At 32.2% G+C, this 57,671-nt stretch carries 45 protein-coding genes and 1 riboswitch (2 of these 46 running past the window's edge); of the genes, 38 read left to right on the forward strand and 7 right to left on the reverse strand.

Annotation, left to right across the window (positions count from 1 at the left end):
- The 3 genes in view from IAI10_RS12235 to modA are tightly spaced (at most 37 nt apart) and all read right to left on the reverse strand, a layout consistent with a single transcriptional unit that may run on beyond the window.
- Positions 1-134, reverse strand: the 5' portion of a protein-coding gene (locus IAI10_RS12235; protein WP_315673555.1) for a sulfate/molybdate ABC transporter ATP-binding protein. The gene continues 943 nt to the left of window position 1, outside the view; 134 of the gene's 1,077 nt are visible here — the first part of the coding sequence; the start codon lies at positions 132-134; its stop codon lies off the left edge, out of view.
- Positions 134-820 carry a molybdate ABC transporter permease subunit gene (gene modB / locus IAI10_RS12240; protein WP_315673556.1) on the reverse strand — a complete coding sequence of 229 codons (687 nt, stop codon included), beginning with the start codon at positions 818-820 and terminating at the stop codon, positions 134-136. The genes IAI10_RS12235 and modB overlap by 1 nt, the downstream gene beginning before the upstream one ends.
- Positions 821-857: 37 nt before the next feature.
- Positions 858-1,679 (reverse strand): molybdate ABC transporter substrate-binding protein, encoded by an 822-nt coding sequence (modA, locus tag IAI10_RS12245; RefSeq protein WP_315673557.1) that lies wholly within the window; start codon positions 1,677-1,679, stop codon positions 858-860.
- Between the two features lie 521 nt (positions 1,680-2,200).
- Between modA and nifH the strand changes: the two genes are divergently transcribed.
- The 14 genes from nifH (at position 2,201) to IAI10_RS12315 (ending at position 18,836) form a co-directional block, all read left to right on the forward strand.
- The gene (gene nifH / locus IAI10_RS12250; protein WP_315673558.1) at positions 2,201-3,022 is read left to right on the forward strand and encodes a nitrogenase iron protein; all 822 of its coding nucleotides are present in this window, start codon (positions 2,201-2,203) and stop codon (positions 3,020-3,022) included.
- 32 nt (positions 3,023-3,054) lie between these two features.
- Positions 3,055-3,381, forward strand: a complete 327-nt coding sequence (locus tag IAI10_RS12255; protein WP_315673559.1) for a P-II family nitrogen regulator — start codon at positions 3,055-3,057, stop codon at positions 3,379-3,381.
- A 13-nt stretch (positions 3,382-3,394) separates the two neighbouring features.
- A complete protein-coding gene (locus tag IAI10_RS12260) occupies positions 3,395-3,778 on the forward strand; it encodes a P-II family nitrogen regulator (protein WP_315673560.1) in 384 nt (127 codons plus the stop codon).
- A gap of 22 nt (positions 3,779-3,800) precedes the next feature.
- Positions 3,801-5,408: a nitrogenase molybdenum-iron protein alpha chain gene (gene nifD / locus IAI10_RS12265; RefSeq protein ID WP_315673561.1), complete on the forward strand. Its 1,608-nt coding sequence runs from the start codon at positions 3,801-3,803 to the stop codon at positions 5,406-5,408.
- Positions 5,402-6,766, forward strand: a complete 1,365-nt coding sequence (nifK, locus tag IAI10_RS12270) for a nitrogenase molybdenum-iron protein subunit beta (RefSeq protein WP_315673562.1) — start codon at positions 5,402-5,404, stop codon at positions 6,764-6,766. The genes nifD and nifK overlap by 7 nt, the downstream gene beginning before the upstream one ends.
- 67 nt (positions 6,767-6,833) lie before the next feature.
- Positions 6,834-8,219 carry a nitrogenase iron-molybdenum cofactor biosynthesis protein NifE gene (gene nifE / locus IAI10_RS12275; RefSeq protein ID WP_315673563.1) on the forward strand — a complete coding sequence of 462 codons (1,386 nt, stop codon included), beginning with the start codon at positions 6,834-6,836 and terminating at the stop codon, positions 8,217-8,219.
- Positions 8,212-10,884 (forward strand): nitrogenase cofactor biosynthesis protein NifB, encoded by a 2,673-nt coding sequence (nifB, locus tag IAI10_RS12280; protein WP_315673564.1) that lies wholly within the window; start codon positions 8,212-8,214, stop codon positions 10,882-10,884. Before nifE ends, nifB begins: the two co-directional genes overlap by 8 nt.
- A 6-nt stretch (positions 10,885-10,890) precedes the next feature.
- A complete protein-coding gene (locus IAI10_RS12285) occupies positions 10,891-11,802 on the forward strand; it encodes a hypothetical protein (protein ID WP_315673565.1) in 912 nt (303 codons plus the stop codon).
- A 20-nt stretch (positions 11,803-11,822) separates the two neighbouring features.
- Positions 11,823-12,548 (forward strand): homocitrate synthase, encoded by a 726-nt coding sequence (locus IAI10_RS12290; protein WP_315673566.1) that lies wholly within the window; start codon positions 11,823-11,825, stop codon positions 12,546-12,548.
- A gap of 102 nt (positions 12,549-12,650) precedes the next feature.
- Complete coding sequence (locus IAI10_RS12295) at positions 12,651-14,186, forward strand: hypothetical protein (protein ID WP_396334375.1); 1,536 nt, start codon at positions 12,651-12,653, stop codon at positions 14,184-14,186.
- Between the two features lie 20 nt (positions 14,187-14,206).
- A complete protein-coding gene (gene anfO, locus IAI10_RS12300; protein WP_315673568.1) occupies positions 14,207-14,821 on the forward strand; it encodes a Fe-only nitrogenase accessory protein AnfO in 615 nt (204 codons plus the stop codon).
- A gap of 274 nt (positions 14,822-15,095) precedes the next feature.
- Positions 15,096-15,920, forward strand: a complete 825-nt coding sequence (locus IAI10_RS12305; protein ID WP_315673569.1) for an NlpC/P60 family protein — start codon at positions 15,096-15,098, stop codon at positions 15,918-15,920.
- Between the two features lie 50 nt (positions 15,921-15,970).
- Complete coding sequence (eutH, locus tag IAI10_RS12310) at positions 15,971-17,044, forward strand: ethanolamine utilization protein EutH (protein WP_315673570.1); 1,074 nt, start codon at positions 15,971-15,973, stop codon at positions 17,042-17,044.
- Between the two features lie 13 nt (positions 17,045-17,057).
- Positions 17,058-18,836: an aminopeptidase P family protein gene (locus IAI10_RS12315; protein WP_315673571.1), complete on the forward strand. Its 1,779-nt coding sequence runs from the start codon at positions 17,058-17,060 to the stop codon at positions 18,834-18,836.
- A gap of 59 nt (positions 18,837-18,895) precedes the next feature.
- On the opposite strand, the gene fba is transcribed toward IAI10_RS12315, so the two are convergent.
- Positions 18,896-19,759, reverse strand: a complete 864-nt coding sequence (gene fba, locus IAI10_RS12320; protein WP_315673572.1) for a class II fructose-1,6-bisphosphate aldolase — start codon at positions 19,757-19,759, stop codon at positions 18,896-18,898.
- 433 nt (positions 19,760-20,192) lie between these two features.
- Between fba and IAI10_RS12325 the strand changes: the two genes are divergently transcribed.
- The 9 genes from IAI10_RS12325 to IAI10_RS12365 all read left to right on the forward strand — a co-directional run bounded on the left by IAI10_RS12325 (position 20,193) and on the right by IAI10_RS12365 (position 34,707).
- Positions 20,193-22,355 (forward strand): YhgE/Pip domain-containing protein, encoded by a 2,163-nt coding sequence (locus IAI10_RS12325; protein WP_315673573.1) that lies wholly within the window; start codon positions 20,193-20,195, stop codon positions 22,353-22,355.
- 35 nt (positions 22,356-22,390) lie between these two features.
- Positions 22,391-24,550 (forward strand): YhgE/Pip domain-containing protein, encoded by a 2,160-nt coding sequence (locus IAI10_RS12330; RefSeq protein WP_315673574.1) that lies wholly within the window; start codon positions 22,391-22,393, stop codon positions 24,548-24,550.
- A 1-nt stretch (position 24,551) separates the two neighbouring features.
- Positions 24,552-25,352, forward strand: coding sequence for a pyruvate, water dikinase regulatory protein (locus IAI10_RS12335; protein ID WP_315673575.1), 801 nt, complete (start codon positions 24,552-24,554; stop codon positions 25,350-25,352).
- Positions 25,353-25,615: 263 nt separating this feature from the next.
- On the forward strand, positions 25,616-27,517 hold the full coding sequence (locus IAI10_RS12340; RefSeq protein ID WP_315673576.1) for an efflux RND transporter periplasmic adaptor subunit: 1,902 nt from the start codon (positions 25,616-25,618) through the stop codon (positions 27,515-27,517).
- Positions 27,518-27,797: 280 nt separating this feature from the next.
- Positions 27,798-29,525, forward strand: coding sequence for a ferredoxin hydrogenase (locus tag IAI10_RS12345; RefSeq protein ID WP_315673577.1), 1,728 nt, complete (start codon positions 27,798-27,800; stop codon positions 29,523-29,525).
- A 181-nt stretch (positions 29,526-29,706) separates the two neighbouring features.
- Positions 29,707-29,808: riboswitch (purine riboswitch) on the forward strand.
- A 98-nt stretch (positions 29,809-29,906) separates the two neighbouring features.
- Positions 29,907-31,196, forward strand: coding sequence for an NCS2 family permease (locus IAI10_RS12350; protein WP_315673578.1), 1,290 nt, complete (start codon positions 29,907-29,909; stop codon positions 31,194-31,196).
- Between the two features lie 211 nt (positions 31,197-31,407).
- Positions 31,408-32,358 (forward strand): MoxR family ATPase, encoded by a 951-nt coding sequence (locus IAI10_RS12355; protein WP_315673579.1) that lies wholly within the window; start codon positions 31,408-31,410, stop codon positions 32,356-32,358.
- A gap of 11 nt (positions 32,359-32,369) precedes the next feature.
- On the forward strand, positions 32,370-33,497 hold the full coding sequence (locus IAI10_RS12360) for a DUF58 domain-containing protein (RefSeq protein WP_315673580.1): 1,128 nt from the start codon (positions 32,370-32,372) through the stop codon (positions 33,495-33,497).
- Positions 33,487-34,707 (forward strand): hypothetical protein, encoded by a 1,221-nt coding sequence (locus tag IAI10_RS12365; protein WP_315673581.1) that lies wholly within the window; start codon positions 33,487-33,489, stop codon positions 34,705-34,707. Before IAI10_RS12360 ends, IAI10_RS12365 begins: the two co-directional genes overlap by 11 nt.
- Positions 34,708-34,737: 30 nt before the next feature.
- Here IAI10_RS12365 and IAI10_RS12370 read toward each other — a convergent pair whose 3' ends face one another.
- Positions 34,738-40,278, reverse strand: a complete 5,541-nt coding sequence (locus IAI10_RS12370; RefSeq protein ID WP_315673582.1) for a S8 family serine peptidase — start codon at positions 40,276-40,278, stop codon at positions 34,738-34,740.
- Between the two features lie 335 nt (positions 40,279-40,613).
- Here IAI10_RS12370 and IAI10_RS12375 point away from each other — a divergent pair, with 335 nt between their 5' ends.
- The 9 genes from IAI10_RS12375 (at position 40,614) to IAI10_RS12415 (ending at position 48,335) form a co-directional block, all read left to right on the forward strand.
- Positions 40,614-40,778 carry a hypothetical protein gene (locus IAI10_RS12375; RefSeq protein ID WP_315673583.1) on the forward strand — a complete coding sequence of 55 codons (165 nt, stop codon included), beginning with the start codon at positions 40,614-40,616 and terminating at the stop codon, positions 40,776-40,778.
- Between the two features lie 156 nt (positions 40,779-40,934).
- On the forward strand, positions 40,935-41,261 hold the full coding sequence (locus IAI10_RS12380) for a hypothetical protein (protein ID WP_315673584.1): 327 nt from the start codon (positions 40,935-40,937) through the stop codon (positions 41,259-41,261).
- 238 nt (positions 41,262-41,499) lie between these two features.
- A complete protein-coding gene (locus IAI10_RS12385; protein WP_315673585.1) occupies positions 41,500-42,792 on the forward strand; it encodes an efflux RND transporter periplasmic adaptor subunit in 1,293 nt (430 codons plus the stop codon).
- 25 nt (positions 42,793-42,817) lie between these two features.
- Positions 42,818-43,543 (forward strand): ABC transporter ATP-binding protein, encoded by a 726-nt coding sequence (locus IAI10_RS12390; RefSeq protein ID WP_315673614.1) that lies wholly within the window; start codon positions 42,818-42,820, stop codon positions 43,541-43,543.
- Positions 43,540-44,745 (forward strand): ABC transporter permease, encoded by a 1,206-nt coding sequence (locus IAI10_RS12395; RefSeq protein WP_315673586.1) that lies wholly within the window; start codon positions 43,540-43,542, stop codon positions 44,743-44,745. Before IAI10_RS12390 ends, IAI10_RS12395 begins: the two co-directional genes overlap by 4 nt.
- A gap of 268 nt (positions 44,746-45,013) precedes the next feature.
- Positions 45,014-45,700 (forward strand): response regulator transcription factor, encoded by a 687-nt coding sequence (locus tag IAI10_RS12400; protein WP_315673587.1) that lies wholly within the window; start codon positions 45,014-45,016, stop codon positions 45,698-45,700.
- Positions 45,690-47,186, forward strand: a complete 1,497-nt coding sequence (locus tag IAI10_RS12405) for a HAMP domain-containing sensor histidine kinase (RefSeq protein ID WP_315673588.1) — start codon at positions 45,690-45,692, stop codon at positions 47,184-47,186. Before IAI10_RS12400 ends, IAI10_RS12405 begins: the two co-directional genes overlap by 11 nt.
- Before the next feature lie 118 nt (positions 47,187-47,304).
- Positions 47,305-47,655 (forward strand): CidA/LrgA family protein, encoded by a 351-nt coding sequence (locus IAI10_RS12410; protein WP_315673589.1) that lies wholly within the window; start codon positions 47,305-47,307, stop codon positions 47,653-47,655.
- Positions 47,652-48,335, forward strand: coding sequence for an LrgB family protein (locus IAI10_RS12415; protein ID WP_315673590.1), 684 nt, complete (start codon positions 47,652-47,654; stop codon positions 48,333-48,335). The genes IAI10_RS12410 and IAI10_RS12415 overlap by 4 nt, the downstream gene beginning before the upstream one ends.
- A gap of 107 nt (positions 48,336-48,442) precedes the next feature.
- Here the strand turns inward: IAI10_RS12415 and IAI10_RS12420 are convergent, their stop codons facing one another.
- Positions 48,443-50,662, reverse strand: a complete 2,220-nt coding sequence (locus tag IAI10_RS12420) for a PBP1A family penicillin-binding protein (RefSeq protein WP_315673591.1) — start codon at positions 50,660-50,662, stop codon at positions 48,443-48,445.
- Between the two features lie 212 nt (positions 50,663-50,874).
- Here IAI10_RS12420 and yunB point away from each other — a divergent pair, with 212 nt between their 5' ends.
- Entirely contained in the window at positions 50,875-51,534 is a 660-nt protein-coding gene (yunB, locus tag IAI10_RS12425; RefSeq protein ID WP_315673592.1) for a sporulation protein YunB, read from the forward strand.
- A gap of 86 nt (positions 51,535-51,620) precedes the next feature.
- Here the strand turns inward: yunB and hpt are convergent, their stop codons facing one another.
- On the reverse strand, positions 51,621-52,142 hold the full coding sequence (gene hpt / locus IAI10_RS12430) for a hypoxanthine phosphoribosyltransferase (protein ID WP_315673593.1): 522 nt from the start codon (positions 52,140-52,142) through the stop codon (positions 51,621-51,623).
- Positions 52,143-52,379: 237 nt separating this feature from the next.
- On the opposite strand from hpt, the gene hflX reads away from it, so the two are divergent.
- The 5 genes from hflX to IAI10_RS12455 form a co-directional block, all read left to right on the forward strand.
- Positions 52,380-54,179 carry a GTPase HflX gene (hflX, locus tag IAI10_RS12435; RefSeq protein WP_315673594.1) on the forward strand — a complete coding sequence of 600 codons (1,800 nt, stop codon included), beginning with the start codon at positions 52,380-52,382 and terminating at the stop codon, positions 54,177-54,179.
- A gap of 82 nt (positions 54,180-54,261) precedes the next feature.
- Positions 54,262-55,158 (forward strand): nucleotidyltransferase domain-containing protein, encoded by an 897-nt coding sequence (locus tag IAI10_RS12440; RefSeq protein WP_315673595.1) that lies wholly within the window; start codon positions 54,262-54,264, stop codon positions 55,156-55,158.
- Between the two features lie 5 nt (positions 55,159-55,163).
- Complete coding sequence (locus IAI10_RS12445) at positions 55,164-56,579, forward strand: PLP-dependent aminotransferase family protein (RefSeq protein ID WP_315673596.1); 1,416 nt, start codon at positions 55,164-55,166, stop codon at positions 56,577-56,579.
- Positions 56,580-56,587: 8 nt separating this feature from the next.
- Positions 56,588-57,232 (forward strand): YigZ family protein, encoded by a 645-nt coding sequence (locus tag IAI10_RS12450; protein WP_315673597.1) that lies wholly within the window; start codon positions 56,588-56,590, stop codon positions 57,230-57,232.
- A gap of 175 nt (positions 57,233-57,407) precedes the next feature.
- Positions 57,408-57,671, forward strand: partial view of a YebC/PmpR family DNA-binding transcriptional regulator gene (locus IAI10_RS12455; RefSeq protein ID WP_315673598.1) — the 5' end (the start) only. The gene runs 477 nt beyond the window's last position; the window shows 264 of its 741 coding nt (coding positions 1-264); the start codon lies at positions 57,408-57,410; its stop codon lies off the right edge, out of view.

Below are 57,671 nucleotides of genomic sequence, written 5' to 3' on the forward strand. Positions count from 1 at the left end.
GCTATACAGCGAAGAGTCATGCTTTTTCCAGAACCGGATGCGCCGAGGATACCCAACGTTTTGCAGGATGAATTGAATTTAACATTCAGTTCAAATCCTGGCAAAGATTTTTTTATATCTATAAGTAATTTCATTAAATTTTTCCTCCAAAAGTTGTGAATTTTCTTTCATGATTTGACCAGTAATTGGATGAAATAATCACTATTAAAGATATAACCAACAGGATAGCTACCCAATAGATTGCTGTTTTTATATCTCCACCTTCTACAGCAAAATAAATAGCTATGGGTATAGTACTTGTCTTTCCAGGAATGCTTCCTGCTAACATTAGAGTCGCTCCAAATTCGCCAAGAGCCCGTGCAAAAGACAGAATGGTACCAGCTAATATACCTGGTAAGGTTAAAGGCATAATTATAGTCCTAAATATTCGAGCTTCGGTAACCCCAAGAGTTCGGGCTACATTTATAACATTGCTATCAATCTGTTCAAAGGCTGCCTTAGCTGTTTTATACATTATAGGAAATGACACTACAACAGCTGCAATTACTGTAGCTGACCATGAAAATACAACTTGAATGCCTAATGAAAAGAGTATCTTGCCTAAAGGTCCGTTTTTACCAAAGATGATTAATAATATAAAGCCTGCAACTGTAGGGGGAAGTACCATAGGAATTGTGAATAAAGCATCCAAAATGGAAGCGAATTTATTAAATTTATTTGATAAAAATTTTGCAGCTAGTATTCCGATAATAAAGGTTATTATTGTAGCACATACAGAGGTCTTAATGGATATCCATAATGGCGAGTAATCAAAATTCAAGATATTACCCCCTTAGTATAATATGTCTTAATATAAATTAATTTGAGCTCATTTTAAAGCCTGCATTTTCGAATATAGTTTTAGAATCTGAAGAAGATAAGTATTTTAAAAATTCTTTGGCTGCATCAGCTTTTTTACTGGCTTTTATTACAGCCACAGGGTAGACTACTGCTTTGTGGCTATCTGAAGGAGCTGTTGCGGCTATCTTTACTTTTGATGAGGAAAGAGCATCGGTTTTATAAACTATACCGGCGTCAGCATTTCCAGTCTCAACCCAATTTAGCACTGTGGTAACATCCTTTGCGTATACGGCTTTTGCTTTAACTTTATCTAATATTCCAAGCTTGGTAAGGACTTCCTCACCATATTGTCCTGCTGGAACACTTGAAGGTTCGCCAATAGCCACCTTTTTGATTGAATTATCAGTAAGAGATTTAAAATCAGAAATTGAATTAGAACTATCTTTAGGAATGACAAGAACAACATCATTTTCTAATAAATTGGACTTGGTATCCTCAAGCAATAAATTTTTGCTAGATAAAGCATCCATCTGCTTCGTGGCTGCGGACATAAAAATGTCTACATCTGCTCCTTGCTCAATTTGTTGCTGTAGAGTACCAGAAGCTCCATAGTTAAAGACTAAGGTAACATTGGATTTTACATTTTTATAAGACTCTTTGATTTTGTCTAATGAAACTTTTAAGCTTGCTGCAGCAGAGATGTTAAGTGTGACTGGAGCTTCTTGCTTTTTTTCATCAGCCTTCAGCTGCTTATCAGTACTAGAAGATGAACAAGCGGCTACTGATAAAGATACACCAACTGCTAATAACGCGGATATGATTTTTTTTGACAAGTTCATAATGATCCCCCTTTTAAAATTTAATTAATATAGAAGATATATAAGTAAAAATTATTATGTACATGGAAATAAACAATTTAATAATATGTTGTTTAGTATAAGAGAATTGACCTTATGTATGAAAATTTTAATATTAAAATTTTCAAAATTTTCAAAATTGCAAAAAATATAATGAAATATTATTAAAAAAACTTCAGAAAACGATTTTATAAAAGTTCATATTTAATAACATGAAAAGAATATAAAAATATTTGCTAAAAAATTGACACTTTGCTAATCTACAGCATCAATAAATATTAAATAATTAACTTATGAATGAAAATTATTAAAAAAGTGCATTAAAAAGTGAATAAAATTAACAAAATATTAATTTGGAATCGATAACAGAAAAGCGATAAATAAGATAAAAGTAAATTAAAATGAAAATTGCAAAAATTCAATAAAATAAATAATAATTAGTATAACCTTGAAATTCTAATTATAAGTCAAGGCACAAATAAACATAAAAGGAGGATTTGTAAATGAGACAAGTAGCTATTTATGGAAAGGGTGGTATAGGTAAATCTACTACTACCCAAAACTTGACAGCAGGATTGTCAACTATGGGTAAGAAAATAATGGTGGTAGGTTGTGATCCTAAAGCGGATTCTACTAGATTATTGTTAGGAGGGCTTGCTCAAAAAACTGTTTTGGATACTTTGAGAGAAGAAGGAGAAGACGTTGAGCTTGATGCTATCCTGAAGACGGGCTTTGGTGGTATTAAGTGCGTTGAATCTGGTGGACCTGAACCAGGAGTTGGTTGTGCTGGAAGAGGAATAATAACGTCTATAAATATGCTTGAAAATTTGGGAGCATATGAAAATGATTTGGATTATGTTTTTTACGATGTATTAGGCGACGTTGTTTGCGGTGGATTTGCAATGCCAATAAGAGAAGGAAAAGCCCAGGAGATATATATAGTAGCTAGCGGAGAGATGATGGCTATGTATGCAGCTAACAATATATCAAAGGGTATATTAAAATTTGCTAATTCCGGCGGCGTTAGACTTGGAGGAATAATTTGCAACAGCAGAAAAGTTGACCGTGAATATGATCTTTTGCAAGCTTTTGCTAAAGAACTAGGAAGTCAGCTTATTCATTTTGTCCCTCGTGATAATATGGTTCAAAGAGCTGAAATACACAAACAGACAGTTATTGAATTCGATGAAACCGCAGCTCAGGCAGATGAATATAGAACTTTAGCTAAAGCTATAGATGATAATGATATGTTTGTTATTCCTAAACCGATGTCTCAGGACAGGCTTGAGGCCATACTAATGGAATATGGATTAATGGATGCTTAAAAATTTAATTAATATTTTGGGAGGGCGAATTTATGTTAATGATCAGAGCTATAGTTAGACCTGAAAAAACTGCTCAAATATTATTGGAATTGTCTGATGGAGGATTCCCAGCTGTAACTAAAATAGAGGTTGTTGGACGAGGCAAGCAAAGAGGAGTTAAAGTTGGAAATATATTTTATGATGAAATTCCTAAGGATATGCTGATGCTAGTTGTTAATGATTCAAATAAAGATGATGTTATAAATATCATAATGAAAAATGCTAAAACAGGTGAAAATGGAGCATTTGGAGATGGAAAGATATTTATATCAGAAGTAGAAGAAGCTTACACCATAAGTTCAAACACTAAAGGATTATAGGAGGATTTTTATCATGAAAGAAATAATTGCCATAATCCGAATTAACATGATAAATAAAACTAAAGAAGCTCTTTTAAACCAAGGCATTTATGCTCTGCATTGCAGCAAAGTAGTTGGAAGAGGAAAAAAGAAGGTAGATTTATCTTTCATAGAGGACATTAAGAATTTAGAAGAAATCAATTACGGAAAGTTTGCTGGTGAAATCATTGAAAATTATCGATTGTCGCCTAGAAGAATGATAACAGTTATAGTAAATGATGCTGAGAAAGATAAAGCTATTAAAACTATAATTGACACTAATATAACAGGAAATCCTGGAGATGGAAAAATATTTGTGTGCAATATTCCTGAGGCTGTGAGGATAAGGACTGGTGAAAAGAACGAAGAAGCTCTATAAAAATTTGAAAGAGGTGAGATGATTGAAAAGTGTGGTTGATAAGGTATTAGAAAAATATCCAGCGAAGACCTTTAAAGCAAGAAAAAAGCACATAGTTATTAAAGATTCTGATGATATGATACCAGAAATAGAAGCAAACGTAAGAACTATTCCTGGAATTATAACAAACAGAGGATGCTGCTATGCTGGGTGCAAAGGCGTTGTTGTGGGACCTATAAAAGATATGGTTCATATAGTTCATGGACCAATAGGTTGTTCATATTATACATGGAATGTGAGAAGAAATAAGGCGAAATCAGAAGAAGGCGGAGATAATTTTATTAACTATGTTTTTTCAACTGATATGCAAGAAAAAGATATAGTGTTTGGTGGATTAGCGAGACTAAGAGAAGCAATAAAAGAAGCAGTAGAAATATTTCATCCTAAGGCAATATCAATAAGTGCTACTTGCCCAGTTGGACTTATAGGAGACGATATAAATGCTATTGCTGCAGAATCAGAAAAGCTTTATGGAATACAAGTACTAGCTTTTAACTGCGAAGGTTATAAAGGGGTAAGTCAATCTGCAGGCCACCATATTGCTAACAATAATTTTATTAAGAATGTTATAGGTAAAGGAACAGGGGATTATAGTGATAAAAAATGGAATATAAACATACTTGGAGAGTACAACATAGGTGGAGATGCATGGGAAGTTGAACGAGTATTAAACAAAATTGGATACAACGTAATAGCAACTCTAACAGGTGATGGTTCCCTAGATCACATAAAAAATGCTCATAAGGCAGATTTAAATTTGGTACAATGCCACAGATCCATAAATTATATTGCAGAAATGCTTGAAACCAAGTATGGAACTCCTTGGCTTAAGGTTAATTTTATTGGGATAGATGCTATGATTGAAACCTTAAGAAACATGGCTAAGTTTTTTGGAGACGAGGAACTTATAGCTAAAACGGAAAAAGTTATAGCTGAAGAAGTATCAGCTATGGAAGGCGAACTTCAATATTATTATGAAAAACTAAAAGGAAGAACCGCTTTCTTATTTGTAGGTGGGTCAAGATCTCATCATTATCAGAACCTTCTTAGAAGCTTCGGAGTTGAAACTGTGCTCTCAGGATATGAATTCGGACATAGAGATGATTACGAAGGAAGAGAGATCATACCAACTATAAGGCCTGATGCAGACAGCAAAAATATAGAGGAATTAAAGGTAGAGAAAGATGAAAAAAATTATAGAATAATACTTTCCCCTGAAAAATATGAGAAATTGAAGAAGGAAATTCCTCTAGGTTACTATGCTGGAATGATAAAGGAATCAAAGAAAAATGCAGTTATTATTGACGATTTAAATCATTATGAAACTGAAACTTTTCTAAAAATATTAAAACCAGATATGTTCTTTTCAGGAGTAAAAGACAAATATGTGGTGCAAAAGATGGGCGTTATGGCAAAGCAGCTTCATTCTTATGATTATTCAGGACCTTATGCAGGATTTAAAGGAGCTTTAAATTTCGCAAGAGATGTAGAGGCAGGAGTATTTACGCCAGCTTGGAAATATGTAACTCCTCCCTGGAAGAAAATGGCCTTAGTTGAAGGAACAGTAGAAGAGGAGGCGGTACAATGTTAGATATGACACCAAAAGAACACTATGAAAGAAAAGCTCTGGTTATAAATCCAGCAAAAACTTGTCAGCCTATAGGTGCTATGTATGCAGCTTTAGGAATACACGGTTGTCTTCCTCATAGCCATGGCTCACAAGGCTGCTGCTCTTTTCATAGAATGCAGCTTACAAGACATTTTAAAGAACCTATAATGGCATCTACAAGTTCATTTACTGAAGGTGCTTCTGTATTTGGAGGAGGATCAAATTTAAAAACTGCGGTTAAAAATATATTTACTATATATGATCCTGAAATAATAGCGGTTCACACCACCTGCCTTTCTGAAACTATAGGAGATGATCTTCCAACATATATTTCTCAATGCGAAATACCTGAAGGAAAGTATGTGATTCATGCAAATACTCCTAGTTATGTAGGATCTCATATTACAGGTTTTTCTAACATGGTGAAAGGAATGGTAAACTATCTTTCTAAAAATACTGGCACTGCAAATGGAAAATTAAATGTTATACCAGGTTTCGTAAGCCCTGGAGATATGCGAGAAATAAAAAAGTTAATGAATTTAATGAATATACCTTTTATTATGCTACCAGATACTAGCGGAGTAGTGGATACACCTATGACCGGAAGTCATGATATGTATCCAGCTGGAGGAACTAAAGTAGAGGATATTAAGGATACAGGAAATTCTAAGTGCACTTTAGCTCTAGGCAGCTTTTCATCAGAGGCAGCTGCAATACAGCTTGAGAAAAAGTGCAAAGTTCCATATGAGGGACTGAATATTCCTATAGGAATAGAAGCCACTGATAGATTTATGAACAAGCTGGTAGAAATAACCGGGAAAGAAGTTCCCTACGAAATTGAAGAAGAAAGAGGACAATTAGTTGATTTAATGTTGGACTGCCATCAATATCTGTATGGTACTACTGTGGCAATCGCTGGTGACCCGGATACTGTTATAAGCTTAGTAGAATTTACTCTAAGTCTTGGAATGCATCCTAAGTATGTAATAACAGGAACTCCTGGAGAGGCATTTACAACTACTATAAAAGATATGCTTATAAAAGCTGATATTAAAGATTGCATTGTTAAAAATCCAACCGATACCTTTGAGCTTCATCAATGGTTAAAAAATGAAAAGGTTGATTTATTAGTAGGCAATTCTCATCTAAAGCATATTGCTAAAGCCGAGGATATTCCTCTAATAAGATTTGGATTTCCTATAATGGACAGGTACGCTCATCAGTATTTCCCTTTTACAGGCTATAAAGGCGGTATAAGGATAGTTGAGATGTTTATTAATGCAATATTGGAAAGAAAAGAAAGAGACACTCCAGATGAAGATTTTGAATTAGTATATTAAAAATTATTAAGGGATTTCACTTTTTAGTGAATCCCTTAAGTATTAAATTGTGATGGGAGTGAAGAGTATGGCAATTAGTGATATAGATGTTTTGATTGAAGAGAGGGAAAAGTCTATATTTTGTAATCATAAAAATAAAAAAGATAATTTTGAATGTGATAAGGAAAGTGTGTCTGGTACTGTAAGTCAAAGAGCATGTGTATACTGTGGAGCTAGAGTCGTGCTAAATCCCATAACTGATGCCTATCATATAGTTCACGGTCCCATAGGTTGTGCCAGCTACACTTGGGATATAAGAGGAAGTCTTAGCTCAGGAGAAGAGATATATAGAAATAGTTTTTCTACGGATTTAAGAGAAACGGATGTAATCTTCGGAGGAGAAAAGAAGTTAACCAAAGCTATAGCTGAAATTGCAGAAAAATTTAAACCACCAATTATATTTATTTACTGCACCTGCATAGTAGGAGTAATAGGTGATGATGTAGATGAAGTTTGTAGACAGGCTGAAAAAAAATTTGGAATCAGAGTTATACCAGTAAAATCTCCTGGGTTTGCAGGACATAAGTCAATGGGATATAAAGCAGCGTGTAATGCACTTATTAATTTGATGGGAGATAAAAAGGAAAATTTGGAGGTTTCTAATCAAAGCAAGGGGATTACAGTGAATTATTTAGGTGATTTTAATTTATCAGGAGAGGTATGGATAATAAAAAATTATTTAAAAGCTATTGGTGTAGATGTTACTGCAACCATAACTGGTGATGCAAAATATGAAGATTTAATAAAGGCTCCGGAAGCTTCTTTGAATATAGTTCAATGTGCAGGATCTATGACTTATCTAGCTAAGAAGATGGAAGCAAATTATAACATACCTTTTTTAAAAACAAGCTTTTTTGGTTTGGAGGATACCAGAGAATCACTTTTTGCCATAGCTAATTTTTTTCAGGATGAAGAAATAATGAAGAAAGCTAAAGAATTAGTTAAAAAAAATGAGGAAGTTATCAATGAGGAATTAAACTATTACAGAAAAAGACTTAAAGGAAAAAAAGCTGCAATATACGTAGGAGGAGGCTTTAAGGCTATATCCCTAATAAAACAGTTCAGAGATTTAGGAATGGAAACAGTGCTGGTAGGAACTCAAACTGGCAAAAAAGAAGATTATGATGTAATAAGAAACATAACTGTGGAAGGAACTATAATTTTAGATGATACCAACCCTTATGAACTTGAAAAGTTTATGAAGAAAACTAAGGCAGATATACTAGTGGGAGGAGTAAAAGAGAGACCTCTTGCTTATAAATTGGCAGTAGCATTTTGTGATCATAATCATGAAAGAAAACATCCGCTTTGCGGCTTTATTGGAGCTATTAATTTTGCTAAAGAAGTAGATTTAAGTGTCAATAGCAATGTTTGGAATATTATTAAGAAGGAGAGAGGTGAATTATATGAGTAGAAGTTACGTTAATCTTAATGTGAATCCATGCAAAATGTGTATGCCTTTAGGAGGTGTATTGGCATTTAAAGGAATTGAGAGTTCCATGGTTATACTTCACGGTTCCCAAGGGTGCAGCACTTATATTAGAAGACATATGGCTGCTCATTATAATGAACCTGTGGATATCGCATCCTCATCTCTAAATGAACAGGGAACGGTTTATGGCGGCGCAGATAATCTTAAAAAGGGAATTATGAATATGGCCAAACTATATTCTCCAAAGGTTATAGGCGTTTTAACTACATGCTTAGCAGAAACTATAGGGGAAGATACAAAACGAATAATAGAAGAGCTTAAGAAAGAGGAGCCTTGGATTAATAATATTGAAATTGTGGCATCTCCCACTCCAGGATATGGCGGAACACAATATGAAGGATATTTCACTGCCTTAAGAGCTATAGTAGCAAAAGTTACTACAGATTCTAATAAAAATGTATCAAGTTTAAACAATAAAATAAATGTTATATTACCTCCTTTAAGTCCTGGAGATGTAAGAAATATAAAAGAGATTATAGAGGCTTTTACAAATGACTATATTCTTATACCGGATATATCAGAAACCTTGGACGGTCCCTTTGTAAAAGAGTATTCCCGCATACCTGAGGGGGGAACAAAACTTGACCTTATTGCAGAAATGAAAAATTCAAAAGCAACTATAGAAATTTCAAATCCTCTCTCGGATAATATATCACCTGGTGTATTTTTAAAAGAAAAGTATGAAATTCCTCTCTATCAGATAAGTATTCCTACAGGCATAAAAAATTGTGATAAATTTCTAGAGATACTTTCTATGCTGACAGAAATTAAAATTCCAGAAAAGTATTTAAAGGAAAGAGGACGCTTACTAGATGCCATGGTAGATGCACATAAGTATAATGCTGAAGTAAGGGCTATTATATACGGTGAACCTCATTATTGCAGTGCGCTAACAGATGTGGCTTTAGAGAATGGAATGAAGCCATTGGTTGTAGCCAGCGGACAGATTATTGAAATAAAAAAAGAAGACAAATTTTTTACTATAAAAGATGATCCCATAAATAATATGGAGCTTATAAAAAATCAGGATAAACCTCTGCTTATTGATGATACAGATTTTGATACCATTGAAAAGTTAGCAGTAAGCCTTAAGGCAAACATGCTTATAGGTAATTCAGATGGAAGAAGAATAGAAGAAAAACAGGGCGTTTTTTTAGTCAGAGAAGGCTTTCCTATTCATGATAGGTTAGGTGGGCAAAGAAAGAGAATAACGGGATATAATGGCACTATTGAGTTCATTGATGAAACTTCCAATGGTGTATTAGCATATACGGAAAGAACTTATAGAGAAGAAATGTACAATAAATATTATGTGCAGGAGGAAAAGCATATGGAAGAAAATAGTTTTTTTGATAATGAAACCATAAAGAAAAAAACTTTAGAGCATCCCTGTTATAATGGCTGTGCTTCTAACATGGCAAGAATGCATTTGCCAGTAGCCCCCAAATGTAATGTAAGCTGTAATTATTGCAATAGAAAATATGATTGTCCAAATGAGAGCAGACCAGGTGTAACCAGCGAAATATTATCTCCAGAAGAAGCTCTTGAGAAATTTAAAATTGTTAAAGAGAAAGTTCCTAATTTGAAGGTAGTAGGCATAGCCGGACCTGGAGATGCCTTAGCAAATTTTGAAGCAACCAGTAAAACTTTGAAGCTTATAAGACAAGCCGATCCTGATATTACTTTTTGTTTATCAACTAACGGATTGATGCTTCCTTTTTATGCTAATGAAATTATTAAATTAGGTGTAACACATGTAACTGTAACAATAAATTCCTTAGAGCCAGAGATAGTAGGAAAAGTATATAGAGAAATTAATTATCTAGGACAAAGGTACACAGGAAGAGAAGGTGCTGAAATACTAATAAATAATCAGCTTTCAGGTCTTAAATACTTAACTTCTCACGGAATAATATGTAAGGTTAATACGGTGATGGTTAAAGGTATAAATGATGAAAAGATACCAGAGCTGGTAAAGGAACTAAAAAAATATGGTATATATATTAACAATATAATGCAAATGATACCTGCTTCAGGAAGCGTATTTGAAAATATGCCTTTAGTTACGCAAAAAGAACTTAATGATATGAGAAAGAGCTGTGAAGTGGATGTAAAGCAGATGTATCACTGCAGGCAGTGCAGAGCAGATGCTATAGGAACTCTTTCAGAAGACAGATCTATAGAGTTTAGAATTAAATGCGATAAAAGTGAAGGAATTGCAATAGACAACAAGAAAAATATTGAAGAAGATTTGGTGAAAATTGCAATAGTATCTAAAAGTGGTCTTAATATAGATCAACATTTTGGACATGCTGAGGAAGTATATATTTATGTAAGCGGCAGAGAAGGAATAAAATTCCTTGAAAAACGCAGCGTAGAAAAATATTGTACTGGAAAAGAAGAATGTGATGATAAAGAAAAGGTTATGGAAAAAGTTATAGAAATGTTAGGAGACTGTACAGCCTTAATAGCTATGAGAATAGGGGATGCACCTAGAAAAAAATTAGAGGATAAAGGAATAAAAGTTTATCAGATGTATGATACCATTAGCTCTGCAGTTCAAAAGGTTATGTCCTATAAGGCTTAAGGAGGTATGAATAAAGTGCATAATACGGCTATTATAGATAGAACTTTATTGGAACTTTCTAATGCTGATTTAAATATTCCTAATGATGAATTTCTATGGATGGCTGAATGTTTGATAGATATGGGAGCAGATTTTATAGCTGTAAATGCTAAAATTAAAGATAAAATTTGCATGTCATGGAAAAAGTTCAGCACTATAGATTTAACAGAGGAATTTATAACAATTTATAGTGATGAGATAAATAATGAATCTTTAGAGAAAGTAAGAAAATTTGAAAAAACAGAAAAAGTAAATATAGCAGGATTATCTAGCTGTGCTCCTTGGCAATGGGAAAAATACGTAGGCTTACTTAAAAAGTATATTTCTGTTCCAGTTTGTATATGTCCGAGCAATAGAAGTGGAATGGCCTCCTCCACAGCTGTAGAAGCTGCTGCAGCTGGGATAGAATATGTCATCACTTCCTTTGCTGGATATGGTGATAATGGAGGGGGAGCAGCCCTGGAGGAAGTTGTAATGGCATTAAATTTACTATATGGAATTAATAAAAAATTTAACATGGTGAATATTCCTAAATTTATAGAAGTATTTGAATGGGTGACGGGAAGGGAAGTCCCTTCTCAAAAGCCTATTTTAGGAAGAGATATATTTAAATGCGAATCGGGAATACATGGTGATGGCATATTGAAAAAGTCTAGTACCTATGAACCTTATCCTCCAGAACTGGTAGGGCAGAAGCGAGAGTTTGTAATAGGTAAACATTCAGGGAAATCCATGCTGAAGGAAAAGTTAAGAAATCTTCATATAGAATGTAATGATTATGAAATAGCATCATTAATGGATAAAATTAAGGAAAAAAGTATGAATGGTATGCGTATAGATGACAATATGCTAATTAAATTAGTATTATCAAATGTATAAGCATGAAGGGCGGTGTGAAAATGTCATACAAAATAGTAGATACTACCTTGAGGGACGGAGAGCAAAGACCCGGCCTTTCTTTTAATATGAATCAGAAGCTAAATTTAGCTAAATATATTGATAGCTTAGGAGTATATCAAATAGAAGCTGGAGTTCCTGCTATGAAAGGAGAAGAGAAAGAAAGTGTATGGCAGATTTGTCAGCTTGGATTAAACTGTAAAGTGTCTGCATGGAATAGATTAAGTGTAGGAGACATAAAAGAATCTATGGAGTGTGGAGTAGATATAATTCATATTTCGGCACCAGCCTCAAGGATACAAATAAGTAAGAAGCTTAAAAGAGATGAAAATTGGGTATTGGATAAGTTAAAAGAGTGCATATTTTATTGTCTTGAAAGAAACTTTCAGGTTTCTATAGGACTTGAAGATGCCTCTAGGGCTGAAGAAAACTTTTTAATCAGCCTATGTGATCTTGCGAATTCTATGAAAGTAAGACAAATAAGATATGCAGATACCGTAGGGATATTGACTCCTAAAAAAACCTATGAAATCATAAAAGGATTAACAGAAGGTACAAATATAGATCTAGAATTTCATGGACATAATGATTTTGGAATGGCTGAGGCTAATACTTTGGCTTCAATAGCTGCGGGAGCAAAATATGTAGATTGTACTTTAAACGGAATAGGAGAAAGGTCTGGAAATTGCGATTACAACAAATTGATATTAAATATGGATTTGGTATAGCACTTATTATATAATTTATACAATCCTTTATAAACAATATGGTTGTATAAACAAAGGATAAAATCTTTATGTTAGATTAGAGGGTGCTTTTGATTGGAAAATATGAATATAGATACTTTCTCTAAGTTAATATCTGAGAAATATAATATAAGTGGAGAAACTTTAAGAGACTATATATTTGCTAATCTCAGTGTTGGTATATCTAGAAACAAGAGTTTGATTAATGAAATAGAAAAAATATATAAGGCGGATAAAGCAAGATATTATAATGCCATAATAAATTCCAGCAGCTCAAACCATATTATAATGAAGCAAGGGACGCTTTCTCAAGAAATACAAGGAAGAAAAGTGTTAGGCTTGTTTATTGAGGCGGAAAGAGACGGCGATTTAAGAAGCAAGCTCATTAAAATTCTTAGAAGAAATTATAATATAGTATATAATGCGGTAAAGAAAAAAAATAACAAAGAGTTAAAAGACAGATATATAAAGATGGATGAAATTACTCGAAGTATGGAATCTAAATTAGATGCTGCAATCTATTTTTATTTTTCTATTTATTGTTCTCCGGAGGAAGTGGATCAGGGGTACATTGGGGCAATAATTAATGATATTATTAACTTTGAATCTTTAAGTCCCATGAAAATCAGTATAGAAAATGAGTTAAATAGGGACAAAGATAAAATTCAAGAAATAAAAAATATGCTGCAAAAGCATTATGGAAAGTTATCTAGCTATAAGGATGTTTTAAATAGTGAAACAGATTTTATAGAACAAATTGGAGCAGTAATAGAAAACATTTTATTAATAAATAAATTAGATATAAAACATTTGCTTAAAAATTCAGAATATATAGACATAGATAAAATAATACTGGCAGTAGTTAAAAGGGGTTATAGTAAATTAGATTCAAAAGAAATAATGCAGCAAATAGTTATAGGAATCTTTATTCAATCACTATTAAATGAATATAAGGATTGCAGAAACATTTATTTCAGCAATTGCCAGGAAAATTTATATTTGAAGTTAGATTCCTTGGAATATAAAGTTGAAACTATTGCTAATGAGAATTTAGAATTGAAAAACAGTACGCTATTACTAAAAGCTGATAAAGATAATTTTAAAGAAACTTTCAATAATGAAATTAATAAAATAACTAGAGTTCATAAAGCAGAAATAGTGAATATGGAATACAAGATAAAAGAGCTGGAAAAGAAATTAGAAGAAGAAAAAAAATATCGTAATGAATTAAATTCATTACAAGAATACATATTCAGCATTAGTAATGATTATGAGCCTACAGAGTCAGATATATCCTTAGAGAAATTTATTAATAATAAGCAAATATTAATAATTGGCGGACCTAAAGACTGGAGAAGAAAAATTAGAGATAAATATCCTACTCTTAGGACACTAAATGGATTTAATGAAAACTTTGAAATAAGAGTCTTAAATAATGCTGATTGCGTATTTTTTTATACTGGCTTCATGAGCCATTCAACCTATAATAGAGCAATGAATTTTATAAGAGTCCACGAAATTAAATTTGGATATATAGGAAAAACAAATATAGAATTAGTTGAGAGGGAGATAGCCGAGGAATTAATAAATATATACGAAAAAAAGAATAATAATTTTTAAATATGTAAGGGGGCTAATGAATGAACATTGCTGCATTGCTGGATGAAAAGAATAATGCTGTTTCTTTTAACGAAGGAGGCATAATAAAAATATTTTCTAGAGGTATTAGCGGATGGACTGTTATAAAGGAAATTCCATTCAACATTGATAGTTCTCTTAGTTTAAAAGGTATAAGGGACAGCATAAGAGAAATGGTAATTCAGCTAACCGAATGTAAAGTATTTGCGGCAGAGGATGTTACGGGAATACCTTATAATATATTAGAAAGCTTTGGATTTAATATATGGAGAGTTAATGGAGAACCTAAGGATTTTTTGGATTATATTCAAAATAATGAGGAAGAAGCAGAAAGTGAAAAAACAACTGAAAATAAGGATATTCCAGTGCCTGTAGAAACTGATAAAAAGGGTTACTACTGTATAGATTTAAAAAATGTTATGGAGCACAACGAAAAAGTAACTTCTAAACAAGTGCTTTTACCATTCCTAAAAAATTGTGAATTTGAAGAATTAGAGGTTAGCTGTACTCATGTTCCTCCATGGTTTAATGTAGAAGCTAAAAAACTAAATTTTGAATTTCAGAGTTTAGAAATTGGACAAAATCTATTTAAAGTTAAAATTTATCATAAAAAATAAATATCTATGGTATCATATGCAAACAAAAATAAAGGTGCATTCTAAAATTTGCATCTTTATTTTTATTTCCGGTTTAAATTGCTATATAAAACATATTTAAATAGGAAATTTATTAAAATTATAAAATGGATAATTATATTAAAAAATAATAGAAAAATGTTATAAAACAATATATAATTGTATGAAAGTATTATTGTTTTTGATTAAAATATATTAAAACATTAAAAATGCAGGGATGACTGGAAAAATTACTATATATTGGGGGAATAGGATTATGGAAGAAATATTTGATTATGCTATAATAAATGAGAGTATAGCACCTCTAAAAAGCACTTCAGATAATTTTAGCGAAACTACGGATGAACTCATATTTGGAATGATAGTTAAAATACTAAAAAAACAAGAAGAATGGTATTATGTAGAAACAGATTATGATTATTGCGGCTATGTAAATAGAAAATCCCTACTTATAGATAACCAAAGAGCAGGGGAATGGAGGAAAATTGCTAAAGCTCATGTGTATAAATCCTTTGCAGATATAATGGTAAAACCATACTACCAAAGCAATATTTTAAAAACTGTTACCAGAGGAGCAATCTTAAGTGTAACAGGAAAAACTGAAGATAATTGGAAAGAGGTAGAGCTGCCAGATAAAACTAAAGCCTGGATAAAAGCACCTTTCCTAGAAGAGTTTAAAAACTTATCAGTAAAGGAAGATGAAGATAAAATAAGAGAAAATCTTGTTTATATAGCAAAGCAATACTTGGGAGTTCAATACAGATGGGGAGGCAAAACTCCAATGGGGATAGATTGTTCAGGTCTATGCTCTATGGCTTATATGCTTAACGGTATAACAATATATAGGGATGCGGAGCTTAAGGAGAAATACATGAAGTCCATAAGTATAGATAAAATAAAGCCAGGAGACTTGATCTTTTTTCCTGGACACGTGGCAATGTATATTGGAGATAATAGATATATTCATTCTACTGGAAAATCTCATGGTGTAACAATAAATAGTTTAAAAAGCGATGACTTTGATTTTAGGGAAGATTTAATTGACAAAATAACAGCTATTGGAACAATATTTGATTTATGATTTTACAAAAAGTGAGATGAAAACCTCACTTTTTTATTGGAGAATTAACAATGGATAAAATTATTTTATATGTAATAGGTATTTTTTTTATAGTAGGTGCAATTGATTATTTATTAGGGAATAAGCTTAATCTTGGTATAAAATTTGAGGAAGGAATAAAGTCCATGGGTGGACTTGCCATAGGAATGGTTGGAATATATTCCTTAGCTCCAATAATATCAAAATTTTTAATTAAAATTATATATCCTATCAGTAAAGCTGGAGGCTTCGATCCCTCCATATTCCCAGCTTCTTTTTTTGCTGTAGATATGGGCGGATATAACATGTCTCTTCAATTAGCATATTCAAAGCCCATGGCATTATTTTCAGGTATAATAATAGCTTCTACTATGGGGGCTACTTTAAGCTTTTCCATACCTGTGGCTTTAGGTATGATTGGAAAAGAGGATGAAATTTATTTTTCCAAGGGAACCATGGTGGGCATAATAAGTATTCCTGTGGGATGTTTTGCAGCAGGGCTTTTATGCAATCTGAATTTAAAAACATTGTGTTGGAATCTCATACCAATTTTGATTTTTGATATTATCTTAACATTCTTCCTGCTAAAGCTTACAAGCATAACTGTAAAGATATTCGGTTATTTTGGAAGACTGATAATTGTACTTAGTATTTTTGGGCTAGCTGCGGAAGGGGTAAACAGCATATTTGGAATAATGATTTTTAAAGGATTAGCACCTTTATCTGAATCTGCTGTAATTGTTTTAAGAATAGCATTAGTTTTAGCAGGAGCTTATACCATGCTGGAAGTAATAAATAAAATTTTCAAATATAGGCTTGAAGTAATGTCAGAAAGGTTTAAAATTAACTCAGTATCTATTTTATGCCTAATAGGGAATTTAGCTAGTAACTTGTTGGTATTTTCAAATTATAAGGAAATGAATCCAAAGGGAAAACTTATATGTACAGCCTTTGCCATAAGCGGTGCATTTGTATTTGGGGGACAATTAGGCTTTGTATCCGCTGCTGCACCTAATATGATACTGCCTTTTGTTGTTGCCAAGCTATTATCAGGCATTATAAGTATTTTTATGGCTGATGTTTTATATAGATACAATAAAATCTAAAGGAGGAAAACTTATGAAAATAGAAGAAAAACTTTTAAATTTAAGAAAGCTAATGAAAGAAAATGAAATAGATGCTTATATAGTACCAAGTGCTGATTATCATCTTAGTGAATATGTAGCAGAATATTTCAAATGCAGACAGTGGATATCAGGCTTTACTGGCTCCGCTGGCACTGTGGTAGTAACAATGACTCATGCTGGACTATGGACTGATGGTAGATACTACATCCAAGCAGAAAAGCAGCTTAAAGGAACAGAGATAAAGCTTTTTAGAATGGTAGATCCAGGAGTACCGTCGGTTGAAAAGTGGCTAAGTGACACCCTTGAAAAAGGAAGTGTGGTTGGAATAGATGGAAGAGTAGTTTCATTTAAAAACTTAAGGGGGATGAAAAAACAATTTTCCCTAAAAGAAATAAATATAAATATCAATATTGATTTAATATCTAAAATATGGGAAGATAGACCTGCCATACCTGAAGAAAAAGTATTTCTTCATGATGACAAGTATGCGGGTAAAAGCAGGGCAGATAAAATTAATGAAATAAGAAAAGAAATGGATAAGAAAAAAGCAACTCATTACTTAGTGACATCATTAGATGATATAGCTTGGACTCTTAATCTGAGAGGAAATGATGTACCATGCAATCCTGTGTTTTTATCAAATCTATTAATAACTTTGACTGAATGTTACTTATTTGTAGATAAGAAAAAGGTGCAGGAAAACATTGCAGTTGAACTTTTAGAGAGCGGAATTACTATAAAAGACTATGAAGAAACCTTTGCAGTATTAAAGTCACTAACTGAGGATGAAGCGCTATTATTCGATCCTAGCGCTACTAATGCATACCTTATTGGAGCTATAAATGATTCGGTGAAATTGGTTGAAGAAGACAATATCACTACGGCATTAAAAAGTATAAAGAATGATACTGAGATTAAGAATTGGGAAGATTGCCAAGTAAGCGATGGTGTTGCTATGGTGAAATTCATAAAGTGGTTAAAGGATTCAGTAAAAAAAGGAATTGTTACTGAAATCTCAGCATCTGATAAATTAGAAGAATTTAGGGGACAAGGTAATCTATTTGCCGGTATAAGCTTTGATACTATAGCTGGATATAAGGAACATGCAGCAATGATGCATTATAAGGCTACTGAAGAAAGCGATTATACATTAAAAGCAGAAGGATTCTTTTTAGTGGATTCAGGTGGGCAGTATTTTAACGGAACTACAGATATAACAAGAACTTTTGTTTTAGGAGATATTTCAGAAGAAGAGAGAAAAGATTTTACATTGGTATTAAAAGCAAATATTGCTTTAAGTTCAGTAAAGTTCTTATATGGAGCAACAGGATCAAATTTAGATATCATAGCAAGACAGCCTATTTGGAAATATGGATTGGATTATAAATGCGGCACAGGTCATGGGGTAGGCTTCTTCTTAAATGTGCATGAGGGACCTCAAAGGTTAAGCCAAGTACCTAACAGCATTAAATTGGAAAAGGGAATGATATTAACTAATGAACCGGGAATATACAAAGAAGGTAAGCATGGTATAAGAACGGAGAATATGATGGTAGTTGCAGAAGACGAAAAAACCGAATTTGGTCAGTTTATGAGATTTGATATCATTACATATTGTCCAATAGATTTGGAGGGAATCGATCCAGAGATGCTTGCAGAGGAAGAAAAAAAGTGGCTTAATGATTATCATAAGACAGTGTATAAAAAGCTTTATCCATTCTTAAACCAAGAAGAAAAACAATGGCTTAAGTACAATACTAGAGAAATATAAGATATTTAGAGAATAAAAAAGCGATGTGAAATAAAAATCACATCGCTTTTTATTAAATATTAAGCTTTGTTAACTGAACCAAATAGTTCTATTTTTTCTTTAACTGTAGCTTTTATTGCTTCAAAGCCAGGAGCCAAAAGCTTACGAGGATCAAAGCCTTTTCCAGACTGATCTTTTCCAGCTTCGATGTACTTACGTGTAGCTTCAGCAAAGGATAACTGACATTCAGTATTTACATTTATTTTAGCAACTCCTAGAGAGATAGCTTCTTTAATCATATTTGCAGGTATTCCAGTACCGCCATGTAGAACTAAAGGCATGTCTCCAGTAAGCTTCTTTATTTCAGCTAAAGCACCGAAATCTAAGCCTTTCCAGTTTGCTGGATATTTACCATGAATATTGCCTATACCGGCAGCTAACATAGTAACACCTAAATCAGCTATTTGCTTGCATTCTTTAGGATCGGCGATTTCGCCGGCACCTATAACTCCGTCTTCTTCTCCTCCGATAGAACCAACTTCAGCCTCTAAAGAAAGATTTTTTTCATTAGCTACCTTAACTAATTCCTTAGTCTTTTCTATATTTTCAGCTATTGGATAATGTGATCCATCGAACATTATTGATGAGAATCCAGCTTCAATAGCCTTATAAGCTCCTTCATAGCTGCCGTGATCTAAGTGTAAAGCAACAGGAACAGTAATATTTAATTCTCCAATCATTGCTTTTACCATAGCGGTAACAGTTTTGTAGCCACACATATATTTACCTGCACCTTCAGATACACCAAGAATAACAGGTGAATTATTTTCTTGTGCAGTAAGTAAAATAGCTTTAGTCCACTCTAAGTTGTTTATGTTGAATTGACCAACAGCATATTTTCCATCTCTTGCTTTGTTTAACATTTCTTTTGCGGAAACTAACATATATGAACCTCCATTACTATAAATTTAATTTTATGAAAAGAAACACATAATAGTATTCTCTCACAAATAATTTGGAAAATGCAATTATTATATAAAACAGAGAGAATATTTATTTCTTGTTTTTCTCTTCAAGCCATATTATAATCCAAAATTGTTAAAAAGAAAACACAAATTTTATATATACTTTGTAACAGTTAGTAATAACAGAAAAAAACTCCAATAATTTAGGCGAAAAATAAAAGGTTTACAATGTAAAAATTAATCAGTTTTTTATTGGCTATGATGATTTTTGTGGTAAAATTTTATATAATAATTATGTTTAGAGATATAATAATAAGTACTTGCTAACTAGAAATTAGGGTTTCTTTACCGAGAGTCTATGTTAATTTGCATATGAATATTATTTCTTGTATAGTAAATTTGAGGTGAATTAATGAAAGAATTATTAAAAGTAGTAAAAAGAGATTTGAGAAGCATAAGAAAGAATCCCATCGCACTCATAATAATAGCAGGTCTCAGTATTTTGCCTTCGTTATACGCCTGGATAAATATATTAGCTTGTTGGGACCCTTATAAAAATACAGGCACTATACCTGTGGCAGTAGTAAACAATGATAAGGGAACAGAGGTAATGGGAAAAAAATTAAATGCAGGAGAAAATGTTGAGGAAGCTCTTAAAAATAATAAAGCTATCGGATGGAAATTTGTAAATTCCAAAGATGCCGATATGGGAGTAGTAGACGGAACTTATTATGCAATGATAGAAATCCCAGAGGATTTTTCTCAAAATTTAACTAGTTTTATAACAAATAAAACTACAAAACCAGAAGTTGTATATAAGGTAGACACAAAAGCTAATCCTGTAGCAGGAAAAATAACTAATTCAGCTCAAGGAAGCATTGTAAATACCATTACGACTAACTTTGTTGAAACTGTAGATAAGACGCTTATATCCTCTGTGAATGGATATAAAGATCAGATTGAAGGAAATAAAGATAAAATAATTGATCTCAAGCATGGAATTGTAAAATTGAATGACAATATGAATACTATAATGCAGTCGCTTCAATTGGTGGGGGATAAGGCAGATAATTTAAAGGACTTCCTTAAAGTGGTACAATCAGCCTTACCGGAGATAAGCAATACATTTTCTGAAATGCAAAAGGATAGTGAGGATACAAAAGGTTTAATAAATGATACTAGAGATGGAATAAATAAGTCTTATGATAATGTTCAGTATAATTTGAATCAATCACTAGCTACTAATGAAGCTATAATAAAGGATTTAAAAACATTGCAATCAAGCACCACAGATACTCTTAACTCTGAAACTAACGACACGGTATCGAGAATTTATACTGAGATTGATTTTATAAATAGCGCTATAGATTCTGATATTAATTTTCTAGAAACTATTAATCAAACTCAATCAGATCAAAATATCGCTAATATGATAGTTTCTTTAAAGCAAGTGCAGCAGGATCTTGAAAACGAAAAGACTAATATTGATAAAATACAGCAGAGTATAATAAAATCTAATTATGCAAACAAAGATACTGTGAATACTGCATTGGATTTTGCTAGTACAATCGATAAGCAAATTAACGATTCTATAAATCAATATATTAATACTACAAGAGGGCCACTTAATTCTATAGCAAATAATCTTATTAATTCTATAAGTGATTCTGAAACCATGATATCTGAGGCGCAGGCACTTACAGGACAAATAAATAACATGATAAATACAACCACCACTGGCGCAGATCTTGCTTCAGATTTGTCTAAAAAACTTTATCAGGATCTTTCAGCTTATAAGGATATTATAAGCAAATTAAGTGATAAACTGCAAAGTGTTAATGATGAAGATGTGACTAAAATTATAAGCATAATTCAAAATAAACCTGAATTTATGGCAGATTTTTTAACTAATCCCTTTAACCTTAAAACAGTGGATGTGTACAGCATACCAAACTATGGTTCATCTATGACTCCAATTTATTCTAACTTAGCCTTGTGGGTTGGCGCATTGCTTCTTACATCATTATTAAAGACTAAGGTTACTGAAGATTTTGAGGGAAGTGAAAAGCTTACTATAAGACAAAAACATTTTGGTAAAATGCTTACTTTCGTATTTATTGGTATAATCCAAGGGCTGATTGTATCTCTAGGCGATAAATTTCTCTTAGGAGTATATACAGTCAATGCGCCTCTTATGATAATGTTTGCCGTAATGTGTTCTATCACTTATACAATAATAGTATATACTTTGGTTTCGGTTTTCGGTAATTTAGGAAAGGCGTTTTCTATAGTATTTTTAATATTGCAGATTCCAAGTTCTGGAGGAACATATCCAATACAAGTTGATCCTTGGATTTTTAGATTAATACAGCCATTGTGCCCTTTTACTTATGGAGTTGGCGGCTTTAGAGAAGCTATTGCAGGACCTCTTGCTAGCGGAGTGACCTTAGATATAGTATCACTAATTTTATTTTCAGCAATATATATATTGCTTGGATATTTTCTCAAAGGAAAGCTTCATAAGGCTATAGATTCTTTTGAATCTAAATTTAAGAAATCAGGAATTGCTGAATAATATTTAACTTTGCGTAATTTAAGGAAGGAAGTCCTATGAAAAAAATATTTAAAGTATATTTTAGAGATTTAAAAAGAATAAAGAGAAATCATGCTGCTCTAGCTATAGTGATTGGACTAAGTTTTATACCTTCTCTGTATGCTTGGATTAATATAAAAGCATGCTGGGATCCTTATGCTAATACTGGAAATTTACCAGTAGCCATAGTTAATAAGGATAATGGAGCAGTTGTCAATGGAAACAGCATAAATGTAGGAAATAGCATAGTAGATTCCTTAAAAAAGAATAAGGCTATAGGATGGCAGTTTGTAGATGAGTGGAATGGGGATTATGGATTAAATGGCGGAAAATACTACGCACTTATAGAAATACCAGAAAATTTTTCTGAAGGCGTTGCTACCTTAACTACTGCTAACCCACAAAAACCTAACATAATATATAAATCTAATCAAAAGGCTAATGCTATTGCTGCTAAAATAACTGATGCAGCTAAGGATAAACTCACGAGACAGATTAATCAGACCTTTGTAGAAACAGTAAATAAAGAGGCTATTGACTCTATGAATAAAATACAAAATGAATTGGGTATAACTAAAGAAAAGATTTCAGGACTAAAGGATATTTTAAATTCTACAAATAGTGATTTAAGTAAAATTAAAGATAATATTAACAGTGCCAGCAATGATTCTAAAAGTCTTCAAGATTATTTAAATAATGTAAAGAAGAATCTGCCTAAAATTACAGATGAGATAAATAGCCTTCAAGCCGTGACAAAAAGCAATGAAGATCTCATAAATGCTACTAATGAAACACTTACAGGTGCTTTAAATAATACAAAAACTGATTTAATTCAGCTTCAGGTTTTAAATGAAAAAGTAGGGGATTCTATAAATAAAACAAAGGGTGTAGTAAATTCTACTCAATCCAAAGCAGATGTAGATAAAAATATCGATGATGCGGTTAACTTATTGGATTCTACCAATGGGTTAATAGATACTCTAATACAGTATATTTCTAATATGAATAATTTAGTCAATAATGATTCTATGAATATAGCTATAAATTATTTAAAGTCATTGCAGTCAACTATAACTCAGGAAAAAAATATGCTTCTTCAGATAAAGACTGCAAATGATAATGGTACAACCAAAGATAATATTAATCAGTTATTATCCCAGGCTTTAGACTTAAATAATCAAATCAGCATAAAAGAGACCCAAATAGTAAATAATTTTTACTCAAACGCAATTCAGGCAATACAGAGCACTTCTAAATTGCTGCTTAGCGGTACAGATAAAGCTGATAAAATATTGCAGAATTTAAAAATAATAGTACCTCAATTAAATGCTTTGGCGGATGTTGGCATTAGTAGCAATGATATAACTATAAGACAAAATGATATGCTAGTTCAAAAAATTGATGATTTTAAACAGCTAATAGATAGTTTGAATAAGGAAACAGAAGCATTAAATGATAAAAATCTTCAAGACATAGTAGATTTGGTAAAAGGTAATCCAGATAATGTAGCCTCATTTTTATCATCACCTATAAATGTTCAAGAAGAGGATGTGTATGGAGTAGGAACTTTTGGGGTAGGACTTACACCTTTCTATACCGTGCTGGCTATATGGGTAGGAGCTCTCCTGTGCTCATCCTTGTTAACTACAGAATGTGATGAATTTGAAGATGGAGAATTAATAGGAGTGTTCCATGGACATTTTGGAAAGATGCTTACTTTTATGTCCATATCATTAATTCAAGGACTTATAATTACATTAGGTGATATATATATACTGGGAGTTAAACCAGTGGATATGAGGTTAATGATAATAATGTCTCTTTTAACTTCATTTACTTTTACTATAATAATATTTACCTTAGTAGCATTATTAGGCAATGTGGGGAAAGCTGTAGCAGTAGTAATGATGGTTTTCCAAATAGCAGGATCTGGAGGAATATACCCAATAGAAACCAATCCTAAAATATTTCAGTTTTTAGAGCCACTATGGCCCTTTAAGTACGCTATAAATGGATATAGAGAAGCTATAGCTGGTCCAATTTGGTCTAATGTATATTTTAATGTAAAAGTACTTTTGTGCTTCTGCGGCTTTTTCTTATTACTGACTATATTAAAATATAAAATTCATCATTTAACTGAATGGATGGAGCATAAATTTAAGGAAGCTGGTGTATAAAATGCTTACTATATTTGCAGTTTCTGATTCTATAGGAGAAACAGCTCAGCAGGTTGCTATGGCTGTATCCAGTCAATTTGAAGATCAGGTAGAAGTAAAGAGAGTGCCATATATGAAATCCTTAGAAGATGTAGAGGAGTTTATGAAATCACTTCAAGATTGTGGTAAGTGCATGGTAGTCTCAACCATAATTACTGTTAATGTAAGGGAATTTTTAACTGAGCGATGCATAGAAAATAATATTAATATAGTTAATGTGCTTGGACCAATAATAAATGTTGCATCCAACATGTTAAAATTTCAACCTAAATATAATCCTGGAGCGGTAAGGCAGCTAGATGAAATGTATTATAAGAGAATTGAGGCAATGGAATTTGCCATGCAGTATGATGATTCTAAGGATTATAGAGGTTTAAAAAATGCTGATGTAGTTCTCATAGGGCTTTCTAGAACATCAAAAACTCCATTATGTATGTATCTTGCAAACAAAGGTATTAAAGCAATTAATTTACCGCTTATTCCAGAGGTAGGAGTACCTGATGAGTTGTTTAACATAGAAAGAAGAAAGATAATTGGACTTACAATAGATCCTATAAGGCTCATCGAAATTAGGAAGAAAAGAATGGATAAATTCAATAAAATATCTTCAACCATAGAATATGCTAGCGATTCTAGAATATTAGAAGAAATGGATTTTTCTGATAAGGTAATGAAGAAATTAGGATGTAAGGCTATAGATGTGACGCAAAGAGCCATAGAGGATACCGCACATATCATAATGAATGAAATATCAAGTTTATAAGATTAGAAATCAGTAAGAAGGAGAATAATGCACATTCTTCTTCTTTTTTTTATTTGCTATGTTTTGGCTAGTTTTGATTTTTGCAATGATTTAAAATATGGGATTTATTTAAAAGTTGAATGTAATACAGTGTTAACGAACTTGTTAAAAATTTGTTCATAAATTTGTCTTTTTACTGTCATACTGAACAACTAAAATGAACTAAAATCTAAAGATATATCTAATTTAGGTAAGTTGCTCTTGTACTGTTGGGAGGATTAGTGATGAAACGAAAAATAATAAAAGTTTTAATTGCCTGCGTAGTGGTAGGAATATTAGCTGGAGGTGGGTTCTATGGATATAATAAGCTAACTACTAGCAAAAATACAAACTCTACAGTTGCTTCTTATACTACAGTGACAGCAAAACGTATGAGTTTAGTTAACACCATTGAAGGAACAGGTAGTGTTTATGCATCTGTGATAAAAGATGTGTATCCTAACAGCAATGGTGAAATTAGCAATTTAACAGCAAATGTAGGAGATACCGTTAAATCGGGAGATACTTTATTTACAATTAGTAGTGATAATCTTCAAAATAATGTAGACCAAGCTAAGGTTCAGCTTGATAATGCTAATTTATCTTTAACAAATGATTCGAATAGTGATGCTACTAACACTTCACAAAGCATGATGAGCGTTCAAAATAGCTTGACTAAAGCTCAGAACGATTATAATAACATGGTAGTAAAAGCTGCTACTAGTGGTGTGGTTGCAAATCTAAAAAATAATAATGGGGATTCAATATCAAAAAATTCTTCAGTTTTAACTATAATAGATCCCAATTCCATAAAAGTTGGAATAACAGCTAATACACCTGGAGCGGAGCTTCTATCTCAGGGAGAAAAAGTTCAAGTAGTTATTGGAGGCAAAACATATACTGGAACTGTAGGATCAGGAAGCAGCACAAGTACGAATACAAATAATTCAACGGCGCTGTCTTCTGGCCATAGCTACGGTCAGTCAGGATCTAAAGGAGAAGGTGCCAGCTCTGGTCAGCCTCAAACTAGCGGTAATTCAGCTTCTTATGTATCCACTATAACTTTATCCCAAGCCAGCGGATTAAGTGTTGGATTAGATTGCAACATAGAAATAAACAACAAGACCATAAGTGGAAAAACATTTGCTTCTGTATCTACGGATGTATATCCTAATAATGATGGTACATTTACTAATATAAAAGTTAAAAACGGCGATGTAGTTAAAAGCGGAGATGAACTTTTCACTTCAGATAGCAGCAGCGTAAGAGATGCGTTAAATAGCGCTGAAGACGATTATAATACTCAGAAAAATTATGTGGTTGCATTGGATAAACTTTCAGTAACAAGTGCTCAAAGTAAGCTAGATCAAGCTGAGGAGTCTTTAAGTAAAGCTACAGTAGTTTCTTCAATAAATGGAGTAATCACAGCAAAAAATAATAATAACGGTGATACTGTACAGCCAGGTACATCAGTATTGTCTTTAATGGATCCAACTTCCCTTAAAGTGAAAGTTACAGTGGATGAAAATGATATAAATAGTGTAAAAACTGGACAAAGAGCTATGATAACATTTAGTGCTATATCCAATAAGTCCTATGAAGGAACCGTTGAATCCGTAGGAGTTCAAGGAGTAACTAATAATAATTCTACTAGCTATCAGGTAATAATAAAATTAAATGATATTTCAGAATTAAAAGTAGGAATGAATGGAGATGTTTCTATTCAGACAGCAAGTGCAGAAAATGCTATTGCGGTGCCTCAATCTTCTGTTATAAGCATAAATGGTGAAAAGTATGTTATGGTTCCTAATTCTGATGGAACAAGTGGTGGAGATACACAAGCTTCAGAAACAAATCAAACCTCTCAATCTGCTCAGGGAAGCAGTTCACAAGGAGGAGGTTTTAGAAATAGATTTATGATGAATGCTAACGGGAAACTTACAAAGGTAACCACTGGTATAGAAAGCAATGGCTATATAGAAATAAAAGAAGGTTTATCTGAAGGAGATAAAGTCCTACAGATGCAATTTGGCAGCAGAAGTAGTTCAAGCTCTTCTTCTTCAAGCAAATCTTCTAGGAGCTCTTCAAGTAGAAGTGGAGGGCAAATGCAAGGTGGAGGATCTTTCGGAGCACCTCCTGCTAATTAGCAAAAAATGCAACAGTATAAAAAATAAGCTATAATAGGATGTTTCTATTATAGCTTATTTTCTATGAAAACCATAAAAATATTCCATGTAAACGTATAAAATGGATATATATTGAAAAATATTAAAAAAAATACTTGTGGCTGTTATATATTTTTTAGTAGAATAGTTTATGATATAATTGTGATATAAATAACAAAGTATAATTTTAAAAACATTATATTTCATGACTATATAGATAGTAGTTCGTGCAATAAATGTTATATAATTCAGGGGTGAAAATATGGCAAATATTATTATTAATGGCAAAGAAATTACTGTAAATAGTGAAGAAACTATTTTAACCGCAGCTAGAAGAAACAATATAGAAATATCATCTTTATGCTTCCTAAAGGATTGCAATGATATAGGCACTTGTGGTGTATGTGCTGTTGAAATTGAGGGGAAAGATGAAGTTGTAACTGCTTGTAATACTGTTGCTGAAGATGGAATGGTTATTAGTACTGATTCAGAAAAAGTTCAGAACCATGTAAAAGAGAGAATATCTAATTTGCTTGATAAGCATGAATTTAAATGTGGTCCATGTAAGAGAAGAGAAAATTGTGAATTTCTAAAGCTTGTTATAAAGCATAAAGCAAAAGCATCCAAGCCTTTTATTGTAGCTGATAAAACTCCATATATGGATGATAGAAGTAAATCATTAGTTATGGATAGAACTAAATGTGTGCTTTGCGGAAGATGTGTGGCTACTTGTGCTAATAAGGCCGGTGCACACGTACTTAAGTTCAAAGAAAAAGATGGTGTTAGATATATAGGAACTGAGGGAGATAAATGTGTGGACGAAATAAATTGTTTACTATGTGGACAATGTATTGTTTCATGTCCAGTAGACGCATTATCAGAAAAACTTCATATGGAAAGAGTAAAGAATGCTTTGGCAGATGAAGAAAAGCATGTTATTGTTGCTATGGCTCCATCAGTAAGAACATCCCTAGGAGAATTATTCAACATGGGCTTTGGGGTAGATGTTACAGGAAAAACATACACTGCTCTTAGAATGTTAGGCTTTGATAAGATATTTGATATCAACTTTGGTGCAGATATGACTATAATGGAGGAAGCTACAGAGTTAAAGCAAAGAATAGAAAAGAATGGACCTTTCCCAATGTTTACTTCTTGCTGTCCAGGCTGGGTGAGATTAGCACAGAACTATTATCCTGAGTATTTGGGTAATTTATCTTCTGCAAAATCTCCACAACAAATATTTGGTACAGCTTCAAAAACTTATTATCCATCGATAGCAGGAATTGATCCTAAGAAGGTGTTTACTGTAACTGTAATGCCTTGTACTTCTAAGAAATTTGAAGCAGATATGGAAGAGATGCAAACTGAGGATGGCTTAAGAGAAATTGATGCAGTTATTACTACTAGAGAACTTGCTAAAATGATAAAAGATGCAAAAATCAATTTTGCAACTCTTGAAGATAGTGCAGCTGATCCAGCAATGGGTGAATATTCTGGTGCAGGTGTTATATTTGGTGCTACTGGTGGAGTTATGGAAGCAGCTCTTAGAAGCGCTAAGGACTTCATAGAAAACAAAGACCTTAAAGAGGTTGAGTATACAGCTGTTAGAGGTCTTAAGGGTATAAAAGAAGCATCTGTTGAGATAGCAGGAAACACATATAATGTAGCAGTAATAAATGGAGGAGCTAACTTCTTTTCATTCATGAACTCTGGAAAGCTTAATGAAAAGCAGTATCATTTTATAGAAGTTATGGCTTGCGAAGGCGGATGTATAAATGGTGGTGGACAACCGCATGTAAGTGCAGCTTTAAGAGAAAAGGTTAATTTTATAGCTGAGAGAGCTTCCGTATTATATAATCAAGATGCTCACCTTCCAAAAAGAAAATCTCACGAAAATGGAGCTATACAAGAAATGTATAACAGCTATTTTGGCAAGCCAGGTGAAGGCTTAGCTCATAAGTTATTGCATTTTAAATACACAAAATAATTTCTTTGGTAATGTAATACTAATAAGAATGCTGTCTCATAAATATGAGGCGGCATTTTTGTGTTTTACTACAAAAAGCTGAACGTTTACGTAAAAAGTATAAAAAAAGTTCGTGAAATAATAGAAATTCTATTGATTAAGTTTATAAAATGATGTAATATAATTAATGTAATCGCAAAGATAATATTTAGATCAATTTACTCGTATATGCTTAAGAATATGGCTTAAGTGTTTCTACCAGATCACCGAAAATGATTTGACTACGGGTGTTTATAAGTATTTTACCTATAAACTCCCTATTAATATAGGGGGATTTTTTATTTTTAGGAGTTTGTAGAAGAATACGTATAGTTAAATCTAAAAACATTTTAGGAGGGTATCATGTTAGAAAAATTATTCAAGCTCAAAGAAAACAAAACTAATGTGAAAACAGAAATACTAGCAGGAATTACAACATTTGTTACTATGGCATACATATTAGCAGTTAATCCTACAATATTAGGACAAACTAAAATGCCAATCAATGCTGTTTTTGCTGCAACTGCATTAGCATCATTAATAGGAACTGTAATCATGGCCTTAGTAGCTAATTATCCATTTGGAATGGCTCCTGGTATGGGACTTAATGCATTCTTTACTTACACTATATGCTTAAAATTCCATTATTCATGGCAGACAGCTTTAGCTGCATCTTTTATAGAAGGAATTATATTCTTACTATTAAATGTATTTAAGATAAGACAAATTATAATTGACAGCGTTCCTCAAACTTTAAAATATGCAATAAGCATCGGAATAGGATTCTTTATAGCATTTATAGGCTTGCAGGATGCAGGAATCATAGTTGATTCCGCTACTTTAACTGGTCTAGCAAATGTGACTACACCAAAGGTTTTACTAGCATTATTAGGACTTATGTTAATTGCTGTATTATATCAAAAGAAGGTTAAAGGATCATTTTTAATAGGAATGGTTGCTATATATATAGTAGGTATGATATTTGGAGTTACCCCTGCACCAGGTAAAATCGTATCTGCACCACCTTCAGTTGGTCCAGTATTCTTACAGTTTGATTTTTCTAATATATTTAGCTTAAAAATTCTAGGTATAATATTCTCAATGCTATGTATAGATATATTTGATAGTGTTGGTACTTTAATAGGACTTGCTTCAAAGGCTGGATACCTTGATGAAAAAGGAAATGTTAAGAACTCAGACAAAGTACTTACAGCAGATGCTGTAGGATCTACTATCGGCGCATGTTTAGGAACTTCTACTCCTGTAGCTTATGTTGAATCAGCATCAGGAATAGCTGAAGGCGGAAGAACAGGACTTACAGGAATTGTTATTGCAGTTTTATTTGCAATATCACTAGTGTTTGCACCATTCTTTACATCTATCCCTGGCTATGCTACAGGTCCAGTACTTATTTTCTTAGGTGCTATCATGATAGAGCCTATTACTAAAGTTAATTTCAGTGATATAACTGAAGGATTCCCTGTATTTATAACACTAATATTAACATTACTTACTTATTCAATAACTGATGGACTTGCACTTGGATTCTTATCCTATGTTTTAATTAAATTAGCTGCAGGAAAACGCAAAGAAATACCTGTACCTATGTATGTAATATCAATATTGTTTGTACTTATGTTTATCTTCCAATAATATATAGTTATTGTGTAAATTGAAGATAGTAAGGTAATATTTAAAATTTCATAAAAAAATAATTTATTTAAAGCAGTATTAGATTATTATGAGAGATGTGAAAAATGTCTTATGATAACTAATGCTGCTTTTCTTTGAAAAATTTGTTACTGAATATAGCTAAAAAGTAGTATAATTATATATATATTTTATAACAATTGGAGGACTAGAAATGGAAGTATCTAAATTTGTAGATTTTAAGAATGAGTTGAGAAAAAATATAGGGAAGGTTATTGTAGGAAAAGAAGATAAAATTGATAAAATTATTGTGGCTTTTATATGTTCTGGTCATGTTTTATTAGAAGATGTTCCTGGGGTTGGTAAAACTAAGCTAGCAAGAACTATTGCAAAATCCATGGACTGTAGCTTTACAAGGATACAATTCACACCAGATTTAATGCCTTCGGATTTAACAGGAATATATTATTTCAACCAGAAGATTGGAGAATTTGAATATAGAAAAGGACCACTTGTTAGTCAAATAGTACTAGCAGATGAAATTAATCGAACTACACCAAGAACTCAGTCAGCTTTGCTTGAAAGTATGGAAGAAAGACAAATTACAGTTGAGGGAGAAACAAAAAAATTACCTAAGCCTTTTTTTGTAATTGCTACTCAAAATCCAGTAGAACAGTTCGGTACCTTTCCGCTTCCTGAAGCGCAATTAGACAGGTTTTTTATTAAGCTCAGCATGGGATATCCTGAATATTCAGAAGAAAGAGCTATATTGGATAGATTTATTTCGGAAGATCCTATTGAGGAAATTAAAGCGGTAGTTACTAAAGAAGATATAGAATATGTTCAAAGCAATTATACAAAAGTATTTGTAAGTGACGATATAAAAAATTATATTTTAAATATTGTATTTAAAACACGAAATGATGAAAATATAGAAATGGGATGTTCACCTAGAGCTTCTTTAAGTTTAATGAAGGGCTCACAGGCTCTTGCTGCTATAAGTGGAAGAGATTACGTTATACCTGAAGATGTTAAGGAAATGTCAGTACATATATTAAGCCACAGGATTAAGCCGGTAGGAGCTAGCACCTTTAAAAATGATTTATCAAGGGAAATAATTACTAATATTTTAAATGATATTAAAGCACCATTAGAGAAGATTTAATAGGTGAAAAAATGGTTACTTATATAATATTTTTAATTGTGGTTTTAATACTATATGGAATATCTTACTTTACAAAAACTAAAGGACTTAATTCAGTAGAAATAAGTAGAGAGATAGATAAAAAGGTAGTAACTTCAGGGGAAGTTTTTAAGATGAAAATTGTAATAGAGAATAATAAAAAATTGCCTGTTTTTTTTCTTAACATATCTGAAGTGGTGCCGCTGGAATTAAAGGAATCTAAAGGAGCTCATATAGTATATCAATCTAATTTTGCTAATATAATAAATAATTTTAGTATATCCTCTTATGAAAGAGTTAAAAAGACCTTTAAGCTCCATATAGATAGGAGAGGCGTATATCGTTTTAAGAAAATGCAGATATCCGTAGGGGATATATTTGGGTTCTCAACTGAAGACCATGAAGTATATTCCAGTAAAGAAATAGTGGTAGCGCCATATATAAGAGAATTAGATAATTTAAAAATCAATGGTACGAGTATTCAAGGGGATAATATTATAAGAAGATGGATGTACAAGGATTATCTTTATATTAAAGGCATTAGAGAATATTCTGCCGGTGATAGAATGAAGGATGTTAATTGGAAGTATAGTGCTAGATTAGGCAATCTTATGGTAAAAGAATATGATTATACTCATGATACAAATATAATAATTATTCTCGATATGGATAAATATATAGTTAATTCAGATTTTCAAGGAGCAGAAGAAGCTATAGAATTGGCAGCTTCTCTATCAAATGCTAGCATAGCACAAGGAATACCTGTGGGCATGTGGACTAATGCTCATATTGTAGGATATCATATTGATTCAAATAATGATACAATTGAACCTTCATTAAATTCCTTGAATTCAATATTAGAGTTATGCGGAAGAGCTGATGTAAGATCTAGAATTAATTTTTATGAATACTTAAATCATAAAATAAATATTTTGGATAGAAATACAACTTATATAATTGTAACCTCTTGCCTAGATTTAGAAAGTATAAACTTACTTAAAAGAGCACAGCATTCAGGATATATGTTTAAAATTGTGGATGCGTCTAAAGATAATTCAGTTGATTATATTGCAGGCATAGAAAAATATAGTATAGTAAGGAGGAATAAAGATGAAGATTGATAGCAAGAAATTATTACTCGGATTGAACTATACTATATTTAATTACTGTATTTGGAACGCTTTATTAAACTTAGTAAGCAAAAATAGCGCTAATTGGGGGATTCTAATTATAGGATTTGCGTCTTCAATGCTTTATAATCATTTTGTAAACGCAAATGAAAGCAATAATAAAATGAAGTGTATGACAGTGGCATTTTCCTTGGTTTTATTATTAATTATTTATGTTTTGAAGTTAAACATTGTAAACATTATTTTTCTTATAACTAATATGATGATAATTTATTACGATCAAAAGAAAAATATGACATATCCTACATACCAGCAAGTGTTACAAATGAATATGATAATACTTGGAACTGTAGGAATATTTGCTTCTATATTAGAAGGAGATACAAGTATAGTAATGATATATACTGTATATATAATAGTTTCTTTAATACTAATGAGAAGCATGAGGCGAGCCTATTTTGGAATATCTGAAAAAAAGTCTAAGAAAGTGGATGGAATTATTATTGTAGCTGCATTGGTATTAAGCAACAACACTATTGCTTCACGAATAGTGAATATGATTTTTGTTGTAATTAATAATGTAGGTAATGTAATAATAGGATTTTTAGCATTGATAGCAACTCCTATATTTAATTTATTCTTTGCCTTGTTTAATATAAAGGATCCTTCGATTAAAAATAAGATAGCTAAATACACAATGAGGCAACCAGACAAGATACCTGATAATATGCAGCACAGTCCGCCAAATTATTTGCTTGGAGCTGTAATTAAGGTTCTTCTAATTCTAGCTATAATATTAATTATGTACAGGCTGTACAATGTCTATTATAAAAAAGGCGTGTCAAATGATTCTTTAAAGGAAGATGACATTGAAAAAGAAACTATAACCGTAAGTAATAGTGAAAATAAAGGATTTTGGAAAAATGTATTTAATTATCAAGGAATTAAAGGGAAGATAATGAAGTATTATCAAACAATTTTAATTGCAGCAAATGATTTGGGAGTATACAAAAAATCAATGAGTGCTGGCGATTTATACAATGAGGTTAAACATACCGTGGATAAAAGATCTATTGCAAATGTTACTGATATATATAATGAAACTAAATTTTCAAATCATGATAGGGAAGTTAACTTAAAAGAATTTCTTAAAGATGCTAAAAGTATAAGAAAAAAGCTTAAAGAAATGTATAAAAAATAGGGAGGATTTTATCCTCCCTATTTTTTTATGCTATTCGGTTCTTTTTCTTCTGAAAATTATTATAGCCGCTCCGGAAACTATAAATACTATTCCGATTCCGGAAAGTACAGTAGAATCTAGGAAGTAACCAGTTTGTACTAATTTGGTAGGTTTGCTACTAGAAGTTGAACTATTTGAACTTGAAGAATCTGAGCCAGAACCACTTGTACCTGATCCGCTATCGCCTGTAGTGCTAGTAGTTTTAGGCTTTTCAGCTACTACATAAGTGCTAAAGTGTGGAGTGGTAAATGTTAATGTACTAGTGTTTGCATCAAAAGCTCCACCAACAAGTTCCCAAGCTTTAGTAGCTTCGTTGTAATAGTATGCGGCAAGCCTTGAGGCATCTAATCCTTTAATATCATCAGCAGATAGCTTCATTACTATTGTAGCAACTGCACCATTAAAGCTGGTTATATGAGTTGCTGTTCCAGCAGAATCTGTTTGATATAAATTGAAATCATAAACTTTTCCAGCTATTTTTAATCCGCTGGTAGAAGTTGCCGTATTTAAGGTAGCAGTTAAACTAATCTTGCTGCCTGCCTTTTTAGCAAATACGCTGGTTGGGAGGGATATTCCTACCCTGTCTCCATTTAATGCTAAGGCTTTATTAGAAGCATTAAGAATGGAATAAGGTAATTCAACTCCTATATTGTCAGCATTGCTTACAGTGTAAGATAGCACTGAAGAAGTACTTTGTAGATCACTATCATCTACTACTATTGTGCTAGTTCCAGCTTTTGATACAGTATTTGCAGCAAAAGCAAGAGTGAATTTTAAAGTTTCAGTAGGAGATTGGTTACCGGCCTTATCAACAGTGTATGCTGAAAGTGTATAGTCACCTACAGTATTTATTGGTATACCTGAAGTATAAGGTGCTCCGTTTAAAGTAGCTACAACTGTAGCAGTTGGATCTGTAGAAGTAATCGCAGGAGTAACCGCTGAAGTATATATTCCCTTATCAGCAACCCCTGAAACTTTAACATCTGGAGCTACTGTATCTATATTGTCAATTTTCATGTTAGATATGTTGCTTGTATTTCCAGCATAATCCACAGCTATTGCATATACATCGGTATTTTTATCAGTAGATAATTTGCCCTCATATTTGAAGAAATGGCTACCGTCAAAGCTATATTCATAGTAGTCTATATCTTTGTCAGAATCACTAAAGCTTATATTTACAGCTTTATTCGTTGGGACTGTAGTGCTAGGAATTATTTGTGGAGCAGCAGGAGCTGTATTATCCACAACTACTTGAACTTTATCCTCTGCTGTATTTCCAAATTCATCAATAGCACTTAGAGTTATATAGTCACCATCTTTTACGTTAACAGGAATGTTAAAATCTTTGGTTAATGCAGTAGAATCATTTGAAGGGTACTTATCATAATTTAACACCATATTACCATTTAAATAAAGGCTATAGCCATATAAATTATCAGTAACCTTACCAATTAAATTAACAGTTCCTAATTTAGTATAAATCTTGCCATCAGCTCTAGCTACAGGAGAAGTTAATGCAAGAATTGGTGCCTTTGAGTCATAAAGGATTTTGTAACCATAATTATAGTATACAACTCCATTGTCTTCAGCATATAATTTTATGACATTTGTTCCTTGGTTTAATTTAACATCTACAGCAAAAGTGTTATCCGATTTCACATTAACAGCTGCACCGTTTATAGTAAAGTTCTTAATAGCATGATTTACAGAACCTTTTATAGTGTAAACATCATCTTTTGTATCTTTTTCAGTTAAAGTTTGGAAGCCAGCTAAATTATCAAAATTAACTGTAAATGCACCGTTAGGATTAGTATAAAGAACATTAATGTCCTTAACTGTAGTATTACCAGCTTTGTCTATTGCTTGTACAGCAATAGTATTTAATCCATTAAGTAATGCAACATTAACTTTAAAGTTTCCGTTAGTATCAATGTTAGCTTCATCGTCATTAACTAGGAGTGTAGCTAGATTATCATCTTTAACATTTCCAGTAATATCGATAAAATCAGCATCTGATTTAATTATGCTATTATCATCAGTATATCCAGCAGTTGATATAGTAAGTGCTGGAGCTGATGTATCTAAAGTTACAGTATAGCTACTGTTATAGATAGTCTTACCAGAGGAATCTTTACCAATTGCAGTAATAGCATTTTTTCCTTCTTTTAAAGAAAGTGCTGCATCAAAAACTCCGGAATTAATTTCAGCAGTTACATCATTTAAAGTTAAAGAAGCTACATCCGAAGAAACTTCTCCAAAAACATCATAATAGCCGGAAGGATCTAAGTCGTTTTTAGATACGAATTGACCATCTTGAAGATTGCTTATTTCTACTTTTGGTACAGTGCCTACTTCGAATTCTTTAGAAGCTACACTAATATTTTCGGCATTATCTAACATTGCAATGGCAACATTATTCCTAGATTCTGGATTAACAGTTATATCTGCACTGAAATTATTGCCAGTCTGTTTGAAATTCTTAACTACAGAAGCATCAGTAGAAACTCCTTTATTAACGAGTACTAGCTGATTATTAACATATAGCAATATCAACTGGGAATATATGCCGGTTCCAGTATCAGAAGCTGTCCACTGAATGTGGTAAGTGCCGTCTGTATTTGCAACAGCTGAACTTATAGTTTCTGTTGGAGCTGTATTATCAATTTTTACAGGAATATCAGTAGTTTGAGCTTGAGCTCCTGGATAATCAGCAGTAGCTAATATTCTGTAATAATACTGTCCCTCAGAAGCTGCCTTATATTCACCTGTAGCAGCATCATATATGGTTCCATCCCATTTTGCATTGCTTAATGTAGTACCATTAGTTTTTCCCCCTACAAAGTCTTCTAAGGAAGTTTTGCTTACATTGCTTTGAGTATATAGGTTCGAAAGTACAATTTTATTTTTGTCTAATATTTGTACTGTTACATTTTTAGCATTTCTAAGCATGTATAGGTTTGGAGCAACTAAATCTTGAAGTCCGTCATCATTTGGCGAAAAGCCTAATTTATCTGGATCATAATCTGCAGTATCTATAAACGAAAAACCTGCATCTGTTAGAGTTCCAAGCCAAGTAGCACCAGTTGTAGACTGAGAGTCATCAGCGGGTTTGTCTACAATGTTTAATGCAGCCCAATCACCATAGAAACCCATAAAAGGTACTGACAAAGAAGGTGCGCTGTTTGTTGAAGAATCAAAACTTACGAAACCTTCAACAAAATTGTCTGTAGCAAATTTACTTGTGTCACTTGGTATATTAATAGTAACAGTAACTTTAGCTGTACCACCGGCAGGTACTGTTACGCTGGATTTGTCAAAGGAAACTTGTCCGCCATTAACAGCATCTTCATATATAGCACCGTCTTCAGTGTTATACTCTGATAATAGTTTTGCAGCAGGAAGAGTATAGGTAACATCCCTTCCACCATAATTTTTCAAAGTTAAATCGAAACTTTTTGTAGTTTCAGAGAAACTTTTAAGTGCTACCCCTGCATTTCCTGTTGAATCTGTTATTATAACATTATTAGTTACAGCAGAAGGAAGATTTATAAGTCCAGCACCTTGTCTTCTAGGAGAATAAGGTACATGACTGTTATACTTATCATTCATTACAGTAGCTGTATTCATAATAGTACGCTTAGCAAATTCAACAGCATCTTTTCCTGTTAATCCTATATTTCTAGCTTTTATTGATTGTATCACCAAGGCTTCTGATCCAGAAGTATTAGGAGTTGCCATGGAAGTACCGCTCATTGATTGATAGCCATTGTTGTTAGCCAAAGAATATATATCTCCACCAGGAGCGGTAATCTCAGGCTTAAAATCTAAGCTTTCGGTAGGACCCCAGGAAGTGTATTGAGACATATCGTCCTTATCAACATTTTCAACTCCCATCAATGAACCATCAATAGATACTTTTACGGATGAAATATTCTTTACAAGTGTGTCTCCATCGTTGTTTCCTACTGAAAGTGCAGGTATATCATAATTAGTAACACTCATCTGAATAAAGTCATTTTTACCATCATTATTAAAAATAATGACTCCAGCAGCACCGGCCTTTTCGGCATTTGTAACTTTATCAGTGAAGGCTATAGCTCCTCTCTTAATTAGAGCGATTTTTCCTGATAAATCCTTTCCAGTAAAATCATCAGGATTACCTAAATTACAATATACTAAATCATGAGGAGTCTTAAGTGAAGAGTAATCATCACCTTGGACATCAGCATATACCATACTAGTTGTTTGAGAGCCTATGTTTACAGATAAAGCTTTTCCAACTAAATTAGTATTTTCCATAGAAGCTACTGTTAATGCCGATGGAGTAGTACCAGGTGATCCAACAGTTGAGGTATCCTTTGTTCCTAATAGATTTTCTGGTTGATTCCAGCTGTTGGTATTAGTTGACTCGCCATCATTACCTGCAGCTACGCAAACTATAACTCCAGCATCAGTAGCGTTATTTACTGCTATCTGCTCAGGAGAATCTGCATCATTGAATCCAGAGGAGGAACCTAAGCTCATATTGATAACATCTGCTCCAAGCTTTACTGAGTCTTCAATAGCAGCTATTATATCATCGTCGTAAGCTGAATCTGAGTTATGAGGATTGTTTGAGAAAACTTTCATATCCAAAAGTTGAGCTTCTGGAGCAACTCCAGCTACAGACTTGAAATTAGGATCATCTGCGCCGTTAGCAGCTACTATTCCAGCCACATGCATTCCATGCATTTCTCCGGTAGTATCAATTACGTTGTCGTTGTTATCAGCGTAATTATATGCATAAGGGACTTTGTCAGTATAGAATTTTCCGTGATTGAGCTTTGAAGTAGCAGCATCTACGGAAGTCTTGTTCAGCTTGTCCTTTGAAGCGTCAGTGATTTTTAAATCCTTATGGGTGTAGTCGATTCCTGTGTCAATTATTGCTACTACCATACCTTCACCCTTGTATTTATCCTGATTCCATACACTTGTTGCACCAGTAATTTGCTTAGCATAATACATATCAGGCTTGTACACATTTGCTTCAAATACTTTCTTTACACCTTTTAAAGCTGCTATTTTGTTAACATCCTTTAGCTTAGCGTCTATACTAAAGCCATTAACTAGATAGCCAAAGCTTCTTTTAACTTTAACTCCAGTTATTTTTTCAACTTGACTTATAACGTCTTTTTGTGAATTTTTAACGGAAGCTTCATTAGCCTTAGCTTTGTCCTTTGAAGATGTGGTATTGATAGCAGGACTATCACTAAGTTGAACTATAATTCTAGTCAACTGATTTTCATCAGTTTTACTTGTTGTATTTTTCACCTCCCCGTCATTAGAAGAATCTTTGATTCCTAGCTTGGCCTTTAATGACTCGCCCAGCTTACTATTTTCTTTCAAACTACTCTTGTAGCTTTCAGCTAAAATGCTTTTTAGCTGGTCTGCAGAAAATGATTTGCTGTCAGCCTTTACGGATATCCCTAAGGATGAGACTAAAGCCAAAGCCGTAACCACTGATAATAATTTTAGTTTTGCTTTTTTCAAATTGGGCCCCCCCTTTTTTGATTTAGGAAATTACAGAAGTAAATTCCTTTATTGCTACAAAATTGGATAAAAGAAAATCATAACTAAAATATAGTTAGAAATTTTTATTACAATCTCGTAATAATATTAAAATGTTACAACTTTATGGCAATTTATGCAATAATTATTTACTATTACAATTAAAAAATACCATTTAAATAATTTAAATGGCAAAAAATTATAAATTTACATTTATAAATATTTGTAAATAGTAAAATATAAATTAAATGGCAAGTGTATAGAGTTTTCTTAATTACATATAATAAATAAAAATTTAAAAGGAGGATTTAAAGGAAATGGATAAGAGAAATAATATTAATAAATTCAGTTCTTCTAATAAAGATGAAAAAATAGATGACATAAATTATATAGAAAAACGGTCGATAACAGCTGATGCTAATATGCCTCAAAGAGTTGGTGTAGAAGAAAAAAAGAAATGGGTGGACGAAAATGAAAAATAATTATGAAAATTTTAATTTATATAAATAATGTATGTAGGCATGACATATTTCTTTTAGTGATGTATAATGTAGTAAGGCTTTCATCATATACTGAATTAATTATACAAAAGGAAGGCATAATAAAATTTGTAAAAAGAAATATGAGGAGTGTTATTAATGAAGTCTTTTCAACAACTTTTGGATGAAACACGAAAGGCTGAAGATATGCAGGAGTTAGAAGCTGCAGCAGATCTTTTTCAATATGGTGCTGAAAAAGGATATTATAGTATAAAGCAAGCACATGATTTTAATAATGTATATTGGGAAATGAAAGATAGATTTTTAGCATTTGAGTTAGGAAAAACTATAAAAACAAATACTTTAGACTTAATAGCCATAGTAAAAAATGCACCTATGAATATAAAAGAAAATGAGAATGAACTTTACAGCTATGTAAACGGAAGATTAAAAGCATTAAAGGGTAATGGCAAGAAAATATTCTAAATGGTAAATAACATAAAGTTCAGTATAAAAAATAAATTACTTATTCTTATAAATCGCCTAGGGCGATTTTTTTATTTACACTTTATTCATAATTTTGTCATTCTGCTGTAATGAGAAATAAATAGTATTTAGACAGTAATTAATTTTGTAGGAAGATATAATTTAAGACCATTAATTTTCCTATAGGGGTACGCAAAATTAGCTTTATCTCATAAATAATAGTTATGGAGGAATAACAATGAAAAAGACAGTTATAAAAATATTAGTAGCTTGTTTATTAATCAGTGGGATTGGAGTAGGTGGATATTTTGGTTACAAAAAAATAACTGGTACCAAAACTAATGTTTCTGCTAATTCATATATGACCGTCACTGCAGCAAAAAGAAACTTAGAAGTTGATGTGCAAGGTACAGGCAGTGTAACTGCTGATGTTACCAAAGATATTGTTGCTAATAATTCAGGTGAAGTACAAAATCTTACTGTTAAAGTTGGAGATACTGTAAAAAAAGGAGATACTATAGCAGTCGTAAACAGTGATACACTTCAGCAAAATGTTGATAGTGCAGAAACTAATCTAGAAAAAGCGCAGTTGCAGCTTGATAATGCTAAAACTGACTCGGATAAAGCTATGCAGCAGATTTCTGTAGACCAAGCACAAAGAGATTTAGATTATGCAAAACAGCAAGTAACTAAAGCTACACTTACATCTCCTATTGACGGGATGGTGGTTGCAGTAAATAATAATAACGGTGATGATATCCAATCAGGAAAAGCAATAGTATCAATCATAGATACAAGCTCTTTAAAGGTAAAAGTTGATGTAGATGAATTAGATATAGCTAAAGTAAATGTTGGTCAAAAAGCTAATCTTACCTTTGGAGCTATTTCAGGAAAAACTTTTGAAGGAACAGTAGAGTCAATAGCTCAGACAGGAACTAGTTCAAATAATGTTACTACTTATCCAGTTACAGTATCAATAACTAATCCAGATGGGATCAAACTTGGTATGACTGCGAATGTAAGTATTGTAGCACAGAGTAAAGAAAATGTATTGACTATTCCAGCAGAAGCTTTAATTGAACAAAATGGAAAAGATTATGTAAGAGTAGATGATGGTACAAGTTCCTCAAGTGAAAGTAATAGTGGAAATAGTAATAGTGGAAGCAGCAATAGCGGTAGTAGCACTGGACAGAGCAGAAGAAGCTATGGAAGTAACAGTCAAGGCTACTCTCAAGGAAATAGTAATTTCAGCGGGAATCAAAGCAGATCTTCTGGAATCACTAATAATAAAGGTAAACTTGTAGAAATAAAGACTGGACTACAGAATGAAAATTACATTGAAGTAACTGAGGGAGTAACTGAAGGAGAAAAACTCTTAGTAGAACTTCCAAAGGTTAGCACTACTACTAACAGCAACTCACAAAGAAGTGCATTCGGATCCAGTATGGGCGGAGGATTCGGAGGCGGAAGCATGGGCGGTGGAAGCTTTAGCGGAGGCTCACGTTCATCAGGTTCTACAGGTGGAAAATAAAGTATTTATGCTGGGAGATGATTATATGACAAATAATGCTATAAAAAAAGAAGTTATTAGCATGAAGGGTATCAATAAGACTTATATAATGGGAAGTTCTGAATTTATTGCACTTGATAATATAACCCTTAGCATAAGAGAAGGGGAATATGTTGCAATTGTTGGACCTTCTGGAGCTGGTAAATCAACTCTGATGAATATAATAGGATGTCTAGATACAGCAAGTAAAGGGGAATATGTATTAGACGGATTAAATACAAGATGCAGTGACTCAAAGCTTGCAGATATAAGAAATAAAAAAATAGGATTTGTATTTCAAAACTATAATTTGCTGCCTAAACTTAGCATTATAGATAATGTAGCTATTCCTCTATTCTATCAAGGGGTAAGTGGTAAAAATGCTAGAGAAAAATCAAAAGAAGCATTGAAGAAAGTTGGACTGGAAAATCATTTAAAGCATAAGCCTACTGAGCTTTCTGGAGGTCAGAAGCAAAGAGTGGCAATTGCAAGGGCGTTGGTTACTGATCCTCAAATAATATTGGCAGATGAACCGACAGGTGCTTTGGACAGCAAAACTGGTAAGGAAGTTCTACAAATGATGAAAGACTTAAATAAAGAAGGAAACACTATAGTAATGATAACTCATGATAGGGATATAGCTTCAGAAGCTGAGAGAATTATAACAGTTAGAGATGGCAAAATAATGGAGGATATTCCGAATGTGCCTGAAGACAAAGAGGTGAAATTATGATAATAGGAAGATTATTTAAAATGGCTATGGCTTCTATATGGAGCAATAAGATGAGAGCATTTCTTACGATGCTTGGTATAATCATAGGCATTTCCTCAGTAATAGTTTTGGTAGGTCTTGGTCAAGGCACAAAGCAGCAAGTAGCCGATCAAATAGAAAAATTAGGGACTAATCTTATTACTGTAAATCTTATGAGTAGAAGAAGTATAAATATATCTGACAGCGAAGTTAAGGCTTTAAGTACAAAACCAGGAATAAAAGAAATAGCTCCTGTGCTTACAGGTTCGAATGTTAATATTAAGGCTGGAGATACATCTACAACAACAAGCTTGGAAGCAAGTAATCCTAACTACGAAACAGTAAGAAAATTAAGTGTTCAATCAGGAAGATTCATACAGGATAGAGATATTGAAAACAGATTTAAAGTGTTGGTTATAGGTACAGAAACTGCAACTAACTTATTTGGTACCACTAATGTTGTCGGCCAAACTATGTATGTTAATGGAATAGAATTTACAATAGTTGGAGTACTTCAGTCAGAAGGAAGTTCATCAAGCGGGTCCGGTGATGATAAAATAATCCTTCCATTATCTACTGCGGAACGATTGCTTCAAAACACTAGTATTAAAACATATTATGTAGAAGCTGCAAGTAAGGATAAAGTTGATGAAGCTATGTCATATATAAAGTTATTTCTTGATAAAAAATATAAAACTATTGCATCAACCTCTTCTTCGACTTCTACAAGTTCAAATACTAATTATAGAATATTTGATCAGACTAGTCTTTTGGAAACAGCAAGTTCCACCACTGAAAGCTTAACTACTATGCTGGCGGGTACTGCGGCCATATCACTAATCGTAGGTGGAATTGGAATCATGAACATAATGCTCGTATCAGTAATTGAAAGAACTAGAGAAATAGGAATAAGAAAAGCAATTGGAGCAAAAAGACGTTCTATAATGATGCAATTTATAATTGAAGCTGCAACTATAAGTACAATAGGTGGTGTACTTGGAATTTTATTTGGATATATTGGAGCTTACCTGGCAGAGAAATTTTTGAATTATTCTATACTGATTACTAATAATGTAGTCATGGAAGCATGTTTGTTTTCAGTATTGGTGGGAATAATATTTGGAATATATCCAGCAAGTAAAGCTTCAAAATTAAATCCTATAGATGCATTGAGATTTGAATGATATAATAAATATATGAATTACTGTAGATTAAGAGAATGTTGCACAACTAACTGCTTGTTAGTTGCGCAACAACTTTTTTATACCAAAATTATGTTTTAAATAGAGTGTTTATTAAGATATGATTAAATTAATGGCAACTATATAACTATACGACTATATAACTAGTTGTATAGTTATATAGTTGTAGCGAGATAATTTATAGAAAGAGCTGTATTAATTTCGTTACAATATTTTAATTAAAATAAAATTTTAGAGAAAGGTGAGTTATATGAATGAAACTATACTTGTGGTAGACGACGAAGAAAGAATAAGGCATCTTATTGGCGCTTATTTAAAAAGAGAAGGATACAGAGTAATAGAAGCCGAAAATGGTCTGGAAGCATTAAAAAAATTTAAAACAGAAGTAATTCATTTAATTATTTTAGATATAATGATGCCCGTGATGGATGGCTGGACTGCCTGCAGGGAAATCAGAAATATTTCTGAAATTCCTGTTATTTTGCTCACTGCAAAATCGGAAGATGATGATAAGCTCTTAGGATTTGAACTGGGTACGGATAATTATATTACAAAACCATTTAATGCTAAGCTGCTTGTGGCTAATGTTAAATCACTTTTAAATAGAACTTATGTATCGAAAGTTAGAATAAAACAGGAATTAATATTTGATGGAGTTCATATTGATGAACTATCTCACAGTGTTACTGTGGATGATGAAGAGATATATTTATCGCCTAAAGAATATGATTTATTAATATATTTTGCAACCAATAGAAATATAGTTCTAAGCAGAGAAAAGATACTGGATAATATATGGGGAATAGATTATTTCGGAGATTTGCGAACTGTAGATACTCATATTAAAAGGCTTAGAGAAAAGTTAGGAGATAAAGCATATTTGATATCTACGATAAGGGGGACTGGATATAAATTCGAGGTGAAAAATGAAAAGTAATATAGGAATAGCTAAAAAACTTTTTATAATTACAACCTTAATATTTGCAGTTTTTGTTAGTGGAACTTTAATAACTCAATCCTTATTTTTTGAGCAATTTTACATTAGTAGAAAGAAGAGCGAATTAACTGACACTATAGATAAATTTAAAAAAGAATATAATTCTGCTAATAGTGCAGAAAATCAAGATTTAGTTTTGGCATCATATGAAATGACTAATAATATACGAATTCTTATAGTAAAAGAAATTGTACAAGGAGCATTTATTCCCGTTAATGGATCAACTGGAGATGGAAGAGCGAATGATATAAAATTAATGATGCTCAAGCAATTTGCGGATAATTGGATTGAAACTAATGGTAATCAAACTAATTATATAAACGAAAATATAAGTACTACTGTTGTATCAAAGCAGCGTCCAATGGCATCAAAAGTATTATTTAATGTTACGCCGAACTCATCTAAAAATGAGGTTATATTTGCGGTTAACTCACTTCAGCCAGTAAATGAAGCCTCTAAGGTAATAAAAGATTTTTATGTTTATTTTTATATAGGAGCTGCATTTTTAACTCTATTGATGTCTTTAATATATTCAAATATGATAGCTAAGCCTTTAGTAAAAATAAATAGAGTGGCAACAAAAATGGCAAAATTAGATTTCAATGAAAAATGTGATGTGGATAGTAAGGATGAAATAGGAAATGTGGGGGCATCCTTAAATTTTCTTTCTGAAAATTTAAACAATGCATTAACTACTTTAAAAGATGCTAATGAAAAGTTAGAAGAAGATATTGAAAAAGAAAGAAACCTAGAGAAAATGAGAAAAGAATTTATAGCTGCAGTTTCCCATGAGTTAAAAACGCCAATATCACTTATAGATGGATATGCGGTAGGGTTAAAGGATGATATTTTTGAGAATGAAGATAAGGATTACTATTTAGATATAATTATTGATGAAGCTAGAAAAATGAGCAGTTTAGTAACTGATATGTTAGATCTCTCACAGCTAGAAGCAGGTAATTTCAAACTAAAGAAAGAGGAATTTTATATTGATGAATTGATACATTTTACACTTAGAAAGTATTCTTCCATGATAGAAGAAAAGCACATAAATTTACAGGAAAAATTAATAGAGGGAACTAAGGTATATGCGGATTGGAATAGGATGGAACAAGTCATCACTAATTTTATGACCAATGCTTTAAAGCATGTGGAAGAAGGCGGAGCTATAAACTTTTTTATGACGGCTAATTTAGATAGCGTAACTATTTCAATTGAAAATTCTGGCCCCAGTATAGCAGATGAAGATATTAATAAAATATGGGATCAATTCTATAAGGCTGATAAATCTAGAAATAGAAAATTAGGAGGGACTGGAATAGGACTTTCTATAGTAAAAAACATACTTGTAAGACATGAATACTCTTATGGTGTGATAAATAGCCATATGGGAGTAAAATTTTATTTTACAATTCCTAAACTTTAATAAGCATTAAATGTTGTCGTTTTAATTAGTATAATGTTGTATTTCCTTGCCTTGTTATTTATCATATAGGGTGCTAAAATAATTCTTATGGTATTATTTGATGAAGGAGAAGGAACAAATGAAACTATTGAGACAATTTGCACTAATACTAATTATTTGTTTTGCAGGACAAGGGATTCAAGATTTTTTTAAGGCGCCTATTCCAGGTAGTGTTATCGGCATGGTTATACTATTCATATTCTTATGTTTAGGCATAATAAAATTAGAAATGATAGAAGAAATAACAACCTTTTTACTGGATCATTTGGCGTTTTTTTTCGTACCAGCAGGCGTTGGTTTAATAGCTGTAATGGGATTGATAAAAGCTAACGGAGCAGATATATTGGGAATTTCAGTTATTACAACAATACTTGTTATGGTAGTAACTGGACATACAGTTCAACTAATGAAAAGAGGTAAAAAGAATTGAAAGATTTACTAACAAGTCCCATGTTTGGGATTATAGTATCCATATTAGCTTACGAAATAGGCTTATTTTTAAATAGAAAAACTAAGCTACCTATTTTTAACCCATTATTAGTAGGAATAATAATTGTGGTGCTATTTTTGAAATTATTCAAAATAGATGTTGAGTTCTATAACATTGGAGGAGATTACATATCCATGTTTTTGGCACCAGCTACTGTAATATTAGCCGTTCCGCTTTATAAGCAAATAAATGTACTTAAGAAAAATTTTTTGCAAATAATAGTGGGAATAACGGTGGGGTGCTTAACATCTATATCTACAGTATATTTGTCAACCCAATTATTGGGAATGAGACATGACGTAGGAAGATCTTTGATACCAAAATCTATTACTACCCCTGTCGGTATGCAGGTATCTAAGCAAATAGGTGGAATTCCTTCTATAACTGTAGCGGCTATAATAATTACAGGGATTATAGGTGCTATAGTGGCTCCTATAGTATGTAAGGTTTTTAAAATCCATGATGGCGTAGCAAGGGGAATAGCTATTGGTACTGCATCTCATGCTGTTGGAACCTCTAAAGCAATGGAAATGGGAGAGATTGAAGGTGCTATGAGCGGACTTTCAATAGGAATAGCAGCTTTAATGACGGTCATAATAACTACAGTACTATTTAAATAAAGTAATGAGAAGGTATCGCAATAGAATTTTGCGGTGCTTTTTTATTGCAAATAAAATTGCTGCCAAACCAATTTATTGTTAATTAGTTTGGCAGCAATTATTTTATTCTAGTCGTTAGCTGATTGAGCTACTATGGCAGGAGTATAGGTACTATTATAGGATACTGAAAATGGTATTTTGTTTGTATCGGTGGATGCAGAATCGTCAATCTGAGTAGGTTCTGTACCGTCTATGAACCATTCAGCATAAGCATTTGGGTCAGTTGCTGCATCTGATAATTTTCCGGTTTTGCCAGATACAGAGACTTGCTTAATACCATCTGGCACATCTATGTCTTTAACTTGTAATCCTTGGTGAGCGACGGACATAATTTTTCCCCATATTGTAGCGGAAGTATAACTGCTTACACCAGTATAAGGTGTTTTTCTATCATTACCTATCCAAACAGCTCCACTATAATAAGGAGTAACTCCGCAAAACCAAAAATCTTTTTTGTTTGAGGAGGTACCAGTTTTACCTGCTGCCGGCATGTCACTGAATTTTGCAGAGGAGGCAGTGGCTCCTGGCAAGCTGCTAGTAGGACCTTTTAACAAATCATACATAATATAAGCGCTTTGTGGACTAAGTATTTTTCTTGTAGTAGTTTTATTTTCTAGGAGAACTTTACCTGTTTTATCTACTACCTTAGTATAAAGCTTTGGAGTAGTATAAGTACCGCCGTTAGCAAAAGTACCAAATGCTGCAGACATTTGTAAGGTGTTTGATCCTTCAAACTGACCTAGTGAAAGAGCAGATAAACTTTGAGCTTCTGTCTTTGAAAAATGTATTCCGAACTTTTCTGCATAGGAGGCGCCTGTTTTTAATCCTATTTGATATTCAAGTTTAATTGCAACTAGGTTTATGGATCTTCTTAAAGCTTCTCTGATGGTGACATTACCCATAAAACCTTCTGTATCATAGTTTGAAGGATTATAAGGACTGCCATCAGCGTTAGGCCATTGTTTGCCTATATCGGGAGATAGTGGTGAATCTTCTATGATTGTAGCAGCAGTAGCCTGTTTAGTATCTATTGCTGGGGAATATACAGTTATAGGTTTTATTGAAGAACCTGTAGGACGTATATAGCTAGTTGATGCTGCTCTGTTATATGAATTTGCTGGCTGATTTCCTCTTCCACCTATTATTACTCTTACTTCACCAGTTCTATAATCCATTATAACAGCAGAAGCCTGAGGCTGAACCACATTTTTAGGGTCATTTAAATCTCCTGTTGAAACACCGTTATAATTTTTATTGTCATTAATTATGTTTTGTACATTATCTTGCAGGGATCTATCCATAGTAGTATATATTTTTAAACCACCATACATTAAAAGCTTTTGAACCTCTTCATCACTATAGTTATATTGAGATATAAGGTCAGCTTTTACTTGATCCATGGCTGGACGTGAAAACCATTCATAATTTAATTTATTAGCAGTTTCTGATTTAGGAAACTGAAATGTATTAGGGTTTAATTTGCCAGCGTTTATATCTGCAATAGCGCTTTCATAAGCTTTTTCATCTATATGTCCCAGTTCTTTCATTTTAGCAAGTACAGTTTTAGTCCTGTTTATGTAATCTGAAGGATTCTTCTTAGCATAGTTTAAAAGAACCGAATATTTTGATGGATTTTGTGTAACTCCTGCAATATAAGCACATTGAATTAAATTTAAGTCTTTTACATCTTTACTGAAGTACTGCTTGGCAGCTTTTTGTACGCCGTAAATATTACCGCCTAAGTTGATAGTATTTAGGTAGGCTTCTAATATCTGATCTTTACTTAAAGCTTTTTCAAGTTCAGTAGATAAATACATTTCTTGAATTTTTCTTTTTGGAGTTACCTCATTTGACAGCACAGTGTTTTTTATAAGCTGCTGAGTTAATGTAGAGGCTCCATTCAATCCACTTTGACTTTTAAATATTCTCTCTACGTCTATTAAAGCTGAGCCTACAATTCTCTTAGGATCAATACCATGATGCTGATAAAATCTTTCATCCTCTATACTTATAAAAGCATTTTTAAGATTATCAGGTACATCTTTTAAAGCCACTGTTTCTCTTTTTAAATCAGTAGGTGCTTCATCCATCAGATTTCCTTTATTGTCATAAAGCACAGAAGGCTGATTCAAATTTAGTATACTATTTACATCTAATTGAGGAGCGGTCTTTATCATAGCAAGTACAATTCCTGCTAAAGCCACGGAAGTAAAAAGTATAATAAGAAAAATCGTTAGGAATGTATATTTTATAAACTTTCGTGATTTCTTTTTTTTCTTCTTTTTCATAATTCCTCCTAATACGTGTATGTATGTATTCTTGCCAATTCTAAATAATTATAACACAATCCCCAAAAATATTGAATGAAATTAATATTTTTTATAGTTTATGGGTGATGAGTTTGAAGTGCAAATAGTCCAATTTATTTTAAATGTTCTATATATATTATACGAACATATATTAATTATAGGTAATTACAAATTTAATAGGGAGGAAAGAGTTGAAGAAAAAGAAAACTCTTTATAAGAAGTTACTAATACCTATTATTTTGATAATAGTTTGCGTAAATATATTATTATATGCAGTTGATAGAACAATAACCCCTGTAGTTATGAGCATTGCTGAAAGTGAAATGAAAGCAGAAGCTTTGGATATAATTAATAAAAACATATTAGACATTTATAGTAGTAATTTTGATTATAATAAAATAATGAGCTTCGAGAGAGATTCCTCTGGTAATATAGTTATGATGCAGGCGGATACATTAAAACTTAATAATATAGCTTGCAATATATCTATAAAGTGTCAAAAGGACCTAAAGGAATATGGAAAAGTAGGAATAAAGGTACCACTAGGATATGTATTTAAGAATAACATAATATCTAATATGGGACCAGCTATAAGCGTAAAAATGGAACCTATAGGAAGCATAGAGGTAAAGTATAAATCTGAATTTCAAGGAGCAGGTATTAATCAATCAATACATAGAATTTATGTACAGGTTAAAACCAGTATGAGAATAATAGCACCTACGGATAGCAGTGATATTCAAGTAAACAATGAAGTTCCTTTAAGTGAGACAGTGATAATAGGAAAAGTGCCTAATACATCTGTAAATTTTGATTTGGAACGCTCAGGTACTACACTGCCTAATAAATAGATTTATATATGAAAAAAAATAGAGCTTCAGCTTCTGGAAACCACATATTGTGTAGTGAGAAGTTGAAGCTCTATAGATTTTTATACTTATTCCCAATTAAAAACATAAGGGATGTTTCTGTAGTAATCGCCGTAGTTTAAGCCATAGCCTACTACAAATACATCAGGTATTTCAAAGCAGCAATAATCTGGTCTTATATCAACCTTTCTTCTGGTTGGTTTATCTAGGAGCACGCATGTTTTTACAGAATTTGCACCCTTGCCTTTGATATAATCAACAACAAATTCCATAGTTATACCAGTGTCTACAATATCATCTACAATCAATACATCATATCCAGTAACATCATCAGAGATATCATTTACCACCTTTACTTTACCAGAGGAAGTTTCACTGTGACCATAGCTAGATGTGGTCATAAAACCTATCTTTGCAGGAGCATCAATAGCTCTTACTAAATCAGCAGCATATATAAAACTCCCTCTTAAAAGAGATAAAACATATAGTTTTTTATCCTTATAGTCATCACCAATTATAGCGCCTAACTCTGATACTTTATTTTTTATTTCCTCTTCAGAAATAATTATATTTCTCTTTCTTTCTTCCATTGTTACCTCCAAAGTTGAATTCTATGTAAAAAAATAATATGCAATTAATAACTAATATACATTAGAATTATATAAAATTCAATATTAAAAGATTATGTTTGGGAGGAATATGAATTATGCTTTATCAAATTCAGCACTTATAAAAAGGTGATTTACAATGGAAAGTTAATAGTATAAAATTAATTAATAATTCAAAGCATAAGAATAGATTTTATAAAAGCTTTAGGAGTGATATATTTGATATATGGAAACATTGAAGGTATTAAGGATAATTATATTTATCAATTAGAGAAGTTATATGATGAAAAGCTGGCAAAGGGAGAAATGTTAAATGAAAGTATAGTAAACAGCATGCTGTATTTTACTGATAAATTGGGTAGAGAAATAAGTTTAGCTTACGACAGAAAAGGTAAGATTAGATTTGTTTCTGTAGGTGACAGCACTAGTGTTGATATGCCTATGATAGATATAAAAGAAAAAAAGTTGTCTGGAATAAGGATAATCCATACTCATCCAAACGGTATAAGCAGATTGTCAGCTCTTGATATATCAGCTCTTCTTAGAATGAAATTAGATCTTATTGCAGCCATAGCTTTAAATAGCAATGAAGAGATAAAAATAACAGTAGGATTCTGTGACGTTTCTAATTGTGCTTTAAAAGCTGAATTAATAGAAGATATAAATATAGAAAAAGCAATGGGAATAAATATAGATAAGAAAATTAATGATATTGAAAATGATATTATTGAAAACAATTTAGAAGAAGATTTAAGTGAAAGAGCTATTTTAGTAGGATGTGACAGTTATGAAAGCCTTGATGAATTGGAAGAATTGGCTGAAGCCTGTGAAGTTAATACCGTGGGGAGGATTTCTCAAAGCAGAAGTAAAATAGATACAGCGTTTTATGTTGGAAGCGGTAAAGTGCAAGAGATATCTGAGTTATGCCAAATTGAAAATGCTAATTTAATCATATTTGATGATGAACTTACTGGTTCACAGGTCAGAAATTTAGAAGATGCTACTGGAGTAAAGGTTATTGATAGAACCACATTAATACTTGATATATTCGCAAGAAGAGCTAGATCCAGAGAAGCGAAGATTCAAGTAGAGTTAGCTCAGCTAAAATATAGATCCACTAGATTAATGGGACTTGGTACGGTGCTTTCTAGAACTGGCGGTGGCATAGGAACTAGGGGGCCAGGAGAGAAAAAATTAGAGACAGATAGAAGACACATAAAAGAAAGAATATATGACTTAAAGAAAGAACTTGAGAAGGCTCAGAAAATAAGAGAGGTTCAGAGAGAGAGAAGAAATAAAGATAATGTGCCTAAAGTATCTTTAGTAGGGTATACGAATGCTGGAAAGTCTACCCTCAGAAATAAATTTTGTGAAATAGCTCTCCCTAAGGAAAGTTCTAACAAGGAAAGGGTATTCGAGGCAGATATGCTTTTTGCAACTTTAGATACTACTACCAGAGCAATATTATTAAAGGATAATAGAGTTATTACACTAACTGACACTGTAGGCTTTGTTAGAAAATTACCTCATGATCTTGTGGAATCCTTTAAATCAACTTTAGAAGAAGTTATTTATTCAGATTTACTAGTCCATGTTGTTGATGCTGCTTCACCAGAAATATTTGAAAAAATAGCTGCGGTAGAAGAGGTACTTACTGAATTAAATGCTTTTAATTTACCTAAAATATTAGTGCTAAATAAAGTAGATATTATAGCTGAGGCTGAAGTTAATGCTATAAGGGATAGGTTAGAGGGAAGTAACCAATACATAAATATCATAAATATATCTGCAAAAAGTGGGTTAAATCTAGATAAGCTTTTAGGTGCTATTTGTGAAAGTCTGCCTCAAAAGCTTAAGCAGATTGAATTTCTTGTGCCCTATGCAGATAGCAGTATTGCGGCGTATCTTCACAGAAATGGCAATGTTATTGCTGAAGAATATAGGGATAATGGTGTATATATGAAGGTAGAAGTAGATGATGAAGTGTTAAATAAGTGCAAAAAATATACCATAGAATAAATAATGTTTTTCAATATTGTAATTCTTTGCTATTGTATTATAATAAGCTTGGATAATAGTATTTTTGATTGGGGGAAAAGGAGTGAATAAGCCTATTATAAAGTACCAAAAGTCTTTTAATGCGGTTGTTGAAAGATTGAAGAAGAATGAAGAGGTATTAGCTGCCATGGTCTTTGGAAGTATGGTTTCTGGGGATTTATGGGAAGAATCTGATATAGATTTTTTTGTTATAACCAGAGATGAACCAGATTCAATTAAAAACATTTATACTACTGAAAAAACTGTTCCGATACATATAAAAATCATGAGTAAAAATAAATTTTTGCAGCTTCATGAAAGTGACTTAAGAGGAGGCTTTATTCATAGAATATTTGCTTCTTCCAGGTTAATATTTTCTAAGGATGATGAGGTAACTAACAGATATAATAACGGACGATACTATCCTGATTTAGATCGAGAAAGATGGAATGTGGTTTATCTTGGAAAGCTGCTTAAGAATATTAGTTTATGCAAAAAATATATATATAGTGATAGAATAGCTACTGCTTACAGTATAGTGATGTCCTGTGCAGAAGATTATGGACGGATGTATCTTAATTTTTCTGGTCATATGATTAGCAGAGATATAATGAACATGACCATGAATCTAAATGATAATTTTAAGACCTGCATAAATAAGCTTATTTTCAATAAAGATAATTTGAAGGAAAGTATTAATTATGCTATAGAATTTTTTGATATGGAAATTGACTCAAAAATAAAAGAAATTTCTTCGCTTTTAATAGAATATATGAAAAAGAAAGATATAATGCTAAGTGCTGAGGACATAAAGAATGATATACTATTTGAAAATTATGATATTGATGTAGAATACATATTAAATGAACTTTGGAAAAGAAATATAATCAAAAAAAGCAGCAGAGAATTTAAACTAAGCAGCAGTAAAATTATTTCTATGGAAAATGTATATTACATTTAGATAAAATGATTAATAAAAATTTTATTAAAGAAAATGATACGCCTAAATATGTACAAATATATCAATATTTTAAATCTAGAATAGATAGAGGAATTATAGGTGACGGAGAAAAGATGCCTACCATCAGGCAGCTTTCTTTAGAATTGGATGTTAATAAAGTCACTATTGTAAATGCATACAAAAGATTGGAAGAGGAAGGTTATATAATTCAAAAACCAGGCAGCGGAAGTTTTGCTCAAAAAAAGGAAGGCTATAAAGTTATAAGAAAACAATATTCTGATATATTTAAAAAATTGCCTAGTGAAGAACTAAAAAAATATATAGATTTTACTGGTGAATCTGCAAGTAATACCTTATTTCCTATAGATATCTTTAAGAAAGTACTAAATGATGTTTTAGAGCGGGATGGTGTTGATGCCTTAGTTTATCAGGATTTTCTAGGATATGATGGACTAAGAGAAAGTATTGTTAACCATTTTTGGAATCAAAAGTTTAACAAGGATGATATACTTATAGTATCTGGAGCCCAGCAGGGAATTGATATTATAAGCCGTTCCTTAATAAATAATAATGATGTGGTGGTGGTAGAAAAGCCCACTTACACAGGTGCTTTGTCTGCTTTCGGATGGAAGAAAGCTAATATATTTGAAATAGAGATGCAAGAAGATGGCATAGATATAATTTCATTAACAGAATTGCTTAAGAAAAATAAAGTTAAATTTCTGTATATGATGAGTTATTTCCAAAATCCTACTTCTATGTCCTATTCCTTAGAGAAAAAGAAAGTTCTTTTAAAGTTAGCTAATAAATATGATTTTTATATAATAGAAGATGATTATCTATCCGAGTTAATATATGATGATAGAGTAAAATATAAATCACTAAAAAGCATGGATGATAAGGAAAGAGTAATATATATAAAAAGTTTTTCTAAACTGTTTCTGCCAAGCATTAGATTGGGATATGTTATCGCGCCTGAATGCTATAGAGAAACTATACAGAATGCTAAAATAAGCTCTGAAATATCTACCTCTAGCTTAATGCAAAGAGCTTTAGAGCTGTATCTTAAGAATGACTATTGGCTAAAGCATCTCAATTATATAAATACTACATACTCAGCTAGGTATAAATGCATAATAGAAAAACTTAATGAATATAAAGGTGACCTAATAGAATTTAATCCTCCCGGAGGTGGATTGTACATATATATTAAAATTTGTGACTACATAAATATAGACACCTTTGAGTTATTTAAAAGGTGCAGAGAGGAAAAAGTATTAATAACTCCGGGTGGAATGTTTCATCGAAGTTCTAAGGAAGGTAGAAGGCATTTTAGAATAGGATTTTCTCAAACAGAGGAAGAAAGTATAGATAGAGGTATAGATATTATACTAAGTATAATAAAAAAACATAGAAAATAGGTGTGAAGGTGAGCTATAAAACAGTAAAAGAGCATGCTGAGGAACAATTTGAAGAAAAAAAGTCTATTTTTATAGGAAGAATAGCTAGAGTAGAAAATGAGGAGGAAGCCAGAAGTTTTATTAATGCTATAAAATCTAAGCATAAAGAAGCAAGACATAATGTTTTCTCTTATGTAATAGGAGAAAATATGGAAATACAGAGATATAGTGACGATGGAGAGCCACAGGGTACTGGAGGAATTCCGGTACTGGAAGTTATTAAGAGAAATGAAATCACGGATGCTGTAGTGGTGGTAACTAGGTATTTTGGAGGAACTCTTTTAGGCGCAGCTGGACTTATAAGAGCATATACAAAGGCGGCGTCAATGGCTATAAAATCTGCAGGAGTTATTGAAAAAGTGAGAGCTGTAAAGATGCTCGTTCATATAGATTATGATGCTCTAGGAAAAATACAATATCATTTTAATGCTAAAGGATGGCAGATAATAAACACAGATTATAGCGATGTGGTAGCTATAACTATACTGAGCTTGACAGAAGAATATGATAATATTAAAAGTTCTCTAATTGATATAACAAATAATAAAATAAGCATAATTAAGAAAGAAGAAGGTATATACTTTAAAGAAGGGGATACCATTCTTGACAGATAATCCATAAATGATATAATATTTACGGATTTTATTGTGGCTTTATTGTTTGAGAATTTGTATAATTAAATATTTATTTTTCTTACGAGAGTAAAAATGTAATTATGCAATTTCCTTATTAAAGTTATACTTAGAATATAAAATAATGTTAAATATAAAACTGTTGGGAGGAAATACCATGTCAGGACATTCAAAATGGCATAATATTCAAGCTAAGAAAGGAAAGGCTGATGCTAAAAGGGGTAAGGCCTTTACTAAGATAGGTAAAGAAATTGTATTGGCCGTAAAAAATGGTGGAGCAAGTGTTGAAACAAATAGTAAATTAAGAGATGTTATAGCTAAAGCTAAATCAAATAACATGCCTTCTGATACTATAGCAAGATCCATAAAGAAAGCAGCAGGAGAGATGGATTCTATCAACTATGAAGAAATAGTATACGAA

This window comes from Clostridium sp. 19966, from assembly GCF_032335695.1.
Taxonomy (GTDB): Bacteria; Bacillota; Clostridia; order Clostridiales; family Clostridiaceae; genus JACTOJ01.

Coding starts and splice junctions, on each gene's coding strand:
- modA (WP_315673557.1), bottom strand. CDS start 1,679: ATGAACTTGTCAAAAAAAATCATATCCGCGTTATTAGCAGTTGGTGTA.
- nifH (WP_315673558.1), top strand. CDS start 2,201: ATGAGACAAGTAGCTATTTATGGAAAGGGTGGTATAGGTAAATCTACT.
- IAI10_RS12255 (WP_315673559.1), top strand. CDS start 3,055: ATGTTAATGATCAGAGCTATAGTTAGACCTGAAAAAACTGCTCAAATA.
- IAI10_RS12260 (WP_315673560.1), top strand. CDS start 3,395: ATGAAAGAAATAATTGCCATAATCCGAATTAACATGATAAATAAAACT.
- nifK (WP_315673562.1), top strand. CDS start 5,402: ATGTTAGATATGACACCAAAAGAACACTATGAAAGAAAAGCTCTGGTT.
- nifE (WP_315673563.1), top strand. CDS start 6,834: ATGGCAATTAGTGATATAGATGTTTTGATTGAAGAGAGGGAAAAGTCT.
- nifB (WP_315673564.1), top strand. CDS start 8,212: ATGAGTAGAAGTTACGTTAATCTTAATGTGAATCCATGCAAAATGTGT.
- IAI10_RS12285 (WP_315673565.1), top strand. CDS start 10,891: ATGAATAAAGTGCATAATACGGCTATTATAGATAGAACTTTATTGGAA.
- IAI10_RS12290 (WP_315673566.1), top strand. CDS start 11,823: ATGTCATACAAAATAGTAGATACTACCTTGAGGGACGGAGAGCAAAGA.
- IAI10_RS12295 (WP_396334375.1), top strand. CDS start 12,651: ATGAATATAGATACTTTCTCTAAGTTAATATCTGAGAAATATAATATA.
- anfO (WP_315673568.1), top strand. CDS start 14,207: ATGAACATTGCTGCATTGCTGGATGAAAAGAATAATGCTGTTTCTTTT.
- IAI10_RS12305 (WP_315673569.1), top strand. CDS start 15,096: ATGGAAGAAATATTTGATTATGCTATAATAAATGAGAGTATAGCACCT.
- eutH (WP_315673570.1), top strand. CDS start 15,971: ATGGATAAAATTATTTTATATGTAATAGGTATTTTTTTTATAGTAGGT.
- IAI10_RS12315 (WP_315673571.1), top strand. CDS start 17,058: ATGAAAATAGAAGAAAAACTTTTAAATTTAAGAAAGCTAATGAAAGAA.
- fba (WP_315673572.1), bottom strand. CDS start 19,759: ATGTTAGTTTCCGCAAAAGAAATGTTAAACAAAGCAAGAGATGGAAAA.
- IAI10_RS12325 (WP_315673573.1), top strand. CDS start 20,193: ATGAAAGAATTATTAAAAGTAGTAAAAAGAGATTTGAGAAGCATAAGA.
- IAI10_RS12330 (WP_315673574.1), top strand. CDS start 22,391: ATGAAAAAAATATTTAAAGTATATTTTAGAGATTTAAAAAGAATAAAG.
- IAI10_RS12335 (WP_315673575.1), top strand. CDS start 24,552: ATGCTTACTATATTTGCAGTTTCTGATTCTATAGGAGAAACAGCTCAG.
- IAI10_RS12340 (WP_315673576.1), top strand. CDS start 25,616: ATGAAACGAAAAATAATAAAAGTTTTAATTGCCTGCGTAGTGGTAGGA.
- IAI10_RS12345 (WP_315673577.1), top strand. CDS start 27,798: ATGGCAAATATTATTATTAATGGCAAAGAAATTACTGTAAATAGTGAA.
- IAI10_RS12350 (WP_315673578.1), top strand. CDS start 29,907: ATGTTAGAAAAATTATTCAAGCTCAAAGAAAACAAAACTAATGTGAAA.
- IAI10_RS12355 (WP_315673579.1), top strand. CDS start 31,408: ATGGAAGTATCTAAATTTGTAGATTTTAAGAATGAGTTGAGAAAAAAT.
- IAI10_RS12360 (WP_315673580.1), top strand. CDS start 32,370: ATGGTTACTTATATAATATTTTTAATTGTGGTTTTAATACTATATGGA.
- IAI10_RS12365 (WP_315673581.1), top strand. CDS start 33,487: ATGAAGATTGATAGCAAGAAATTATTACTCGGATTGAACTATACTATA.
- IAI10_RS12375 (WP_315673583.1), top strand. CDS start 40,614: ATGGATAAGAGAAATAATATTAATAAATTCAGTTCTTCTAATAAAGAT.
- IAI10_RS12380 (WP_315673584.1), top strand. CDS start 40,935: ATGAAGTCTTTTCAACAACTTTTGGATGAAACACGAAAGGCTGAAGAT.
- IAI10_RS12385 (WP_315673585.1), top strand. CDS start 41,500: ATGAAAAAGACAGTTATAAAAATATTAGTAGCTTGTTTATTAATCAGT.
- IAI10_RS12390 (WP_315673614.1), top strand. CDS start 42,818: ATGACAAATAATGCTATAAAAAAAGAAGTTATTAGCATGAAGGGTATC.
- IAI10_RS12395 (WP_315673586.1), top strand. CDS start 43,540: ATGATAATAGGAAGATTATTTAAAATGGCTATGGCTTCTATATGGAGC.
- IAI10_RS12400 (WP_315673587.1), top strand. CDS start 45,014: ATGAATGAAACTATACTTGTGGTAGACGACGAAGAAAGAATAAGGCAT.
- IAI10_RS12405 (WP_315673588.1), top strand. CDS start 45,690: ATGAAAAGTAATATAGGAATAGCTAAAAAACTTTTTATAATTACAACC.
- IAI10_RS12410 (WP_315673589.1), top strand. CDS start 47,305: ATGAAACTATTGAGACAATTTGCACTAATACTAATTATTTGTTTTGCA.
- IAI10_RS12420 (WP_315673591.1), bottom strand. CDS start 50,662: ATGAAAAAGAAGAAAAAAAAGAAATCACGAAAGTTTATAAAATATACA.
- hpt (WP_315673593.1), bottom strand. CDS start 52,142: ATGGAAGAAAGAAAGAGAAATATAATTATTTCTGAAGAGGAAATAAAA.
- IAI10_RS12445 (WP_315673596.1), top strand. CDS start 55,164: ATGATTAATAAAAATTTTATTAAAGAAAATGATACGCCTAAATATGTA.